The following is a 54462-nucleotide window of genomic DNA, read 5'->3' on the forward strand; positions in this document are numbered from 1 at the left end:
ACCAGCTGTCGCCGATCCTGCACGAGCTGAGCGGCCCCGGCATCGATGCCGCCGACCTGTACTTCCAGAGCCAGGTCTCCGAGTCCTGGATGCTGGAGGACGGCATCGTCAAGGAAGGCAGCTTCCACATGGACCAGGGCGTCGGCGTGCGCGCGCAGTCCGGCGAGAAGACTGGCTTCGCCTACAGCAACGCGATTAACCATGAAGCGCTGATCCAGGCTGCTCGCGCTGCCCGTTCCATTTCCCGTGCTGGGCAGAACGGCAAGGTGCAAGCCTTCCAGGCCGTGGTGCCGACCCGCCTGTATGCCGGCGAGAATCCGCTGGACGTGATGAGCCGCGCCGAGAAAGTGGAGCTGCTGCAGAAGATCGATGCTGCCACTCGCGCCCTCGATCCGCGCATCCAGCAGGTCACCGTCAGCCTCGCCGGCGTCTGGGACCAGGTGCTGATCGCAGCGGCGGATGGTTCGCTGGCGGCGGACATCCGTCCGCTGGTGCGCTTCAACGTCAGTGTCATCGTCGAACAGAATGGCCGCCGCGAGCGTGGCGGTCACGGCGGCGGCGGGCGCACCGACTACAAGTACTTCCTCCAGGAAGACCGTGCCATGAGCTATGCCCGCGAGGCGCTGCGCCAGGCCCTGGTCAACCTCGAAGCCGTTCCCGCGCCGGCCGGCAGCCTGCCGGTGGTGATGGGCGCCGGCTGGTCCGGCGTGCTGCTGCATGAGGCCGTGGGCCACGGTCTGGAAGGCGACTTCAACCGCAAGGGCAGCTCGAACTACAGCGGTCGTATCGGCGAGAAGGTCGCTTCCAGCCTGTGCACCATCGTCGATGACGGCACTATCGCCGGTCGTCGCGGTTCGCTGTCGGTGGACGACGAAGGCACGCCAACCCACTGCAATGTGCTGATCGAGAACGGCATCCTCAAGGGTTACATGCAGGACAAGCTCAACGCCCGCCTGATGGGCGTGGCGCGCACCGGTAACGGTCGCCGCGAGTCCTACGCGCACCTGCCGATGCCGCGCATGACCAACACCTACATGCTGGCCGGGCAGAGCGATCCGCAGGAAATCATTGCCAGCGTCGAGCGCGGCATCTACTGCGCCAACCTTGGCGGCGGCCAGGTGGACATCACCAGCGGCAAGTTCGTCTTCGCCACCAGCGAGGCCTACCTGATCGAGAACGGCAAGATTACTCGCCCGGTGAAGGGCGCGACTTTGATCGGCAACGGTCCGGAAGTGATGAGCCGGGTGTCCATGGTCGGCAACGACCTCGCACTGGACAGCGGCGTGGGCACCTGCGGCAAGGACGGCCAGTCCGTGCCGGTCGGTGTCGGCCAGCCGACCCTGAAGATCGACGCGATCACTGTCGGCGGCACGGGCGCCTGAGGCTGTTGCCGGTGGGGCTGGATGGAAAGGGCGCGGCCGCTCAGCGCAGGCCGCGTTTCATCTCGTCCAGCTCGCGGATGTACTTGAAGATCTTCCGCGCTGCGGCCGGAGGCTTGTTGTGAGCGGCCTCGTGCTGGGCGTGACGGATCAGTTGGAGCAGATGCTGGCGGTCGCTTTCCGGGTATTCGCCGAAGAAGGCCGACAGCGCCGCATCACCGCCGGTGATCAGGTGGTCGCGCCAGCGTTCGAGGGCGTGGAAGCGTTCGTTGTATTGGCGCGTGGAGGTGTCTACCTGCTCCAGCAGGGCGAGGATGGCCTCGACGTCCTGGTCGCGCATCAGCTTGCCGATGAACTGCCGGTGGCGTTTCTTGGCGGCGTTGGCCTTGTGCTTGGGTGCTTCTTCCAGTGCGCGGCGCAGCGGATCGGTGAGCGGCATGCGGTCGAGCATGTCGGCCTTGAGCGTGGTCAGGCGCTCGCCGAGCTCCTGCAGCGCGTGCATTTCGCGTTTTACTTGCGACTTGCTCTTCTCATCGAAGGACGAGTCGTCATCGTGAATTTCAGCCATGGCGGGGGTCTCGTTGAAAACGCCGCCATGATAACGAGTCAGGGGCCGCTTGTCCGGCCCGCGCCGGTTGCCGCCGCCTGATGGCGCGACCGGACCATGAACAGGAGAGGCATGCAATGAGCGAACACAACCCGGCAGTGAGCCCGGAGGTCCTTCCCGAACTGCGCGAGCAGGTCGAGCGGATCATCGCCGAGGCCACCCGGCAGGGTGCCAGCGCCTGCGAGGTGGCGGTGTCGGTGGAGCAGGGGCTGTCGACCTCGGTGCGCCAGGGTGAAGTCGAGACCGTCGAGTTCAACCGCGACCAGGGCTTCGGCATCACCCTCTACGTCGGCCAGCGCAAGGGCTCGGCGAGCACCTCGGCGACTGGGGCGGATGCCATCCGCGAAACCGTGGCGGCGGCGCTGGCGATTGCCAAGCACGCTTCCGAGGACGATTGCGCCGGCCTGGCGGACCCGGCGCTGATGGCCCGCGACCTGCCGGACCTGGACCTTTATCACGGTTGGTCGATCACCCCTGACCAGGCCATCGAACGCGCGCTGGCCTGCGAGGCGGCAGCGTTCGCCACTGACAAACGCGTCACCAAGGCCGACGGCACCACGCTGAACACCCACCAGGGCTGTCGTGTCTACGGCAACAGCCACGGCTTCGTCGGTGGCTACGCCAGCACTCGCCACAGCCTGAGCTGCGTGATGATCGCCGAAGGCGAAGGGCAGATGCAGCGCGACTACTGGTACGACGTGAACCGTCGCGGCGAGTTGCTGGCCACCCCGGAATCCATCGGCCGTCGCGCCGCTGAGCGCGCCGCCAGCCGCCTGGGCGCCCGCCCGGTGCCGACCGCCGAAGTACCGGTACTGTTCGCTCCGGAAGTCGCGGTGGGTCTGTTCGGTCACTTCCTCGGCGCTATTTCCGGCGGCAGCCTGTACCGCAAGTCGTCCTTCCTCGAAGGTGCGTTGGGCCAGCGACTGTTCCCGGAGTGGCTGACTCTGGATGAGCGTCCGCTGCTGCGCGGCGCGCTGGGCAGTGCCTCGTTCGACAACGATGGCCTGGCGACTTACGCCAAGCCCTTCGTCGAAGGCGGCGAGCTGGTCTCCTATGTGCTGGGGACCTACTCCGGGCGCAAGCTGGGCATGCCCAGCACGGCCAACTCCGGTGGCGTGCACAACCTGTTCGTCAGCCATGGCGACGAGGACCAGGCCGCCCTGATCCGCCGCATGGGCCGGGGCCTGCTGGTCACCGAACTGATGGGGCAGGGCGTCAACCTGGTGACCGGCGACTACTCGCGGGGCGCTGGCGGCTACTGGGTGGAGAACGGCGAAATCCAGTTCCCGGTGCAGGAAGTCACCATCGCCGCCAACCTGCGCGACCTGTTCCGCAACATCGTCGCCATCGGTAACGATGTGGAGTATCGCGGCAACCTGCACACCGGTTCCGTGCTTATCGAAAAGATGATGGTCGCCGGCAACTGATTCACCCGCCGCGGCCTTGCCGGCCGCGGCTTCCCCGCCTTTCTCACGAGCAGCCGCCCAGCGCATTGCGTTCGGGCGGCTTGTTTTTTTGTTTTTCGGAAACAATAATCAATCTCATTATCGATTGAGAGATTGCCATGTTCGCCGAAATCGACAGCTCGATCACCGACCGCTGGTATCGCCTGGGCACGCGCATCCGCTGTGCTCTGGAGCCGAATGAACCGCGCCTGGTCGAGCAGTACCTCGGCGAGGCGCGCTACCTGGCGGCCTGGGAGCCGGTGCCGGCTTGGCGCCTGTTCGAGAAGTGCTTCCAGCTGCTGCTCGACAGCAGCCGTGACATCGCGCTGCCCTGGCACTGGCGTGTGCTTTGCCTGGACCACGCCTATCTCCCCCTGCGCGAACTGCAACGCCTGGCGATTTCGACCGCCCAGCGCCAACGCCTGTGCCTGCTGGCCCGGCGCATGGCGCAGCAGGAGATGGCGCCTTCCCTGAGACTGCAAGAAGGAATCGAGAATGACTGACAGCCGTATCGAACGCGACAGCATGGGCGAACTGGAGGTGCCGGCTTCGGCGCTGTACGGCGCCCAGACGCAGCGGGCGGTGAACAACTTCCCCGTCAGCGGTCAGCGTATGCCGCGTCCGTTCATTCGCGCACTGCTGCTGGCCAAGGCCGCCGCGGCGCGTGCCAATGTCAGCCTGGAACAGCTGGACGCGGAGACCGGCGCCGCCATCGTCGCTGCCTGTGAAGAACTGCTGGCGGGCGACCTGCAGCAGCACTTCCCGGTTGACGTGTTCCAGACCGGTTCGGGCACCAGCTCCAACATGAACGCCAACGAGGTGGTCGCCACCCTCGCTACCCGCCGCCTGGGCAAGCCGGTGAATGCCAACGACCAGGTCAACTGTGGGCAGAGCAGCAACGACATCATTCCCTCGACCATTCACATCAGTGCGGCGCTGGAAATCCATCAGCACCTGCTGCCGGCCCTGGACCACCTGCACGCGACCTTGGAGAAGAAAGCCAAGTCCGTGCACCAGCACGTGAAGACGGGCCGCACCCACCTGATGGACGCCATGCCGGTGCGCCTGAGCCAGGTGCTCGGTGGCTGGGCCCAGCAGGTGCGCCAGGCATCGCAAGGTATCGAGGGGCAACTGCCGGCATTGCAGCAGCTCGCCCAGGGCGGCACTGCCGTCGGCACTGGGGTGAACGCCCATCCGCAGTTCTCCGCGCGCTTCTGCGAGGAGCTCAATGGCCTGACTGGCCTGGTGTTCCGCCCCGGTGATGATTTCTTCGCGCTGATCGGCGCCCAGGACATCGCCGTGTCCACTTCCGGTCAGCTCAAGGCCCTGGCCGTGGCACTGATGAAGATCGCCAACGACCTGCGCTGGATGAACTCCGGTCCGCTGGCCGGCCTTGCCGAGATCGAGCTGGAAGCGCTGCAGCCGGGCTCCTCGATCATGCCGGGCAAGGTCAACCCGGTGATCCCGGAAGCCACCGCCATGGTCGCCGCCCAGGTGATGGGCAACGACACCACCATTGCCGTCGCCGGGCAGTCCGGCAACTTCGAGCTGAACGTGATGCTGCCGGTGATCGCCGACAACCTGCTGCACAGCATCCACCTGCTGGCCAATGTCAGTCGCCTGCTGGCGGACAAGGCCATCGCCAGCTTCAAGGTCAACGAGGCGAGCCTGCGCGAGGCGCTGTCGCGCAATCCGATCCTGGTCACGGCGCTGAATCCGATTATCGGCTACCAGAAGGCTGCCGAGATTGCCAAGCAGGCCTACCGTGACGGCCGGCCGATCATCGATGTCGCGCTAGAAAACACGGACCTGGACCGCGCCCGCCTCGAGCAACTGCTCGATCCCGAGAAGCTCACCGCCGGCGGACTCTGAGTCCGCCCCACCTGCTGGAGGAACCTGCCATGCGTCATTGGCAACGCACCATCGAACTGGGCAATCGCTGCTTCATTCGTCAAGAGTTGATCGATGCCCGTGAGCACTACCTCCACGCTCTGGCGCTGGCCCAGGTGCTGCTGGATCGCTGGCATGACGCCGAGGAAGCGGTGATGGCCTTTGTCATCTCGCACCACAACCTCGGTGATCTGCATCTGCAGCTGGGCCAGCCGGAGGAGACCGCCGAGTACCTCTGTGCTTGCCACGAACGCCTGCTGCATCTGGGCGAGGACCTGCGCAAGCGCTCCGAGTTGCGCGCCGCGGCGGTGCAGCACAGCCGCCGCACCTACGTTGAATTGCTCAACTTCATCGGCGAGCACGGCACCTACCCGCGCACCCAGCGCCTGCTGCGCCGCCAGGGCGCGGTAGAGCTGCGTCCGGGGCTGTTCACCGCCGTGCACTCGATGCGTTACCACTAGTCGATGCGCTACCACTGAAAGAAGGTTTGAAGATGCCTCACGTCCTGCCTGCCTTGCCCTATGCCTACGACGCTCTAGAGCCGCACATCGATGCGCAGACCATGGAGATCCACCACAGCAAGCACCACCAGACCTACATCAACAACCTCAACGCGGCGCTGCAAGGCACCGAGTTCGCCGAGGTTCCGGTGGAGGAGTTGCTGCAGAAACTCGACCGCCTGCCCGATGCCCTGCGCGGCCCAGTGATCAATAACGGCGGTGGTCATGCCAACCATTCGTTGTTCTGGACCATCATGGCGCCGGACGGTGGCGGTCAGCCCCAGGAAGAGCTGTGCCAGGCCATCGATGCCGAACTGGGTGGTTACGACGCCTTCTGCCAGGCCTTCACCAAGGCAGCGCTGACCCGCTTCGGTAGCGGATGGGCGTGGCTGAGTGTAGATCTGCAGGGCAAGTTGGTGGTCGAGAGTAGCGGTAACCAGGACAGCCCGCTGATGCAGGGCAATCTGCCGATCCTCGGCCTGGATGTCTGGGAGCACGCCTACTACCTGCGCTACCAGAACCGTCGGCCGGAATACATCGCAGCCTTCTACAACGTGGTCGCCTGGCCCGAGGTGCTGCGCCGTTACCGCCAGGCGTTGCGGGCACGAGGTCAGGGATGAGACCGGTGGACCTGCCATGCGTCTGATTGTGCAGAGTCTGCGGGAAAGCGGAGGGCGCAATCTGCGTTGGTTGCTGGGGCTGACCATTTCCCTTGGCGGTGCCGTGCTGGTGGTTCAGCACCTGATGCTGCTGGCGAGACTGTCTTTGTCTGCGCCGATGTACCTGGCCCTGCACGGCGGCATGCTCTGCGCGCTCGGCACGGCCTTGGGGGCGGTGCCGGTGCTGCTGGTGCGGAGCATGCCGGCGCGCATCGCCGATGCCATGCTGGGCTTCGGTGCCGGGGTGATGCTGGCTGCCACGGCGTTCTCCCTGCTGCTGCCGGCGCTGGAGGCGGCGGAAGCTTCCGGGCGCCCGACCTGGCTGGCCTCGCTGCTGGTCAGTCTCGGCCTTGCGTTGGGCGCCTTTGGCCTCGCCGTGTTCGGGCGGGTGCTGGAGGATGCCCAGGCGAATATCCAGGGTGTTGCTGACGGCAAGGTGCCTGCGCGCATCCTGCTGTTCGTCGCCGCCATTGTTCTGCACAACATTCCCGAAGGCATGGCCGTGGGCGTTGCCGCCGGGGGAGAGGTGCAGGGGGCGAGTGGCCTGGCGCTGGGGATCGCGCTGCAGGATGTGCCCGAAGGGCTGGCGATTGCGCTGGTGCTGGCTGGGGCGGGTGTTTCGCGCGGCAAGGCGGCACTGGCGGGGGCGGCTTCCGGGCTGGTGGAGCCGCTTTTCGCGGTACTCTGCGCCTGGCTGATCGGGATCTCGCGGATGTTCCTGCCCTGGGGGCTGGCCGCGGCGGCGGGCGCGATGCTCTATGTGGTGGTGCGCGAGATCATTCCCGAATCGCAGCGGCGCGGCCACGCGGCGCAGGCCACCCAGGGGCTGATCATCGGTTTCTGCCTGATGATGGTGCTGGATACGTCGCTGGGCTGATGGCCCGGCGCGTCACTCGCCTTCGTCGAAGTAGTTGTTGATCAGGTCGACCAGCGCCTTGAGCGCTTCGTCTTCCTGTTCGCCCTCGGCAGCGAGGTGCAGGTTGGTGCCCTTGCCGGCGGCCAGCATCATCACGGCCATGATGCTCTTGCCGTCCACTGTACTTTCCGGATTTCGGCCCACGCGAACCTGGCAGGGGAATCGACCCGCGACGCCGACGAATTTGGCCGCCGCACGTGCATGCAGGCCAAGCTTGTTGATGATGGTGATTTCGAGGGCGGGCATCGCGAGGGGCTGTCCTTTTGTTGTCTGTCGCTGCTTAGCTCAGGTCGCGGTGGCGAATCTGTACGTTGGTGAGGGTTTCCTTGAGGGCCTGACCAATACGCTCGGCAATGTAGGTCGAGCGGTGCTGGCCACCGGTGCAGCCGATGGCGATGGTTACATAGGCCCGGTTGCTCGCGGCGAAGCGCGGCAGCCATTTGTTCAGGTAGGCGAGGATATCCTGGTACATCTCCTCGACGTCCGGTTGCGCCGCCAGGTACTCCTGGACTTCCGTTTCCAGTCCGGTGTGCTCGCGCAGTTCGGGTTTCCAGTACGGATTGGGCAGGCAGCGCACGTCGAACACCAGGTCCGCGTCCACCGGCATGCCGCGCTTGAAGCCGAAGGATTCGACCAGGAAGGCGGTGCCCAGTTCGGGCTTGTTCAGCAGGCGCAACTTGAGCACGTCGCGCAACTGGTAGAGGTTCAGGTTGGTGGTGTTGAGCTTGAGATCGGCCAGGTCGGCGATCGGCGCCAGCAGGTTCGACTCGTCGCTGATGGCCTCCGCCAGGGAGCGGGTGTCGGTGGTCAGCGGATGCCGCCGGCGGGTCTCGGAGAAGCGTTTGAGTAGCGTCTCATCATCGGCATCGAGGTACAGCACGTCGCACTGGATGTGCTTGTCGCGGGCTTCCTGCAGCAGCTCGGGGAAGCGCTGCAGCTGGCTGGGCAGGTTGCGCGCGTCGATGGAGACGGCAACCTGGGGGTGCAGCAGCTCGGTGTGCAGCAGGGCGCGCTGGGCCAGATCCGGAAGGAGGCTGGCCGGCAGGTTGTCGATGCAGTAGAAGCCGTTGTCCTCGAGCACGTTGAGCGCGGTGCTCTTGCCCGAGCCGGATCTCCCACTGATGATGATCAGGCGCATGATCAGTGCCCGTTGTTCTGGAAGTCCACGACGATCCGGTACAGGTCCTCGCCGTTGGCGGCGTGACGCAGGCGGTCGCGGACGTCGGAGCGGTCGAGCATGGAGGCGATCTGCCGCAGCAGTTCCAGGTGTTCCTCGGTCGCCGCTTCCGGCACCAGCAGCACGAACACCAGGTCGACCGGCGCGCCGTCGAGAGCGTCGAAGTCTACCGGGTGATCAAGGTGCAGGATGGCGCTGATGGGCGACTGGCAGCCGGGGAGGCGGCAGTGCGGAATGGCGATGCCATTGCCGAAGCCGGTGGAGCCCAGGCGTTCCCGGGCCACCAGGCTGTCGAAGATGTCTTGGGAATCGAAACCCGGCAGCTCGCGAGCCACCAGGTTGGCGATTTGTTCGAGGACACGTTTTTTGCTGCCGCCCGGCACGTTCACGAGGGAACGGCCGGGGGTCAGGATTTGCTCAAGTCGGATCATAGAGAGGGGTTAACGGACGCCAACACCTTGCTGGCGTTCGAGGTATTTTTCCTTGTGCTTGATCAGTTGGCGGTCGAGCTTGTCGGTGAGCAGGTCGATGGCCGCGTACATGTCTTCATGTTCGGCGCAGGCCACCACTTCGCCACCGGCGATGTGGAGGGTGGCTTCAATTTTCTGCTTCAGCTTCTCGACCTCCATGATGACCTGAACATTGGTGATCTTGTCGAAGTGGCGCTCCAGTCGGCCAAGTTTCTCGCCGACATAGTCGCGCAGGGCGTCGGTCACATCCAGTTGATGTCCACTGATGTTGACTTGCATACCGCTTTCTCCTTGTTGCCCGTGTGTAAGTGGCAGGTTATGTGGCCTGCCGCCGGAACACCTTGGCGTGGATCAACGTCACACCAGCCGCTTGCGCTCGCTCGAGGGAGAGATTCCTAGGGACTCCCGGTACTTGGCGACGGTACGACGTGCCACTTGAATGCCCTGTGCCTCCAGTAAACCAGCGATCTTGCTGTCACTCAATGGCTTTTTCGGACTTTCCGCCGCGACCAGTTTCTTGATGATGGCGCGAATCGCGGTGGACGAGCACTCGCCGCCTTCGGAGGTGCTGACGTGGCTGGAGAAGAAGTACTTCAGCTCGAAGATGCCCCGCGGCGTGTGCATGAACTTCTGCGTGGTGACGCGGGAGATGGTCGATTCGTGCATGCCCACCGCCTCGGCGATATCGTGCAGGACCAGCGGTTTCATCGCTTCCTCGCCGTACTCGAGGAAGCCGCGCTGGTGCTCGACGATCTGGGTCGCCACCTTCATCAGTGTCTCGTTGCGGCTCTGCAGGCTCTTGATGAACCAGCGCGCTTCCTGCAGCTGGTTGCGCATGAACGTATTGTCGGCGCTGGAGTCGGCGCGGCGCACGAGGCCCGCGTACTGCGAGTTCACGCGCAGGCGCGGCACCGCTTCCTGGTTCAGTTCCACCAGCCAGCGGTCGTTGTTCTTCCGAACGATGACATCCGGGACGACGTATTCGGCTTCGCCGGATTCGATCTGCGAGCCGGGACGTGGGTGTAGCGACTGGATCAGCTCGATGGTCTCGCGCAGTTCATCTTCCTTGAGCTTCATGCGTCGCATCAGCTGGCTGTAGTCGCGGCTGCCGAGCAGGTCCAGGTGGTCGCTGACCAGGCGAATGGCCTCGGCCAGCAGGTAGGTCTTGGTGGGCAACTGGCGCAGCTGCAACAGCAGGCACTCGCGCAGGTTGCGCGCGCCGACGCCTGCGGGCTCGAGCTGCTGCACGCGGCGCAGCACGACTTCCACTTCATCCATCTCCACGCCCAGCTCCGGGTCGATGGAGGCGAGGATGTCGTCGAGGGATTCTTCGAGGTAACCGTCATCCGTGATGCCGTCGATGATGCTCAGGGCGATCAGGCGATCGGTATCGGACATCGGCAGGAGATTGAGCTGCCACAGCAGATGGCTCTGCAGGCTTTCGCCGGCGGAGGTGCGGGAGGTGAAGTCCCACTCGTCGTCATCGTTGCTGGGCAGGCTGCTGGCGCTGGTCTGGTAGATGTCCTCCCAGGCGGTGTCGACCGGCAGCTCGTTGGGGATGCGCTCGGCCCACTGGTCATCGTCGAGGCTGTCGACGTTGGGCGTGGTGCTTTCCTGGAAGTTGTCCTGGGAGCTGCTGGTGCCGTTGGCGCCTGACTCGGCACCGTCAGCCATGGGATCGCTGTTATCGAAATCCTCGCCTTCTTCCTGGCGCTCCAGCATCGGGTTGGACTCCAGGGCTTCCTGGATTTCCTGTTGGAGGTCCAGCGTGGAGAGCTGGAGCAGTCGGATGGCCTGTTGCAGCTGCGGAGTCATCGTCAGCTGCTGGCCCATCTTGAGGACTAGCGATGGTTTCATGGCTGGAACTAGGCACCTTGTTCGCTGGCGCGAAGCGCGCCATATCCACGACTACGGACACCGGGGTGCCGCGAGGAAGCAAATTATATGCCTGAGTTTGGACGCTTTGCCTAGGGGCTGTCGACCTTTCGTTACAACCCGGTTGCGCCACGGTGGGTCGGGCAGCCGCGTACGTCGCGGAGCGGCCGACGAGCCGCGCCACGCTTGCGTGGAGAGGTGGAGCCACCGCGCCCGGACAGGGCGCGGTGCAGGGCCTTAGAGGCGGAACTCGTGGCCCAGATAGACTTCTTTCACCAGGTCGTTGGCGAGGATGCTTTCGGCGCTGCCTTCGGCGATCAACTGACCGTCGTTGACGATGTACGCCGTTTCGCAGATGTCCAGGGTCTCGCGGACGTTGTGGTCGGTGATCAGCACACCGATGCCCTTGGCCTTGAGGTGGTGGATGATCTGCTTGATGTCGCCCACGGAGATCGGGTCGACGCCGGCGAAAGGTTCGTCCAGCAGGATGAACTTCGGCGAACTGGCGAGCGCGCGGGCGATTTCAACGCGGCGCCGTTCACCACCGGACAGGCTCATGCCGAGGTTGTCGCGGATGTGGTGAATGTGGAATTCCTCGAGCAGGCCTTCAAGGGCTTCCTGACGGCCAGCACGATCCAGGTCAGTGCGGGTCTCGAGGATCGCCCCGATGTTGTCCGCCACCGACAGCTTGCGGAAGATCGAGGCTTCCTGCGGTAGGTAGCCGATGCCGGCGCGGGCGCGGCCGTGCATGGGCAGGTGGGTGACATCCTGCTCGTCGATGCGCACGACGCCCTGATCGGCACGGACCAGGCCGACGATCATGTAGAAGCAGGTGGTCTTGCCCGCTCCGTTGGGGCCGAGCAGGCCGACGATCTGCCCGCTCTCGATGCTCATGCTGACGTCGCGGACGACTTGCCGGCTCTTGTAGCTCTTGGCGAGGTGCTGGGCGGTTAGCGTAGCCATTACTGCGCTTGATCCTGCTTTTTCTTGGGCTGGATGACCATGTCGATACGCGGGCGCGGCGTGGTCACCTGGGAGCCGGTGGCGCGGCCTGCGTTGACGATCTGGCGCTGGGTGTCATAGACGATCTTCTCGCCTTCGAAGGTGTTGCCTTCCTGGATCACCTTGGCCTGGTCGATCAGCACGACGCGGTTCTGCGAGACGAAGTACTGGATGGTGAGGCCGTAGGCCTGGGTGATCTGCTTGTCCGGCGCCGGCTTCTGTTCGAAGTAGGCGGGCTTGCCGACCGAGGTGACGACCTCGATCTCGCCGTCCTTGTTCTGCTTGAGCGTAACGGTGTTGCCAGTCAGCTTCATGCTGCCCTGGGTTACCACCACGTCGCCGCGATACACGGCCACGCCCTGCTTGTCATCCAGTTCGGCGCTGTCGGCCTGGACGCGGATCGGCTGTTCCCGGTCGGTGGGAAGCGCCCAGGCGGCAGAGCTGCCGATAGCGGCGGCGAGGCTGAAAAGAAGGGGGAGGGTGTTAACGAGCCTCATGCTGACCTCTTACGTTGGACAGCAGGAGCATCCGGCTGTCTTTCAGATACGCTTTCATGCCAACTGCCGTGGTCACACCGTTGGGTTCGGTGATCTTCACGGGTTGGTCAGTCTGCGCATAGTCCTTGTCTGGGAACACCGTCATGCGCGAGGTGTTGAGCAGGAGCGTGCGCTGTTGCGCGTCGGTGCGCGCGACGCGCACGTCGTCGATCAGCTCGACCTGCTTGCCTTCGGGGGCTACTTCGGCGCGAACGCTCTGGACGTGCCACGGCTGAGGCTCATTCTCCCGGTGGAAGTAGAGGTCGGGCGTGGTAACCAGGGTCACGTCGCTTGCTTTCAGGTGTTCGAGTTTGTCGGCGGTCATCTCGTAGGCGAGGGAGCCGTCGACGCGGTATTGAACGCTCTTGGCGTTCACCACGTAGAAATCGACAGCGTCGCTGGTCTGCGACTTGAGTTGCCGCTCGTTGAAGTCCAGGCGCACGTTCCAGTAATAGCCGAGGGCGATCAGCAGGATGGCGATCAGGGCGAGCAGCAGCTTCTGTTGGAATGTCTTGGGCATGTTCGGCTCTAGAGATACGCGTTCTGGGCAGCTTCGAGGTTGCCCTGGGCGCGCAGGATCAGTTCGCAGAACTCGCGGGCGGCACCTTCACCGCCACGGGCCTGGGTCACCCCGTCGGCGTGCTGACGGACGAAAGCGTCGCCGCTGGCGACTGCCATGCCGAGGCCTGCGCGGCGGATGGCGGGCAGGTCGGGCAGGTCGTCACCCAGGTACGCCACCTCTTCATAGCCTAGACCCAGTTCGGCAAGCAACTCGTCAAGGGCGACCAGCTTGTCCTCGCGGCCCTGGAACAGGTGGTTGATGCCAAGATTCTTCGCCCGGCGCTCGACCACCGGGCTCGAGCGGCCGGTGATGATTGCGGTGCGTACGCCGGAGTTCATCAGCATCTTGATGCCCTGACCGTCCAGCGTATTGAAAGTCTTGAACTCGCCGCCATCGGGCAGAAAGTAGAGTTTGCCGTCGGTGAGCACACCATCGACGTCGAACACCGCCAGGCGGACCGCTTTCGCGCGTTGCAGCAGGTCGGCGGTCATTCAGATGACTCCCGCACGAGTCAGGTCGTGGACGTGCAGGACGCCGACCGGATGATCCTTGTCGTCGACCACCACCAGTACGTTGATCTTGTGGTCGTCCATGATCTTCAGGGCTTCGGCGGCGAGCATGTCCGGGCGGGCGGTCTTGCCATGCACGGTCATCACCTGGTCGATGGTCACCTGACGGAAGTCCAGCCCCTTGTCCAGGGTGCGGCGCAGGTCGCCGTCGGTGAAGACCCCAGCCAGGCGACCGTCTTCACCCAGGATGACGGTCATGCCCAGACCCTTGCGGGTCATTTCAAGCAGGGCGCCACTGAGCGAAGTGCCAGGAGAAACCTGCGGCAATGCTTCACCCACGTGCATGATGTTTTCCACTTTCAGCAACAATCGACGGCCCAATGCGCCGCCCGGATGCGAGAAAGCGAAGTCTTCGGCGGTGAAGCCGCGGGCTTCCAGCAGGGCGATGGCCAGCGCATCGCCGATCACCAGGGAAACCGTGGTGGAGGAGGTGGGTGCCAGGTTCAGCGAGCAGGCTTCGTGCTCGACGCTGGCGTCCAGGTTGACTGCGGCGGCCTTGGCCAGCGGCGACTCGGCATTGCCGGTCATGCTGATCAGGGTGATGCCCAGGCGCTTGATCAGCGGCAGCAGGGTGATGATTTCGGCAGTGGAGCCGGAGTTGGACAGGGCCAGGACGACGTCGTCCTTGGTGATCATGCCCATGTCGCCGTGGCTGGCCTCGGCCGGGTGCACGAAGAAGGAGGGCGTGCCGGTGCTGGCCAGGGTGGCGGCAATCTTGCGGGCGATGTGCCCGGACTTGCCCATGCCGACCACGACCACGCGGCCCTTGCAGGCCAGCAGCAGTTCGCAGGCCTGAGAGAATTCGGCGCCAATGCGCGGCAGCAGAGCGTCCACCGAGTCACGCTCGAGGCGGATAGTGCGTTGTGCCGACTGGATGAAATCGTGTTTCTGGCTCATGTTCGAAAGGCGCGGGGCAAAATGAAGTGCGAGATTATAACGGGAAAGCGGCAAAGGCTTCATCACTGGCATCTCAATGTTGAGCGCATTTTGCTGAACTGTGCCTTAACAGCGGCTTAGCAGCCCTTGGGGCGCGGCTTCGCGGGGTGTTATAGTTCGCGGCCGTTCGGCCTGCCGCGCCGTGTTTCTGCCGTGTGACAGACGGGGCAACGGACAGCGCCGTGATGAAAGGAGTTCTATGAGCACCAATGACCAATACGCGGTCGAGTTGAAGGGCCTGAGCTTCAAGCGTGGCACGCGTAAGATTTTCGATAACGTGGACATCCGCATTCCACGCGGCAAGGTCACCGGGATCATGGGGCCGTCGGGGTGTGGCAAGACCACCCTGTTGCGACTGATCGCCGCCCAGCTGCGGCCGGCGAGCGGGGAAGTGTGGGTCAATGGCCAGAACCTTCCCACGCTGGGCCGCAGTGACCTGTTCGACATGCGCAAGCAGTTCGGCGTGCTGTTCCAGAGCGGCGCACTGTTCACTGACCTTGATGTCTTCGAGAACGTGGCCTTCCCGCTTCGCGTGCACACCGAGTTGCCCGAGGACATGATCCGCGACATCGTGCTGATGAAGTTGCAGGCCGTTGGCCTGCGCGGGGCGGTCGAGCTGATGCCGGATGAACTGTCTGGCGGCATGAAGCGTCGTGTGGCGCTGGCCCGTGCCATCGCGCTGGATCCGCAGATCCTGATGTACGACGAGCCTTTCGTGGGCCAGGACCCGATCGCCATGGGCGTACTGGTACGCCTGATCCGCCTGCTCAACGATGCCCTGGGGATCACCAGTATCGTGGTGTCCCACGACCTTGCGGAAACCGCGAGCATCGCCGACTACATCTATATCGTCGGCGACGGTCGTGTGCTCGGTCACGGAACACCGGCTGACCTGCAGGGTCTCGATGATCCGCGGGTACGTCAGTTCATGAAAGGCATCCCGGATGGTCCGGTGCCGTTCCACTATCCTGCTCGCGATTACCGCGCCGACCTGCTGGGAGAACGTTGATGCGCAAGACTTCACCGCTCGAGCGAGTTCGCCTGCTCGGGCGTGCAGGCCTCGATGTCCTCGAATCGCTGGGTCGGTCGACCCTTTTTCTGGTACACGCCATCTTCGGTCGTCGTGTGCACAGCGGCGCCTTCCAGCTGCTGATCAAGCAGCTGTATTCGGTGGGCGTGCTGTCGCTGGCGATCATCGTCGTTTCCGGTCTGTTCATCGGCATGGTGCTGGCCCTGCAGGGCTACAACATCCTCGCGAGCTACGGCTCCGAGCAGGCGGTCGGCCAGATGGTCGCGTTAACGCTGCTGCGTGAGTTGGGGCCGGTGGTGACCGGTCTGTTGTTCGCCGGGCGTGCGGGCTCCGCGCTGACCGCCGAGATCGGCAACATGAAATCCACCGAGCAGTTGTCCAGCCTGGAGATGATCGGCGTCGACCCGCTCAAGTACATCATCGCTCCGCGCCTGTGGGCGGGCTTCATCTCGATGCCGCTGCTGGCAGCTATCTTCAGTGTTGTCGGCATCTGGGGCGGAGCCCTGGTCGCCGTGGACTGGCTGGGTGTGTATGACGGTTCGTACTGGTCGAACATGCAGAACAGCGTGCAGTTCACCAAGGACATTCTCAATGGCGTGATCAAGAGTGTGGTGTTCGCCTTCGTCGTGACCTGGATCGCCGTGTTCCAGGGTTATGACTGCGAGCCCACTTCCGAGGGAATCAGTCGCGCCACCACCCGTACCGTTGTGTATGCCTCCCTGGCCGTGCTGGGGCTGGACTTCATCCTGACCGCCTTGATGTTTGGAGACTTCTGATGCAAACCCGCACCCTGGAAATCGGTGTAGGCCTGTTCATTCTGGCCGGCCTGCTGGCCCTGCTGCTGCTGGCCCTGCGTGTCAGCGGACTGACCATCGGCAATTCGGGCGATACCTACAAGCTGTATGCCTATTTCGACAATATTGCCGGCGTCACCGTACGTGGCAAGGTCACCATGGCTGGCGTCACCATCGGCAAGGTCACTGCGGTGGACCTGGACCATGACAGCTATCGTGGTCGTGTGACCATGGAGATCAATCGCCAGGTCAACAACCTGCCGGACGACTCCACCGCTTCCATCCTGACCGCCGGCCTGCTGGGCGAGAAGTACATCGGCATCAGCGTCGGTGGCGACGAAGAGCTGCTGAAGGAAGGCGATACCATCAAGGACACCCAGTCGGCACTCGTGCTGGAAGACCTGATCGGCAAGTTCCTGCTGAATTCGGTCAACAAAGACGACTCGAAGAAATGAGGACTCACTCCATGTTGAAAACCTTGCGCCGTGGCTTCCTGGTTCTGCTCGCGATCCTGCCGCTGTTCGCCCAGGCCGAACAGACCGCTCAGCAGGTCGTGCAGCAGACCGTCGACAGCCTGCTGTCGGACCTGAAAACCAACAAGCCCAACTACAAGGCCAATCCCCAGGCGTTCTACGACACCCTGAACCGCATTCTCGGCCCGGTCGTGGACTCCGAGGGCATCGCCAGGGGCGTGATGACCGTCAAGTATTCCCGTCAGGCGACTCCTGAGCAGGTCAAGCGCTTCGAGGAGACCTTCAAGAACAGCCTCTTCCAGTTCTACGGCAACGCGTTGCTGGAGTACGACAACCAGGACATCCGCGTGCTGAACACCGGCAAGCAGGACCAGGATCGTGCGTCGGTGAACATGGAAGTGGTCGGCGGCAACGGTGCCATCTATCCGGTGCAGTACACCATGGTCAACCAGGGCGGCCAGTGGCGCCTGCGTAACGTGATCATCAACGGCATCAACATCGGCAAGCTGTTCCGTGACCAGTTCGCCGACTCCATGCAGAAGAACCGCAACGACCTGGAAGCCACCATCGCTGGTTGGGGCCAGGTGGTCGCCAAGGCCAAGGACGCGGCCAAGGGCCAGCCGGAAGGCGGCGCAGAATGAGTCAGGGCAGTATCACGGAGCGTGGCGAGGGCGAACTGGCCCTCGCCGGCGTGCTGGACTACAGCACCGGCCCCGCGTTGCGTGAGCAGGGCGCCCGGCTGATCGCTTCCAGCAAGGCCGGGGCGCTGCGCCTGGACTGCTCGGCGGTGGAGCACTCCAGCAGCGTCGGATTGTCGCTGCTGTTGTCGTACACCCGTGATGCGCGCAAGGCCGGCAAGACGTTGCAGATATCCGGCCTGCCCAAGGACATGCAGGAAATCGCCAAGGTTGGCGAGCTCCTGGAGATCCTGCCGTTACAGCATTGAAACACTCAAAAGGGCCCTCCGTCCGCGACTTCCCCTGCCGGGGTTCGCAGGCGGGGGGCTTTTTTGTATCATGGCCGACCCGCGCGCGTAGGGCGCCGAACGAGGTTGAGCATGCAGGCCGTAGAAGTCAAAAACTTCCTGGAATCGAAACTCCCAGGTACCCAGATCGAAGTGGAAGGCGAAGGCTGCAATTTCCAGCTGAACCTGATCAGCGACGAGCTCGCCGGCCTGAGCCCGGTCAAGCGCCAGCAACAGATCTATGCCCACCTGAACGAGTGGATCGCCTCCGGTGCCATCCATGCCGTCACCATGAAATTCTTCAGCCGCGCCGCCTGGGCCGAGCGTTCCTGAGCCCACGGGGAAAATAGCAATGGATAAACTGATCATTACCGGCGGCACTCGTCTCGATGGCGAGATCCGCATCTCCGGCGCGAAGAACTCGGCGCTGCCGATCCTCGCCGCGACCCTGCTGGCGGACACCCCGGTGACCGTCTGCAACCTGCCGCACCTGCATGACATCACCACCATGATCGAGCTGTTCGGTCGCATGGGCGTGCAGCCGATCATCGACGAGAAGCTCAACGTCGAAGTCGATGCCAGCACCATCAAGACCCTGGTGGCGCCGTACGAGTTGGTCAAGACCATGCGTGCGTCGATCCTCGTGCTCGGTCCGATGGTTGCCCGCTTCGGTGAAGCCGAAGTCGCGCTGCCCGGCGGCTGCGCCATTGGTTCGCGTCCGGTGGACCTGCACATCCGCGGCCTCGAAGCCATGGGCGCGCAGATCACCGTCGAAGGCGGCTACATCAAGGCCAAGGCTCCGGCCGGCGGCCTGAAGGGTGCGCACTTCTTCTTCGATACCGTGTCCGTGACCGGTACCGAGAACATCATGATGGCCGCAGCCCTTGCCAATGGCCGTTCCGTGCTGGAAAACGCCGCGCGCGAGCCCGAAGTCGTCGACCTGGCGAACTTCATCAACGCCATGGGCGGTGACGTGCAGGGCGCTGGCACCGACACCATCGTGATCAACGGTGTCAAAAACCTGGGTGGCGGCGCCAAGTACAACGTCATGCCCGACCGCATCGAGACCGGCACCTACCTGGTCGCCGCTGCGGCTACCGGTGGCCGTGTCAAGCTCAAGGACACCGATCCGACCATTCTCGAAGCGGTGCTGGCCAAGCTGGTCGAAGCCGGCGCGCACATCACCACCGGCAGCAACTGGATCGAGCTGGACATGAAGGGCAACCGGCCGAAGGCGGTGAACATCCGCACCGCGCCGTACCCGGCATTCCCGACCGACATGCAGGCGCAGTTCATCTCCCTGAACGCCATTGGCGAAGGCACCGGCGCGGTCATCGAAACCGTGTTCGAGAATCGCTTCATGCACGTCTACGAGATGAACCGCATGGGCGCGCAGATTCTGGTGGAGGGTAATACCGCCATCGTCACCGGTGTTCCGCAGCTCAAGGGTGCACCGGTCATGGCGACCGACCTGCGTGCTTCCGCCAGCCTGGTGATTGCCGCCCTGGTGGCCGAAGGCGATACCATGATCGACCGCATCTACCACATCGACCGTGGTTACGAGTGCATCGAAGAGAAACTGCAACTGCTCGGGGCGAAGATTCGCCGCGTGCCGGGCTAGGGCTGAGCCAGACAATGCTGACGATTGCCCTGTCCAAGGGCCGGATTCTCGACGACACCCTGCCGCTGCTCGCAGCGGCTGGCATCGTGCCGACCGAGAATCCGGACAAGAGCCGCAAGCTGATCATCCCCACTACCCTCGATGACGTACGTCTGCTGATCGTGCGTGCTACCGACGTGCCGACCTATGTCGAGCACGGCGCCGCCGACCTCGGCGTGGCGGGCAAGGACGTGCTCATGGAGTACGGTGGCCAGGGCCTCTACGAGCCGCTGGACCTGAAGATTGCCAACTGCAAGCTGATGACCGCCGGTGCGGTCGGCGCGCCGGAGCCCAAGGGCCGCCTGCGCGTGGCCACCAAGTTCGTCAACGTCGCCAAGCGTTACTACGCCGAACAGGGCCGTCAGGTTGATGTGATCAAGCTGTATGGCTCCATGGAGCTGGCACCGCTGGTCGGCCTCGCCGACAAGATCATCGACGTGGTCGACACCGGCAACACCCTGCGTGCGAACGGTCTGGAGCCCCAGGAGCTGATCGCTCACATCAGCTCGCGTCTGGTGGTGAACAAGGCCTCGATGAAGATGCAGCATGCTCGCATCCAGGCCCTGATCGACACCCTGCGCGAAGCGGTGGAGTCTCGACACCGGGCGTAATTCCCCGCGCGGCCTCCCCGCCGCGCCCGCCTATCCGTGTCATAGCCAAATTTTCTCGGGTGCCCGCACGGAAGGCTTGATAGTCTTGCGGCGCCCGAGATCATGCCAATTAAAGAGGCCAGCTATGACCGCACCCTTCGCTATCCGTCGACTCAACGCCGCCGATCCGGACTTCGCGCGTCATCTGGACCATCTGCTCTCCTGGGAAAGCGTGTCCGACGATGCGGTGAACCAGCGTGTGCTCGACATCATCGCCGACGTGCGCAAGCGCGGTGACGCCGCCGTGGTGGAGTTCACCCAGCGCTTCGACGGCGTCGACGCCAAGACCATGGCTGACCTGATCCTGCCGCGCGAGCGCCTGGAACTGGCCCTGACCCGCATCACTCCGGCCCAGCGAGAGGCGCTGGAAACTGCTGCTGAACGCGTGCGCAGCTACCACGAGAAGCAGAAGCAAGACTCCTGGCGCTATACCGAAGCCGACGGCACCGTGCTCGGCCAGCAGGTCACCCCGCTGGATCGCGCCGGCCTGTACGTGCCTGGCGGCAAGGCGTCCTACCCTTCGTCCGTGCTGATGAACGCCATTCCGGCCAAGGTCGCCGGCGTCGCCGAAGTGGTGATGGTGGTGCCGACCCCGCGCGGCGAGATCAACGAGATCGTCCTGGCCGCTGCCTGCATCGCGGGCGTTGACCGCGTCTTCACCATCGGTGGCGCCCAGGCTGTGGCCGCGCTGGCCTATGGCACCGAGAGCGTGCCGCAGGTGGACAAGATCGTCGGCCCGGGCAACATCTACGTCGCCACCGCCAAGCGCCACGTGTTCGGCCAGGTCGGCATCGACATGATTGCCGGCCCCTCCGAGATCCTCGTGGTCTGCGATGGCGGCACCGATCCGGACTGGATCGCCATGGACCTGTTCTCCCAGGCCGAGCACGACGAAGATGCCCAGTCGATCCTGGTCAGCCCGGACGCTGCCTTCCTCGACAAGGTCGCCGCCAGTATCGAGAAGCTGCTGCCGACCATGGAGCGCGCCGAGATCATCCGTACTTCGCTGACCAATCGTGGTGCTCTGATTCTCGTTGCCGACCAGGAGCAGGCCTGTCAGGTCGCCAACCGCATTGCCCCGGAGCACCTGGAGCTGTCGGTGGCCGATCCGGAAAGCTGGCTGCCGAAGATCCGCCACGCCGGTGCCATCTTCATGGGCCGCTATACCGCCGAGGCGCTGGGTGACTACTGCGCCGGCCCGAACCACGTGCTGCCGACCTCCGGTACCGCGCGCTTCTCTTCGCCGCTGGGCGTGTACGACTTCCAGAAGCGTTCCTCGATCATCTTCTGCTCCGCGCCGGGCGCTTCCGAGCTGGGCAAGACCGCTTCGATCCTGGCCCGTGGCGAGTCGCTGACCGCCCACGCGCGCAGTGCCGAATTCCGCATCCTTGACGGCAAGAGTGAGTAATCGATGAGCAAGTTCTGGAGTCCCTTCGTCAAGGAGCTGGTGCCCTACGTTCCGGGCGAGCAGCCGAAGCTGGCCAAGCTGGTCAAGCTGAACACCAACGAGAATCCCTACGGCCCGTCGCCTGAGGTGGTCGCCGCGATCCAGGCCGAGCTGAACGACACGCTGCGCCTGTATCCGGACCCGAACGCCGATCGCCTGAAGCAGACCATCGCCGAGTACCACGGCGTGAAGACCTCCCAGGTCTTTGTTGGCAATGGTTCGGACGAAGTGCTGGCCCATGCCTTCCACGCGCTGTTCCAGCACGGCAAGCCGCTGCTGTTCCCCGACGTGACCTATAGCTTCTATCCGGTCTACTGCGGCCTCTACGGCATCGAGTTCGAAGCGCTGCCGCTGGACGAGCAGTTCCAGATCCGCGTCGAGGATTACGCGCGCCGCAACGGCGGCATCATCTTCCCCAACCCCAACGCCCCCACAGGTTGCCTGCTGCCGCTCGAGGCCATCGAGCGCCTGCTGCAAGCCAGCCCGGACAGTGTGGTGCTGGTGGACGAGGCCTACGTCGACTTCGGCGGCGAGACAGCGATTTCCCTGGTCAACCGCTACCCGAACCTGCTGGTGGCGCAGACCCTGTCAAAGTCGCGCTCCCTGGCGGGCCTGCGGGTCGGCTTCGCCGTTGGCCACGAGGACCTGATCGAAGCGCTGGAGCGGGTGAAGAACAGCTTCAACTCCTATCCGCTGGACCGTCTGGCGCTGGCCGGCGCGGTCGCGTCCTTCGAGGACCAGGCCTACTTCGAGCAGACCTGCAACGCGGTTATCCACAGCCGCGAGAAGCTGGTGGCCGAGCTCAAGACCCTGGGCTTCGATGTGCTGCCTTCCGCGGCGAATTTCATCTTCGCCCGCCACCCGCAGCGCGACGGCGCTGAACTGGCGGCTGCCCTGCGCGAGGAGGGCGTGATCGTGCGCCACTTCAAGCAGCAACGGATCAACCAGTTCCTGCGCATCAGCATCGGCACCGAAGAGCAGAACCAGGCGTTGCTCGATGCCCTGCGTCTGAAGCTGTAAGGTCATCGTGGTAAAGAAAAACAGCGCCTTCAGGCGCCGTTTTTCATTGCGGTGTCAGTTGGCGTTAGGGGCCGGTGGCGGACGCAGGCCGACTTCGGCGTTGAGCGTCACCGGTTTGCCGTTGCGCAGCACCTCGATGGTGATCTTCTCGCCCGGCTTGGTGCGTGCCACCTGGTTCATCGAACGGCGGCCATCGCTGGCGGCCTCGCCATCGATGTTGAGGATGATGTCGCCCGGCAGCAGGCCCGACTTGGCGGCGGGGCCGTCGCGATAGACGCCGGCGACGACGATGCCAGCCTTGTCCTTGAGGTCGAAGGACTCGGCCAGCTCCGGGGTCAGCGGTTGTACTTCGACGCCGAGCCAGCCGCGGATGACCTGGCCGTGCTCGATAATCGACTGCATGACCTCCAGGGCCAGCTTGGTCGGGATGGCGAAGCCGATGCCCTGAGAACCGCCGGACTTGGAGAAGATCGCCGTGTTGATGCCGATCAGGTTGCCGTTGGCATCCACCAGTGCGCCGCCGGAGTTGCCCGGGTTGATCGCTGCGTCGGTCTGGATGAAGTCTTCGTAGGTGTTCAGGCCCAGCTGGTTGCGGCCGGTGGCACTGATGATGCCCATGGTGACGGTCTGACCAACGCCGAAGGGGTTGCCGATGGCCAGGCAGACGTCGCCGGTACGGATGCCGTCGGAGCGCCCGAGCATGATCGAGGGCAGGTCCTTGAGGTCGATCTTCAGCACCGCGAGATCGGTTTCCGGGTCGCTGCCCACCAGGCGGGCGATGGTCTCGCGACCGTCGCGCAGGGCCACGACGATCTGGTCGGCGCCGGAGGTTACGTGGTTGTTGGTCAGCAGGTAGCCTTCGGGGCTCATGATCACCGCCGAACCCAGGCTCGATTCCATGCGCTTCTGCTGCGGCAGGTTGTCGCCGAAGAAGCGCCGGAACAGCGGGTCGTCGAGCATCGAATTGTTCGGCTTGCTGACCATCTTGGTGGTGTACAGGTTGGCCACGGCCGGCGAGGAGCGGGTCACGGCGTCGGCGTAGCTGACCGGGCCCTGCTGCAGGCGGCTGAGCAGGGGAGCCTGTTGCAGGTGCACTTCCTGCTGCGGAAGGCCGACCCATTGCGGGTTATGCTGGATGATCAGAAGCGCCAGCAGGACGCCAACCAGCACGGGCCAGCCGAGGAAACGCAGGGCCTTCAGCATCGAAGAAAATCCTTGGGGTTGCTTGGCCGGGGGATGGCCGATAGGGTGGCGGCCATTATACGGGCGGCGAGCCAAGAAAATAGACGCTCGCAGCCGATGTTGGAGGAATTTCGATGGCAATCGCACTGAGTACGCTGGTCGAGGAAGCGGACCGTTTCCTGGAGGCGGCGAAGATCCAGGATTACTGCCCCAACGGCCTGCAGGTCGAGGGGCGCCCGCAGGTGCGCCGCATCGTTTCCGGTGTTACCGCCAGCCAGGCGCTGCTGGATGCCGCCGTGGAAGCGGACGCCGATGTGGTACTGGTCCACCACGGCTATTTCTGGAAGGGCGAGGACGCCCGCGTGGTGGGCATGAAGCAGCGTCGCCTGAAGACCCTGCTGAACCATGACATCAGCTTGCTGGCCTACCACCTGCCGCTGGACCTGCATCCCGAGGTGGGTAACAACGTGCAACTGGGCCGCCAGCTCGGTTTCGAGATCGAAGGGCCGCTGGAGCCGGGCAACCCTCGCTCCATCGTGCTGGTCGGTTCGCTGGCTGAGCCCATGCTGCCCAGCGATCTCGCAATCCATGTGCGTGACGTGCTTGGCCGCGAACCGCTGCTGGTCGACGGCGGCCAGCCAATCCGCCGCATTGCCTGGTGCACCGGCGGCGCCCAGGGCTACATCGATCAGGCGATTGCCGCAGGCGTCGATGCCTACCTGACTGGCGAGGTCTCCGAGCAGACCGTGCACAGCGCGCGCGAGAACGGCATCAGCTTTATCGCCGCCGGCCACCATGCCACCGAACGCTACGGCGTGCAGGCGCTGGGAGACTACCTGGCCAAGCGCTTCGCCATCGAGCATCTGTTCATCGATTGCCCGAACCCCGCCTGACTCTTTGGTGCCATGAAAAAAGCCGGCTCGATGAGCCGGCTTTTTTGTGCGCGCCTCAGCGGTAGCCGTGGCGCTGGCGGTCCACCGCCTTGCCCAACTCCCACACCGCCATGGCGTAGTGCGTGCTGTGGTTGTAGCGGGTGATCACGTAGAAGTTCGGTAGGCCGTACCAGTACTGGTAGGTGTTGCCCATATCCAGACGCAGCAGGCTGGCGGTCTGGTGATTGCCCAGCGATCCCTGCGGGCGCAGGCCGGCGTTGGCCAGGACGCTGACGGGGTACTGGGTCTTGAAGCCGTCCTCCAGCGAACGGGCCTGGCCGGTCGCGGGGATCGCCACTGCGTCGCCGGTGACCCAGCCATGCTGTTTGAAGTAGTTCGCCACGCTGCCGATGGCGTCGCGCGGGTTCCACAGGTCGCGGTGGCCATCACCGTCGAAGTCCACCGCGTACTTTGTGAAGGAGGAGGGCATGAACTGTCCGTAGCCCATGGCGCCGGCATAGGAGCCGCGCAGCGAGAGAGGGTCCACGCCTTCCTTGCGCGCCTGGAGCAGGAACTGCTCCAGTTCACCGCTGAAGAACTCGGCGCGGCGCGGGTAGGAGAACGACAGGGTGGCCAGCGCGTCGATGATCCGCGTCTTGCCCATGACGCGGCCCCAGCGGGTTTCCACGCCGATGATGCCGACGATGATTTCCGGCGGTACGCCATAGGTGCGCGAGGCGCGCTGCAGGTCGGCTTCATACTGGTCCCAGAACAGTACGCCCTTCTGCACGTTGTCCGGGGTGATGAACTTCTTCCGGTAGCGCAGCCAGGCGCCGTTCGGGCCGCTCGGCGGGGTGTAGGTTGGCGCCTGGCGGTCCATGAGGCGGATCACCCAGTCCAGCTCCTGGGTCTGCGCGAACAGATCGTGCAGGCTCTGCCGGTTGAAGCCGTACTTGCTCACCATCATGTCGATGAAACGATTGGCGTTGGCATTGTTGGCATAGTCGCCGCGCAGCGGAGTGATCGGTTGTACCGAACCGAACGCCGGGTGGGCGCTGGGGGTGATCAGGGTCGGCGTCTTCGGCTTCTGGGCTGGCTGCGGGGCGGGAGTCGGTTTGCTGCTGCACGCGGAGATGAGGACAAGCAGAGGCAGGGCGTAAGCGATGCGGCGCATGGGAAATCTTCTGGGGCAGGAAAACGTGCCCGCTATGCTAGCGCAGTGCCGGCCAGGCACAAGCCAGGAGAACATCGTAGAAGCCGCTGACTCTGTTGCAGGAAAAGTCCCGAGGCCGTTTCCGAGATGGCATTTGGGCCGTTGCTGTGCCTCGTTCGAGCGGCTCGCGGGAGCGCCTTCAGACAGCGGTTGAAAGCGGTTTTCACACTGAGCGCGTATGGCTATATCAGTATATTTTTTCGGTATAACCCGCCCGCCGGTTAGAGCCTTGCGCTGTGATAGAGTGCGCGCTCGTCTACGGCCCGCCGGCCGTCCATAAGCAATTCCGTGAGTAGCCATGGTCGACAAACTGACGCATCTGAAACAGCTGGAGGCCGAGAGCATCCACATCATCCGCGAGGTCGCCGCCGAGTTCGATAACCCGGTGATGCTGTACTCGATCGGCAAGGACTCCGCCGTGATGCTGCATCTGGCGCGCAAGGCCTTCTTCCCCGGCAAGCTGCCGTTCCCGGTGATGCATGTCGACACCCGCTGGAAATTCCAGGAGATGTACCGCTTCCGCGAGAAGATGGTCAACGAATACGGCCTGGACCTGATCACCCACATCAACCCCGATGGCGTGGCGCAGGACATCAACCCGTTCACCCACGGTAGTGCCAAGCACACCGACATCATGAAGACCGAGGGCCTCAAGCAGGCGCTCGACAAGTACGGCTTCGATGCCGCTTTCGGTGGCGCCCGCCGCGACGAGGAGAAGTCCCGCGCCAAGGAGCGCGTCTACTCCTTCCGTGACAGCAAGCACCGCTGGGACCCGAAGAACCAGCGTCCGGAGCTGTGGAACGTCTACAACGGCAAGGTGAAGAAGGGCGAGTCCATCCGCGTCTTCCCGCTGTCGAACTGGACCGAGCTGGACATCTGGCAGTACATCTACCTGGAACAGATCCCGATCGTGCCGCTGTACTTCGCCGAGGAACGCGAAGTCATCGAGATGAACGGCGCGCTGATCATGATCGACGACGAGCGCATCCTCGAGCACCTCACGCCCGAGCAGAAGGCCAGCATCCAGAAGAAGATGGTGCGCTTCCGCACCCTGGGCTGCTACCCGCTGACCGGCGCGGTGGAGTCCACCGCTACCTCGCTGCCGGAAATCATCCAGGAAATGCTGCTGACGCGAACTTCCGAACGCCAGGGCCGGGTCATCGACCACGACGCCGCCGGCTCGATGGAAGAAAAGAAACGTCAGGGCTACTTCTAAGGTTCTCGCACCATGTCGCATCAATCCGATCTGATCAGCGAGGACATCCTCGCCTACCTGGCCCAGCACGAGCGCAAGGAACTCCTGCGCTTCCTCACCTGCGGCAACGTCGACGACGGCAAGAGCACCCTGATCGGGCGCCTGCTGCACGACTCCAAGATGATCTACGAGGACCACCTCGAGGCCATCACCAAGGATTCCAAGAAAGTCGGCACCACGGGCGACGACGTCGACCTGGCACTGCTGGTGGACGGCCTGCAGGCCGAGCGCGAGCAAGGCATCACCATCGACGTGGCCTACCGCTACTTCAGCACTTCCAAGCGCAAGTTCATCATCGCCGACACCCCCGGCCATGAGCAGTACACCCGCAACATGGCCACCGGCGCTTCCACCTGCGACCTGGCCATCATCCTGATCGACGCCCGCTACGGCGTGCAGACCCAGACCCGCCGGCACAGTTTCATTGCCTCGCTGCTGGGCATCAAGCACATCGTCGTCGCCATCAACAAGATGGACCTCAAGGGCTTCGACGAGGGCGTCTTCGAGCAGATCAAGGCCGACTACCTGCAGTTCGCCGAGAAGATCAACCTCAAGACCAACTCCCTGCACTTCGTGCCGATGTCGGCACTGAAGGGCGATAACGTGGTCAACAAGTCCGAGCGCTCGCCGTGGTACACCGGCCAGTCGCTGATGGAAATCCTCGAGACCGTGGAAGTCGCGGGCGACCGCAATCTCGACGACATGCGCTTCCCGGTGCAGTACGTCAACCGTCCGAACCTGAACTTCCGCGGCTTCGCCGGTACCCTGGCCAGCGGCATCGTGCGCAAGGGTGACGAAGTCGTGGCCCTGCCGTCTGGCAAGGGCAGCAAGGTCAAGTCCATCGTCACCTTCGAGGGCGAGCTGGAGCAGGCCGGTCCCGGCCAGGCCATCACCCTGACCCTGGAAGACGAGATCGACGTATCGCGCGGCGACATGCTGGTGCATGCCGACAACCGTCCGCAGGTAACCGACGGCTTCGACGCCATGCTGGTGTGGATGGCCGAAGAGCCGATGCTGCCGGGCAAGAAGTACGACATCAAGCGCGCTACCAGCTACGTGCCGGGCTCGATCCCGAGCATCACCCACAAGGTGGACGTGAACACCCTGGAAGAGACCGCCGCCAGCGAACTCAAGCTCAACGAGATCGCCCGCGTGAAGGTCAGCCTGGATGCGTCCATTGCGCTGGACGGCTACGACCAGAACCGCACCACCGGCGCCTTCATCGTTATCGATCGCCTGACCAATGGCACCGTTGGTGCCGGCATGATCATCGCCGCCCCGCAGTCGAGCCATGGCAGTGCTGTACACCACGGTGCAAACGCCCATGTAGCTCGGGAAGAGCGTGCAGCACGCTTCGGCCAGCAACCGGCCACCGTACTGTTCAGCGGTCTTTCCGGGGCGGGCAAGAGCACACTGGCTTACGCGGTGGAGCGCAAGCTGTTCGACATGGGCCGCGCGGTCTATGTGCTGGACGGCCAGAACCTGCGTCATGACCTGAACAAGGGGCTGCCACAGGATCGCGCCGGTCGCACTGAGAACTGGCTGCGCACCGCTCATGTCGCCAGGCAATTCAACGAGGCCGGCCTGATCAGCCTGTGCGCCTTCGTCGCTCCGAGCGCCGAGGGGCGTGAACGCGCCAAATCGCTGATCGGCGCCGAGCGCCTGGTCACCGTCTACGTCCAGGCTTCTCCGCAGGTTTGCCGTGAACGCGACCCGCAGGGTTTGTACGCCGCCGGCCAGGACAACATTCCGGGCGAGTCTTTCCCGTTCGACGTGCCGCTGGATGCCGATCTGGTGATCGATACCCAGAGCCAGTCGGTGGAAGAGGGCGTCAAGGCCGTTCTTGACCTGCTCCGCCAGCGCGGCGCGATCTGATCGCACGGCGCTGAATTGAAAAAGCCCCGCATCTGCGGGGCTTTTTCTTGCCTGAGATTCTGCTGAAGCCGCCGTGGCGGGCTGCCCGGTCGATTGTTTCGCTCCGCAGACATTCGCTGGCAGATGGCTATTGCCGTCGATCGACACCTGCATATAATGCGACTGATTATTATTTGCTGAATAGCAGGTGCGGTGGTGTCGCTACTGGGTCGTACACAACTCGCGGATCACGACATGCACCGCCTCTACGCGGACCACCATGGCTGGCTGCAAGGCTGGATTCGCCGCAAGACGGGCTGCTCACAGCGGGCTGCCGACCTCGCCCAGGACACTTTCCTGCGCGTGCTCACGGTGCGGGCCAAGGGTATCGCGGTGTATCTCGATCAACCGCGCACCTACCTCGCGACCATTGCCCGCGGCCTGGTGATCGACCAGTGGCGCCGTCTGCAGTTGGAGCAGGCGTGGCTGGAAGCCCTGGCCGCTCAGCCCGAAGCGGTGCAGTCGTCTCCCGAGCAATTGGCGCTGATCCTGGAAACCCTGCAGCAGGTGGACGCGCTGCTTCTATGTCTGCCCGCCAGGGTGCGCCGGGCCTTCCTGCTGGCACAGATCGATGGCCTGCCGTACCGCGAAATCGCCGTGGAGCTGGGGGTGTCCGAGCGCATGGTGAAGAAGTACCTCGCCCAGGCTTTCCTGCATTGCGCGGTGCTGGAAGCCGAGCTGGATGGAGTGCTGGTGGAGTGAACGGTCGCGACGACAAGCTCAGTCACGCCAGCCTGCAGCAGGCGGCGAACTGGTACGTGCTGCTGCAGGATGAAAATCCCAGCGCGCAACTCCATGCGCAATGGCGCCAGTGGCTTGATCTGCACGCCGAGCACCAGGCCGCCTGGCACTACGTCGAGCGTATAGGCCAACGCTTCGCGCCATTACAAGGCGAGAGGCAACTGGCGGGGCGGGTGCTCAGGGCCAGTGGCGAGCGTCAGCTCTCACGTCGCCAGGGGCTCAAGAGCCTGTTGGTACTCAGTGGCGGCCTGCTGCTTGGTTGGGGCACCTGGCGCGGCACTCCGTTGCCACGGCTGGTGCAAGGCTGGAGCGCTGACTACAGCACCCGTACCGCCGAGACTCGCGAGGCGATTCTCGCCGATGGCACCCATCTCTGGCTGGCGGCGATCAGTGCGGTGGATGCCGACTTCGGTCCGGACCAACGCCTGCTGCGGCTGCGCTTCGGCGAAGTGCTGGTGGACACCGCCAGGGACGCCGCGCACCGACCCTTCCTTGTCGACACCGAGCAAGGGCGCCTGCGCGCGCTGGGGACGCGCTTCGCGGTCAGGCAGCTGGGCGACGCTACGCGCCTCAATGTTTACGCCGGCGCGGTGGAAATCCGCACCGCGGACACTGGCGAGAGGCGGGTGCTGGAGGCCGGTCAGCGCGTCGATTTCACGCGCCTTGGCATTGGTGAGGTGTCGCCTGCGCAGACGGCAGGTGAGTCCTGGGTACGCCATGTGCTCACAGCCGAGAACCTGTCGCTGGGGCAGTTGGTCGAGGAGCTGGGCCGTTATCGCCACGGCTACCTGGGTTGCGATCCGGCCGTCGCGCAGCTGCCGGTGATGGGCGCCTTCCCCCTGGACGACAGTGACCAGGCGCTGCGACTGCTGGCAGCGGCATTGCCGGTCAAGGTCCAGCGTCTGACACCGTGGTGGGTGAGCATCGAGTCCGTCTGACGTATCGCGAAAAAACTTTCCGCGGCGGTTCCCTTTTCAGTTTCCCGTTCGGTCATTCCACAGAAACGCACTTTTACCCACTGCACCGAACCAGGGAATTCCATGTACTCGCCCACCTACTCCTCGCGCCGCTTCGCCCGGCGGCCGCTGGCGCTGGCCATCTCGTTGTCGCTCTGCAGCGTCGCTGCGCTGCCCCTGAGCTCGCCCGCCCAGGCAGCTTCTGGTGCGGAACAGGCCGCTCTGCGCGAATACCACATCGCACCGGGCGCTCTGGCGGCCTCACTCAACCAGTTCAGCAGCCTGGCCGGGATCTATCTGGTCGGCCACAACGACCTGACTGCCGGAAAGTCCAGCAAGGGCCTTGATGGTCGCTACAGCGTCGAGCGGGCCCTGGCGCTGCTGCTCGATGGCACGGGTCTGCAGGCGGTGCCGCAGGAGTCCGGCGGCTACGTGTTGCAACCGGACCCGAACGGTACCGTGCTGCAGATGGATTCGACCTCGATCATCGGTAGCGGTGTGGGTGCGGAGCAACTGGACGACAGCGGCTACAACGCCAAGGTCAGCTCCACTGCGGGCAAAACCAGCACTTCCCTGGCGGAGACGCCCCGCTCGATCTCGGTGGTGACTCGCCAGCGCATGGAGGACCAGCAATCGCAGACCCTGACCGATGTGCTGGGCTACGTACCGGGCATTTTCGCCCCGCCGTTTGCCGCTGGCGATGGTCTGGCCGGCGACCTGTTCTTCATTCGCGGCTTCAACGCCACCGACTGGGGCTACGGCCTGCTGCGTGACGGACTGCGCGTGCAGGGCAACCGTTACGACACCACCAGCGAGCCCTATGGCCTGGAGCGCGTCGAAGTGTTCCGCGGCCCCACCTCGATCCTCTACGGCGAGAATGCGCCCGGAGGCATCGTCAACCTGGTGAGCAAGCGGCCGACCGTCGATCCTCGCGGTGAGGTCCAGCTCACTTATGGTTCCCATGATCGCAAGCAGCTGGGCGTCGATGTTTCCGGCCCGCTGACCGACGAAGGCAACATCCTCGGCCGCGTGGTGATGCTGGGCCGCGACTCCGGCACCCAGGTCGATCATCAGCCGGACGATCGCCTCTATATCGCTCCGTCGATGACCTTCAACTTCGACGACGCCACATCGCTGACGCTGCTGTCCACCTACCAGCGCGACCGTACGCTGATGGAGCTGGGCTACCCGGCGGCTGGCACACTGCTGCACAACCCCAACGGCAAGATCGACAAGGACACGCTGTCGGGCAACCCGGACTGGGACAAGTTCGAGCGCGAGGTCTGGACCCTGGGCTACGAGTTCAGCCATCAGCTCAACGATACCTGGCAGTTCCGCCAGAACTCGCGCTACATGCAATCGCGCATCGACCGCCGCGAGATGTGGCCGGGCAGCCTGAACAATGGCGGCTTCGGTACCAATGTCAGCAATACGGCGTACGATCGCTACAACAAGTCGATGACCTACTCGCTGGACAACCAGTTCGAGGGGCACTTCCAGTCCGGCGAGCTGGCCAACACCGTGTTGCTGGGCGCGAGCTTCGACCGCACCTCGTTCAATCAGGACTGGGACGCTGGCGCCGGTGGTTCGGTGAATGTGTTCGACCCGGTGTGGACGATCAAGCCGACCACGCCGATCCGCGTACAGGATGCGCTGCTGGAGCAGAAGATGTACGGCCTCTACGGCCAGCTGCAGACGCGCTACGACAACTGGATCGCCCTGCTCGGCGGGCGCCTCGACGAGGTCAACAGCCAGTACCGCAACCGCGCCGGCACCACCAACGGCCTGGCCGACCTCGATTACTGGGACCATGACTTCACCTGGCAGGCCGGCCTGATGTACCAGTTCGACAATGGCCTGTCGCCGTATGTCAGCTACTCCACTGCCTTCGCCCCGACCCAGCAGACTTCCAGCAAGTCCGGCACGCTCAACCCCACCAAGAGCGAGCAGTACGAAGCCGGCGTGAAGTACGAGCCCAAGGGCTGGAATACCTCGGTCACCGCGTCCGTCTATGATCTGCGCAAGACCGACGACGTGATCTACGACAGCGTGGTGGGTGACTACCGGCAAGTCGGCGAGAGCCGCGCCAAGGGTGTGGAGCTGGAGGTCAACAGCGACTTGACCGAGAACCTCAGTGTCACGGCGTCCTACACCTACACCGACTCGCGGATCACCCAGGATGCTCCGGGCTCGCTGCTCGAAGACCACCAGATGACCGGCGTGCCGCGCAACCAGGCGTCGGCCTGGGGTACCTACCGCTTCCTCGACGGCTACCTCAAGGGGCTGCGCGTGGGCGGCGGTGTACGGCACTTCGACAGCACCTTCGCCTACACCCCGGCATCGCTGTACGGCAAGCTGGATACCGGCGACGTGACCCTGGTGGACGCCCTGCTTGGCTACCAGCTCGACGAGCACTGGTCTGCCGAAGTGAACGCGAAGAACCTGCTGGACAAGGAATATGTCGCCGGCTGCAACAATGCCGGGCGTTGTTACTGGGGCGAGGAGCGCACGCTACTGGGCAGCGTGACGTTCCGCTGGTAATTCTGGCCGCATGAATGAAAAAGCCCCGCATCGGCGGGGCTATTTCGTTGGTGCGGAGATCTCAGTACTTGCTCTTCAGCCCGTACGTCTCGTCCAGAGTGCCCGGGCCGTCGCCGCTCTTGGGCGCGTAGTCGCGCGGCGCTTCGTTGTTCGCCGGCGGGGTCAGGCGCTCGCGGCGCTCGGGGTATTCGTCGGCATGCAGGGCGGCCAGCAGGCGCTGCTTGGTCTGTTCGTCCAGGGCCAGGCGCTCGGCGCCCTCGGACAGATGCTCCTGCACATCCTGATAGCTCTGGGTGAGCTTCTTCATCAGGCTGGCGGAGGTGCTGAAGTGGGTCACCACTTCGCGCTGGTAGCTATCGAAACGATCCTGCATGTCGTCCACCTGACGCTGCAGCTTGTTGGGCGCGGCGTTGGGCAGCAGGCGGGCGATCAGAAAGCCGATGCCGACCCCGACGATCAGGGCGAGTAGCGGCAGCAACCAGGTGGTGAGGGACTGTTCCACGCGAATCCTTCCTCTATAGACGGCTTTGCTTTACGTTAGCGGCTTGCACCTGTGCTTGTATACCGTGGCGAATGCTTCGCCGCCTGCGCAGGTATTGAGCTAGACGAGACGACCCGCCACGGGGTCACGGAGCTGTTGTTTGACCACCCGCGAAATCCCCCTGTTCCTCGACGGCCCCGAGGGCCAGCTGGAAGCCCTGCACCTCGCCACGCCCGACGCCACGGGCGTCGCGCTGATCTGCCATCCGCATCCGCTGTTCGCCGGCACCATGCAGAACAAGGTGGTCGCCACCCTGCAGCGCGCTGCAAGGGATGCAGGATACGCCACTCTGCGTTTCAATTTTCGTGGCGTGGGTCAGAGCGCCGGCAGTTATGCCGAAGGCCGCGGCGAGGTCGATGATGCTCTGGCTGCCGCACGCTGGCTCGCCGAGCAGCATCCGGACCTGCCGCTGACGCTGATGGGTTTTTCCTTCGGCTCCTGCGTGGCCGGCAACGCCGCCGAGCGTCTGGAAGAGGAGGGCGCCGAGCTCGCGCAACTGTTCATGCTGGCGCCCCCGGTGGAGCGCTTCGATGTCGACCTGCCCGAGAGCTGCCCGCTGACGGTGATCCAGCCGGAGGCCGACGAAGTGGTCACGCCCGAGCGCGTGTATGCCTGGAGCGCCGGGCTGAGCAAGCCCCACGAACTGATCCGCATCCCCGAGTGCAGCCATTTCTTCCACGGCAAGCTGATCGAGCTCAAGGACCTGATACAGGCCCGGCTCGCCTAGGTCGGCCAGCCGCGTTACCATCCGGCCCGCCATTTCATTTGTGTTGATTCCTGGATTCCCATGACGACCCGTATCCTGACCGGCATCACCACCACCGGTACTCCGCACCTGGGCAACTACGCCGGCGCCATCCGCCCGGCCATCGTCGCCAGCCGCGATCCGCAGGCAGATTCCTTCTACTTCCTGGCCGACTACCACGCACTGATCAAGTGCGATGACCCGACGCGCATCCAGCGTTCGCGCCTGGAAATCGCCGCCACGTGGCTGGCCTGCGGCCTGGATGCGGACAAGGCGACCTTCTATCGCCAGTCCGATATTCCCGAAATTCCCGAACTGACCTGGCTGCTCACCTGCGTCAGCGCCAAGGGCCTGCTCAACCGCGCCCACGCCTACAAGGCTTCGGTGGACAAGAACGTCGAGGCCGGCGAAGACCCGGACGCCGGCGTCACCATGGGCCTGTACAGCTACCCGGTGCTGATGGCCGCGGACATCCTGATGTTCAACGCCCACAAGGTGCCGGTGGGTCGCGACCAGATCCAGCACGTGGAAATGGCCCGCGACATTGGCCAGCGCTTCAACCACCTGTTCGGCAACGGCAAGGAGCTGTTCACCCTGCCCGAAGTGGTGATCGAGGAAGACGTGGCGACCCTGCCGGGCCTGGACGGTCGCAAGATGTCCAAGAGCTACGACAACACCATCCCGCTGTTCGGCACTGCCAAGCAGCTCAAGGACGCCGTCGCGCGCATCGTCACCGACTCCCGGGCGCCGGGTGAACCGAAAGACCCGGACAACTCGCACCTGTTCACCCTCTATCAGGCCTTCTCCACCCACGAGCAACAGGCTGCGTTCCGCGCCGAACTGCTCGGCGGTCTGGCCTGGGGCGAAGCCAAGCAGCGCCTGTTCGAGCTGCTCGACAACGAACTGGGCGAGGCCCGTGAGCGCTACCACGCGTTGATCACCCGCCCGGCCGACCTGGAGGACATCCTCCTGGCCGGTGCCGCCAAGGCACGCCGCATCGCCACCCCGTTCCTCGGCGAGCTGCGCGAGGCCGTGGGCCTGCGTTCGTTCCGCGAGCAGGTGCAGGTGGCCTCCGAGGGCAAGAAGAAAGCCGCCAAGGCTGCGCGTTTCGTCAGCTTCCGCGAGGACGATGGCTTCCGTTTTCGTCTGCTCGATGCCGCGGGGGAGCAACTGCTGCTCTCCATCGCCTTCGCCGATGGCAAGGCCGCCGGCCAGGTGACCAAGCGCCTGCAGTCCGAAGCACTGGACCTGCACGCCGAGCTGAACGCTTTCAGCGTGCGTCTGGATGGCGAAGCCGTGGCGTACAGCCCGGAGTTCTCCACCGACGCGGAGCGTGACGCCGCCATGCACCGTCTGCGCGAGGCTCTCGCTCCACAGGAGTGAGGCGCAGCAGGCCGGTCCGACTACCGGCCAATTGCCAAGCAACGGGGGCGCCGCTAAAGTGTGCGCCCCCGTTTTCGTTGCCTTGCTACCGATCATGACGCCTCTTCAGCGCTACCAGGAAGACCTCAAACGCCCCGATTTCTTCCACGACGCCGCGCAAGCGAACGCCGTGAAGCACCTGCAACGCCTCTACGACGACCTGGTCGCGGCCGATAAAGGCAAGACCGGCCTGTTCGGCAAGCTGCTGGGCAAGAAGTCCCAGGAGCCGGTGAAGGGCCTGTACTTCTGGGGCGGTGTCGGCCGTGGCAAGACCTACCTGGTGGATACCTTCTTCGAGGCGCTGCCCTTCAAGCAGAAGATGCGTACGCACTTCCACCGCTTCATGAAGCGCGTCCACGAGGAAATGAAGACCCTCAAGGGCGAGAAGAACCCGCTGACCATCATCGGCAAGCGTTTCGCCGACGAGGCCAGGGTGATCTGCTTCGACGAGTTCTTCGTCTCCGACATCACCGATGCGATGATCCTGGCGACCCTGCTGGAAGAGCTGTTCAAGAACGGCGTCAGCCTGGTGGCAACCTCCAACATCGTGCCGGACGGCCTGTACAAGGACGGCCTGCAGCGCGCCCGCTTCCTGCCGGCCATCGCCCTGGTCAAGCAGCACACCGAAGTGGTCAACGTCGACAGCGGTGTAGACTATCGTCTGCGCGCCCTGGAGCAGGCCGAGCTGTACCACTGGCCGCTGTCCGAGCAGGCCGAGCAGGCCATGAGCCGCGACTTCAAGGCGCTGACCCCGGACTGTGCCGCGGCCACCCGCGATGACGCGCTGATGATCGAGAACCGTGAGATCCGCGCGCGTATCACCTGCGATGACGTGGCCTGGTTCGAATTCCGCGAGCTGTGCGACGGTCCGCGCAGCCAGAACGACTACATCGAACTGGCGAAGATCTTCCATGCCATCCTGATCTCCAACGTCGAGCAGATGGGCGTGGCCAAGGACGACATGGCCCGCCGCTTCATCAACCTGGTGGACGAGTTCTACGACCGCAACGTCAAGCTGATCCTCTCCGCCGAGGTCGAGCTCAAGGACCTGTACACCGGTGGCCGCCTGGAGTTCGAATTCCAGCGCACCCTGAGTCGCCTGCTGGAAATGCAGTCCCACGAATACCTGAGCCGCCCGCACCGTCCCTGATGGTCCGGTGAATGAAAAAGGCTGCCCGAGGGCAGCCTTTTTCGTTTGCGAGGATTGGCGGGGATCTGTAGTTGTAGGATGGGTGGAGCGGAGCGATACCCATGCTGCGGGTGCCGAGATTGATGGGTATCGCTTCGCTCCACGCCATCCTGCGGACTGGGCATTGCGCTCAGCGCAGCGCCATCTCCTGCTGCGCTTTCTTCAGCAGTTGCTGGGCGTGGGCAACTTCCAGCGCTTCCATGGCGTTGATCGGCTTGATCGCCACTGCCTTCTTCAGTTGCTCCAGCGCTTTCTGCTCCTCATCTTCGCCGTAGACGTACGCCAGGGCGTTCGCATATTCGTAATGGCCGATGGGCAGATCGTCGGCGGCACGGAAGGAGCGGGCGAAGTACTGCTCCATCTTGTCCGCGCTCACTCCGTAGGTCATCTTGCCCACCAGCTTGCCGACCTTGCGGATCACACCGGCCTCATAGCCGCCGTAGAGCGCCAGGGCGAATGGTTGGTTCGGCTGCTTGGCCAGCAGGGCGTCCAGCTCCTTGGGAATCTCGCTGGTATAGCCACGCTTGAGTACCACCGGCACTGGCAGGTCCTCGGCCAGGCGTGCTTTGGCGTAGGCGCGGCCGAACTGGGCGATGGGGTCGGCGTTGAGCAGCGGGCCGGCCTCGTCGGTGTAGCTGATGACTTCCTCCAGCAGGCGCTGCTTCTCGTCCTGGTTCGGCGCGAGGAACATCGCGTACAGAACTTGCGCGAACATACCCGGCACCTGGCCGCCGACGCCCAGCGCCAGGCCATCCTTCTTGGCTTGGGCGAAGTCGCCGCGGAATACCTTGCGCCACACATCCTGCAGCTTCTCGGCATAGACCTGCGCTTCTTCCGGCTTACCGCTGAAGCCCGTGCCGGCGGCCACGGTCTTCTCTAGGGCTTCGGGATGTTTCGTGGCCATGGTCACTACCCAGTCCGCATCCGGGAAGGGGTAGTTGGCGCCGAAACCGCGCGTCAGGCGAGGCCAGGCCTCACGCAGCTTGTCGCCGCTGTAGTCGAAGGCGCTCTGGTCGTAGGGGAAGGGTTTCCAGGTGTCGTCCGCCACAGCGTTCAGGCTGAAGACGGCCAGCAGGGCAAGCAGAAAGCGGCGCATGGCGATATCCCGTTGGGTTCTTGTTGTCGAAAGCTGCCCGAATCATAGGGCGGCACCCGAGTCCGTGAACCCATCCTAGGGATGGCCTGTTTCAGGCTTCCTTCTGTTCGTACTGGCGTCGGTAGTGATTTGGCGACAGTCCTGTGTGCTGCCTGAACAGGCGGGCGAAGAAGCTGGCGTCGTCGTAGCCGACTTCGTAGCTGATTGTCTTGATGCTCTTGCGGCTGGTAGACAGCAGGTTGCGCGCGGTCTCGATGCGCAGGCGTTGCAGGTAGTGCAGCGGCTTGTCACCGGTAGCCGCCTGGAAGCGCCGCATGAAGTTGCGAATGCTCATGCCGTGCTCGCGGGCGACGTCCTCGAAGCGGAACTTGTCGCAGAAGTGCTCTTCGAGCCAGTGCTGGATCTGCAGGATTGCCGGGTCGTGGTGCAGTTTCTGTCCACCGAATCCGAGTCGGCCGGGCACGTAGCTGCGCTGCACCTCGTAGAGAATGTCGCGGGCCACGCCTTGGGCCACTGTAGCGCCGCAGAAATGTTCGATCAGGTAGATATACAGGTCGCAGGCCGAGGTAAGGCCGCCAGCGGTGTAGATGTTGTCGGCATCCGCGATGTGTTTCTCCTGATTAAGCAGTACCTTGGGGTAGCGCTCGGCGAATTCGCGGAAGAATCGCCAGTAGGTGGTCGCCTCCTTGCCGTCGAGTAATCCCGCCTCGGCTAGCCAGAACACCCCGGAGACCTCGCCACACAGTACGCAGCCGGCCGCATGGCGCTCACGCAGCCAGGGCATTACCTGTGGATAGAGGGTCAGCAGTTCGTCGAAGTCGCCCCAGAAAGCGGGGAGGATGACCAGTTCCGGTTCGTCCAGGGCGCCGTGTACGGGCAGGAGGTCGCCGCTGAAACTCATCACCGGCTGGCCGTCGGGGCTGACGATGCGGGTTTCGAAACTGGGCTTCAGACCGAGGCCCTGTTGGCGGCCATGGCGCAGGGCGGCCATGTGGAAGAAATCCTTGGCCTGCATCAGGGTGGAGCCGAACACGCCGTGGGTAGCAAGGATGCTGACGCGGCGCAGCACGCGGGAAGCTGGGTTGGGCATCGGTTCTTGTACTTCTTATGGATGTCTTTGCATGACGCTAAAGCGGTCATGATGCGGCTGGATCGTCTTATTTTTTGGCGAAAGTGTCCAGTGCAGAGCGGTTCGTGCTTGGCCTACAGTCGGCCTTCAAATAATTCCTACAACCGATCCGCAGGTGCACCACATGATTCCAAGAACCCTGTTCAGTTCCGACCACGAGCTGTTCCGCGACAGCGTCCGCAAGTTTCTCGAACAGGAGGCAGTTCCCTTCCACGCCCAGTGGGAAAAGGACGGTCACGTCGACCGCCAGCTGTGGAACAAGGCGGGGGAGGCCGGAATGCTCTGCTCGCATCTGCCCGAGGCCTACGGCGGCATGGCGGCGGACTTCCTCTACAGCTCCGTGGTGATCGAGGAGATCGGTCGCCTGGGCCTGACCGGCATCGGTTTCTCGCTGCATTCGGACATCGTCGCACCCTATATCCTTCACTACGGCAGCGAAGAGCTGAAGCAGCGCTACCTGCCCAAGCTGATTTCCGGCGAGATGGTGTCAGCCATTGCCATGACCGAGCCGGGTGCGGGCTCCGACCTGCAAGGTGTGAAAACCACCGCCGTGCTGGACGGCGACGAATACGTGATCAATGGCTCGAAGACCTTCATCACCAACGGCTGGCTGGCTGACCTGGTGATCGTGGTCGCCAAGACCGACCCCAAGGCTGGCGCCAAGGGCACCAGCCTGTTCCTGGTGGAGGCCGGTACGCCGGGCTTCAGCAAGGGCAAGCGCCTGGAAAAGGTTGGCATGAAGGCCCAGGACACCTCCGAGCTGTTCTTCCAGGACGTGCGCATCCCCAAGGAAAACCTGCTGGGCAAGGACGGGCAGGGGTTCATCTACCTGATGCAGGAACTACCCCAGGAACGGCTGACCGTCGCCCTCGGCGCACTGGCCTCGGCCGAAGCGGCGTTGAAGTGGACGCTGGACTACACCCGCGACCGCAAGGCCTTCGGAAAATCCGTCGCGGACTTCCAGAACACGCGCTTCAAGCTCGCGGAAATGGCCACTGAGATCCAGGTTGGCCGCGTTTTCGTCGATCGCTGTCTCGAGCAGCACCTGGAGGGCAAGCTGGACGTACCCACGGCAGCGATGGCCAAGTACTGGACCACGGACCTGCAATGCAAGGTGCTCGACGAGTGCGTGCAACTGCATGGTGGCTACGGCTTCATGTGGGAGTACCCGATTGCCCGCGCCTGGGCCGATGCGCGCGTGCAGCGCATCTACGCCGGCACCAACGAGATCATGAAGGAAATCATCGCCCGCGCGCTGTGACCGACACGGATAAAAAAGCCCGGCATTGCCGGGCTTTTTCGTTTGCGGGGCGATCAGGGAGCCGGGTTCGGCTGGTCCTTGTGGATCGCCTCGATGCCGGCCAGCACTTCGTCGGAGAGCTTCAGTTCGAAGCTGCCTAGGTTGGCTTCCAGTTGCTCGAGGTTGGTCGCGCCGATGATGTTGCTGGTCACGAACGGCCGGCTGGTGACGAAGGCCAGGGCCATCTGCGCCGGGTCCAGTCCGTGCTCGCGGGCCAGGGTCACGTAGCGGTCGCAGGCGCGGGCGGTCTGCGGGTTGGTGTAGCGGGTGAAGCGGCTGAACAGAGTGATCCGTGCATTGGCCGGGCGGGCGCCGCCGAAGTACTTGCCCGAGAGCATGCCAAAGGCCAGGGGCGAGTAGGCCAGCAGGCCGATCTGCTCGCGGATGGCGATTTCCGCCAGGCCCACCTCGAAGCTGCGGTTCAACAGGTTGTAGGGGTTCTGGATCGACACGGCGCGCGGCCAGCCGCGCTCCTGGGCGATCTGCAGGAAGCGCATGGTGCCCCAGGGGGTCTCGTTGGACAGGCCGACGTGGCGGATCTTGCCGGCGCGGACCTGCTCGTCGAGCGCCTCCAGGGTGTCTTCCAGTGCCGTGAAGCTTTCTTCCTTGTGCTGGTAGCCCAGTTGGCCGAAGAAGTTGGTGCTGCGCTCGGGCCAGTGCAATTGGTAGAGGTCGATCCAGTCGGTCTGCAGGCGCTTGAGGCTGCCGTCCAGCGCCGCGACGATGTTCTTGCGGTCGAGCTTCGGCTGGCCGTCACGGATGTGGCTGATGGAGTTGCCGGGGCCGGCGATCTTGCTGGCGAGTACCCAGTCGGCGCGATCGCCGCGCTGGGCGAACCAGTTGCCGATGATCTGCTCGGTGCGGGTGTAGGTTTCCGCGCGTGGCGGCACCGGGTACATCTCGGCGGTATCGATGAAATTCAGACCGGCGGCCTTGGCCCGTTCAATCTGGGCGAAGGCCTCACCTTGTGTGTTCTGCTCGCCCCAGGTCATGGTCCCCAGGCAGAGGGCGCTGACTTTCAGTTCGGTGCGGCCAAGCGGGCGGTACTCCATGCGGGTCTCCTCATGAAAACAAGTGCGTCATACAGTTGAAAATTCTGCCGGAATCTGCATAATTCCGCAGCCTTTCATCGGTGGGGGATGCCAAAGCCTGCCGATTGATACATCTAGTCGTTACGGACGCACACCGACCCGAGCCCCAATTCGTGTCTGTCTTCGGCTGTCCTTGACTTGTCAAGGCAACCACTGTCCAGTAAGATTCGCCGTCTTATTTTCAGGCGGCCCCTGAGGCTATAACGAATGAAAACTTATACCGCGAAACCAGAAACTGTTAAGCGCGACTGGTTCGTCGTCGACGCTGCTGGCCTGACCCTGGGTCGTCTGGCTACCGAGATTGCTACCCGCCTGCGCGGCAAGCACAAGCCGGAATACACCCCGCACGTTGACACCGGCGACTACATCGTCGTCATCAACGCCGAGCAGGTTCGTGTCACTGGCGCCAAAGCTACCGACAAGATGTACTACCATCACTCGGGCTTCCCGGGCGGTATCAAGTCGATCAACTTCGAGAAGCTGATCGCCAAGGCTCCTGAGCGTGTTATCGAGACTGCCGTCAAAGGTATGCTGCCGAAGAACCCGCTGGGCCGCGACATGTACCGCAAGCTGAAAGTGTACAAGGGTGCCAACCACCCGCACACCGCTCAGCAGCCTCAAGAACTGAAGATTTAACGGGATAGCTCATTATGTCGGCGACTCAAAATTACGGCACTGGCCGTCGTAAGACCGCTACCGCTCGCGTCTTCCTGCGTCCGGGTACTGGCAAGATCTCCATCAACAACCGCTCCATCGAGCAGTTCTTCGGTCGTGAGACCGCTCGCATGGTTGTCCGTCAGCCGCTCGAGCTGACCGAGAACACCGAGAAGTTCGATATCTACGTAACCGTCGTTGGCGGTGGCGTAAGCGGTCAAGCTGGTGCGATCCGTCACGGTATCACCCGCGCTCTGATCGAGTACGACGAAACCCTGCGCAGCTCCCTGCGTAAAGCCGGCTACGTCACTCGCGATGCCCGCGAAGTTGAACGTAAGAAAGTCGGTCTGCGTAAAGCGCGTAAGCGTCCGCAGTACTCCAAGCGTTAATACGACGCTTCGAAAAAAACGCCCAGATCCTTTGGACTGGGCGTTTTTTTATGTCTTCAATAAACTCGTGCGGCAAGGTGTCGCATCCATGCAGGCCGCGTCCTATAAGGGTTCCAGGCTTTCCGTAACAGGCTATTACCTTGTCATCACAAGGGCTTTTCTTTACCATTTGGCGAATTTTTTGCGCGGCTCGAATTTTTACTTAAAAGCCTGATTTGAACAGGCTTGAAGCTGATGGGAGACGACTGAATGAGTAATGACGGCGTGAATGCAGGCCGGCGTCGCTTCCTTGTCGCGGCCACCTCGGTGGTAGGTGCGGCAGGAGCGGTCGGAGCTGCGGTCCCGTTCGTGGGGTCATGGTTCCCCAGTGCCAAGGCGAAGGCCGCTGGCGCGCCGGTGAAGGTCAACGTAGGGAAGATCGAGCCGGGCCAGCAAGTCGTGGCCGAGTGGCGCGGCAAGCCGGTATTCCTGGTGCATCGCACCAAGGAAATGCTGGATGCGCTGCCGACTCTCGATGGGCAACTGGCCGACCCCGAGTCGAAGGCTTCGGAGCAGCCGGCGTACGTCGATCCCAAGCTGCGTTCGATCAAGCCCGAGCTGGCTGTGATCGTCGGTATCTGCACCCACCTGGGCTGCTCGCCGACCTTCCGCCCGGAAGTCGCTCCCGCGGATCTCGGTCCGGACTGGAAGGGTGGTTACTTCTGCCCGTGCCACGGCTCCCATTACGATCTTGCCGGCCGCGTTTACAAGGGACAACCCGCGCCCCTGAACCTGCCGATTCCGCCCTATACGCTGGATGGTGATGAGTTGACCATCGGTGTGGACCAGGAGAAAGCCTGATGAACAAGTTCATGGCTTGGGTCGATGCCCGCTTCCCCGCGACCAAGATGTGGGAAGACCATCTGAGCAAGTACTACGCCCCGAAGAACTTCAACTTCTGGTACTTCTTCGGTTCGCTCGCACTGCTGGTCCTGGTTAACCAGATCCTCACCGGTATCTGGCTGACCATGAGCTTCACCCCGTCGGCGGAAGAGGCCTTCGCTTCCGTCGAGTACATCATGCGAGATGTAGATTACGGCTGGATTATCCGCTACATGCACTCCACCGGTGCGTCGGCATTCTTCGTGGTCGTCTACCTGCACATGTTCCGTGGCCTGCTGTACGGTTCGTACCAGAAGCCGCGCGAGCTGGTGTGGATCTTCGGCATGCTGATCTACCTCGCCCTGATGGCCGAGGCCTTCATGGGCTACCTGCTGCCCTGGGGTCAGATGTCCTACTGGGGTGCCCAGGTGATCATCTCGCTGTTCGGCGCCATCCCGGTGATCGGTGAAGACCTGTCCCAGTGGATTCGTGGTGACTTCCTGATCTCCGGCATCACCCTGAACCGCTTCTTCGCCCTGCACGTGATCGCCCTGCCGATCGTCCTGCTCGGCCTGGTCGTGCTGCACATCCTGGCGCTGCACGAAGTCGGTTCGAACAACCCCGACGGCGTGGACATCAAGAAGAAGAAGGACGAGAACGGCATCCCGCTGGACGGCATCCCGTTCCACCCGTACTACACCGTGAAAGACATCGTCGGTGTCGTGGTCTTCCTGTTCGTCTTCTGCACTGTGATCTTCTTCTTCCCGGAAATGGGCGGATTCTTCCTCGAGAAGCCCAACTTCGAGATGGCGAACCAGTTCAAGACCCCGGATCACATCGCCCCGGTCTGGTACTTCACGCCGTTCTACGCCATCCTGCGCGCCGTTCCGGACAAGCTGATGGGCGTTATTGCCATGGGCGCCGCCATCGCCGTGCTGTTCGTGCTGCCGTGGCTGGACCGTAGCCCGGTCCGCTCGATCCGCTACAAGGGCTGGCTGAGCAAGATCTGGCTGGTGATCTTCGCGGTGTCCTTCGTTGTCCTCGGCTACTACGGTTCGCAAGCTCCGTCTCCGCTGGGTACCACGCTGTCCCGCCTGTGCACCATTCTGTATTTCGCCTTCTTCATCCTGATGCCGTTCTACACCCGGATGGAGAAAACCAAACCGGTTCCGGAAAGGGTGACTGGCTGATGAAAAAGCAATTCGCTGCATTTGTTCTGGCTCTGCTGCCTGTCTTCGGTTTCGCTGCTGAAGGCCATGGCCCTGCTCTGGACAAGGTCGATATCGACCTGACCGACAAGGCCGCCATGCAGGATGGCGCACGTACCTTTGCCAACTACTGCATGGGCTGTCACAGCGCCAAGTTCCAGCGTTATGAGCGTGTCGGTCGTGATCTGGGTATTCCGGAAGAGCTGATGATGAGCCACCTGGTGTTCACCGGTGCGAAGATCGGCGACCACATGGACATCGGCATGAAGCCGGCTGACGCCAAGGTATGGTTCGGTGCTGCGCCGCCGGACCTGACCCTGGTGGCCCGTGTTCGTGGTGCTGACTGGCTGTACACCTACCTGCGTTCGTTCTACGAAGATCCCAAGCGCCCGTGGGGCGTGAACAACAAGGTCTTCCCGAACGTTGGCATGCCGAACGTGCTGGTGAGCCTGCAGGGTCGCCAGGTCGTCGGTTGCAAGCAGGTTCAGGTCGTCGAGGATGGCAAGAAGCAGTACGATCCTTTGACCGGTACCCCGCTGACCCACGAAGCCTGCGACCAGCTGACCATCGTTCCGAAATCCGGCCAGCTGACCGAAGCTCAGTTTGACGAGAAGGTGAAGAACCTGGTGACCTTCCTGGCTTATTCGGCTGACCCGAACAAGCTGGATTCCCAGCGCATCGGCACCTACGTCCTGCTGTTCCTGGCCTTCTTCTTCGTATTCGCCTACCTGCTCAAGCGCGAATACTGGAAGGACGTGCACTAAGCACCACCCGTCGTAGTAACAAGCGCGCGCCCTACGGGGCGCGCGTGCGTTTTTCTACCTCCCACAAGAAGATCCTGCGAGGAGGCGCGCGGCATGGCCGCAATCAATAAGCTCACCTGCTTCTCCGATCCTTCCTGCCACTACAGTCACCGCGTGCGCCTGGTGCTGGCCGAGAAGAGCGTCGTTGCCGACATCATCGACGTACCCGCCGGAAACATCCCGGCCAAACTCGCCGAAGTGAACCCCTATGGCAGCCTGCCGACCCTGGTGGATCGCGATCTCGCGCTCTACGAGTCGACGGTGGTCATGGAGTACCTCGATGAGCGTTATCCACACCCGCCGCTGCTCCCGGTCTACCCGGTGGCCCGCGCCAACAGCCGCCTGCTGATGCACCGCATCCAGCGCGACTGGTGCAGCCTGGTGGACCGCATCCTCGATACCCGCCGCAAGGATGCCGAACGAGCCTTGGCGCGCAAGGAGTTGCGTGAGAGCCTGACCGGAGTGTCGCCGCTGTTCGCAGACAAGGCGTTCTTCCTCAGTGACGAGCTGAGCCTGGTGGATTGCTGCCTGTTGCCGATCCTCTGGCGTCTGTCGATCCTGGGGATTGAGCTTCCGCGGCCGGCGAAGCCTCTGCTGGACTACATGGAGCGGCAGTTTGCGCGGGAAGCTTTCCGTGCGAGCCTGTCCTCTGTCGAACGTGATATGCGCTAAGGAGCCTGATGATGAACTCCAGTCGTCCCTACCTCGTGCGAGCCCTCTATGAGTGGATCGTCGACAACGGCTGCACGCCGCATATCCTGGTGAATTCCGAGTATCCGGGCGTGCGGGTACCGCCGGGGTATGCCAGCGACGGCCAGATCGTACTCAACGTCTCGCCGACCGCGGTGCGCCATCTGCAGATGGATAACGAGGCGGTCAGCTTCGAAGGTCGCTTCGGTGGTGTCGCCCAGAGTCTCTATGTCCCGTCCCAGGCGGTGATGGCGATCTACGCACGGGAGAACGGCCAGGGCATGGTCTTCGACCTGGAGCCACCGGTGCCCACCGATGATGAGGATCTACCGGATGACGGTCCCTCCGACGAGCCGCCGCGCCCCAGTGGCCGGCCGAGTCTCAAGGTGGTGAAGTAATAAAAAAGGCGACCCGAGGGTCGCCTTTTTCATGCCTGCAATCGAGTGATCAGTCGATGTACTCGAACAGGCGGACGATCTTCTGCACGCCGTCCACGCCCTGGACCACCTGGGTAGCCAGGTCGCCTTCCTTGCGGGTGACCAGGCCCAGCATGTAGACGATGCCGTTCTCGGTCAGGACCTTGATGCGGGTGGAGGGCACGTTCGCGTCAGCGAGCATCTGGCTCTTGATCTTGGTGGTCAGCCAGGTGTCGTTGCTGCGGGCAGCCAGGGAGGAGGGCTGCAGGATCTGCAGCTCGTTGTGCACGGTCTTGACCTTCTGCACTTCCTTGGCGGCCTGTTCGGCCTTGTTCTTCAGGTCGGCGCGAGGAGTCTGGCCGGCCAGCAGCACCACGCCGTTGTAGCTGATCACCACGACGTGGGAGTCGCGGTCGAGGGCGGGGTCGGCCTTGGCGACGTTCACTGCCACCTTGGTTTCGATCAGCGAATCGTCGATCTTGCTGCCAAGGGTGCGGGTGCCCTTGTCATCGTCGATCGGTTTGTCGCGGGTGGCGCTCACGAAGCTCGTGCAGCCACCCAGTGCCATGGTCACGGCCAGTGCGGCTGCGATCAGTGGGGTACGGGTCATTCTTCACTCCCGAACAGTTGACGGTCGATGAGGTCGCACAGGCAGTGTATGACCAGCAGGTGGACTTCCTGGATGCGTGCGGTGACCTTGGCCGGAACGCGGATCTCCACGTCTTCGGGCAGCAGCAACGATGCCATGTTGCCGCCGTCGCGGCCGGTCAGAGCTACGACAACCATTTCGCGATCATGTGCGGCCTGGATCGCCTGAATGACGTTCGCCGAGTTGCCGCTGGTGGAAATCGCCAGCAGTACGTCACCTGGTTGACCCAGTGCGCGGATCTGCTTGGAGAAGACTTCGTTGTAGCTGTAGTCGTTGGCGATCGAGGTGATGGTGGAGCTGTCGGTGGTAAGGGCGACCGCCGGCAGGCTCGGGCGCTCGCGCTCGAAGCGGTTCAGCAGTTCGGAGGAGAAGTGCTGAGCGTCGCCGGCGGAGCCGCCATTGCCGCAGGAGAGAATCTTGCCCTCGTTCAGCAGGGCATTGACCATGACCATGCTGGCCTGCTCGATATGCGGGATGAGCACCTCGGTGGCCTGTTGCTTGGTCTCGATGCTGGCATGGAAGAGCTGGCGGATACGGGATTGCATGTCCATCAGGTGTGACCTTTCGTCGGGCGTCTGATCAGGTGTCAAAAGCGTTGGGAATCCAGTTCAAGTGCCCTGCGGAGCCTGGGGTGCGCGCGTCGATGGCGACGATGTCGAACCGGCAGGGGTGGCTGCTCCAGCGGGCGTTCTGTTGCAGGAAGAGTTCGGCGGAAATGGCCAGGCGTTGACGCTTGCGCATGTCCACGCTCTCCAGCGCTCCGCCCCAGGCAGAATGCCGGCGGGAGCGAACTTCGACGAATACTACTGTATCGCCGTCCAGCATGACCAGATCGAGCTCGCCTCGGCGGCACATCCAGTTCTGCGCCAGGAGGCGCAATCCATGCTGTTCCAGGTGGGCCAGGGCGGCGGCTTCAGCCTGCCGCCCGGCTTTCTGGGTGGGGCTGTTACCGATCAAATACCGCTATTCTCCAGCGGCTGGACCTGGCCGTTCTTGAACTCGGCCCAGGGCAGGCGGCGCTCTACACGCTGGCTGGCGCTGACGCTCAGGGTGCCGGTCAGGCCGTCGACCTGCATGCTCGGCACGGCCTTGAGTTCCGGCAGGCGCGGGGCCAGCTGGTAGGCGTCGGCGCCCATGGCGTACAGGCGACCGAGGCTGCCGTTGGCGGCCGGCCATTGCGCAGCGACTTGCTGGCGCAGGGCGTTGTTCGGGTTCAGCAGCCACGGAGTCTCGCAGAAGCGGATGCCGTTCAGGTCCTGGTCCTGTGCTGGGTTGTTCACGCCGGTGTACAAGTTGGAGGTGGCGTAGACCGGCAGGTCGCCAGCGTACTGGAAGGCCAGGGTCGGTTTGATCTGGCGGGCTTGCTGCGGGGTGGCGGCGAGGAAGATGAAGTCGATGTCCTGGCGGCGCGACGGCTGGGTGTCGACGCTGCTGTCGAGCACGCCCTGCAGGCGCTTGGCGCGGCCTTCGCTCTGGCGCAGTTGCAGCAGGTCGGCGATCTGGCGGGCCAGTTCCACTGGCTGGTCGACGTGCTCGGCGGCGATCAGGGTGCCGCCGGCGGCTTGCCAGTTGCGGCTGAAGGAGGCGAGTACGCGATCACCCCACTCGCCACGTGGCACCAGGGCCACGGCGCGGCGCATGCCGTCGTTCCATGCGCGATTGGCGACTTCGCGGGCTTCGTCTTCGGCGGACAGGCCGAACTGGAACAGCTGCGCCGGACCTTCCTGGTTGCCGTCGGCGTAGTTCAGCGCGAGGGTGGTGATCGGCAGTTGCGGCTGGCTGCTCATCTGCTTGACCAGGTTTTTCTCCAGCGGGCCGACGACCAGTTGTACGCCATCGGCCTGGGCCTGGCGGTAGAACTCGTCCAGCGAACGCACCTGGGTACTGTCGTAGAGCTTGATGGCCGGCTGCGCCTGGCCGCCCTGCTGGGCCTGGTAGTGGGCAGCGAGGAAGCCGTCCTGCAGCGCGCGGGCGACGGAGGCCAGTTGGCCTTGCTGCGGCAGCAGCAGGCCGATCTTGTTCAGCGGCTGGGCAGCCAGGGACTTCAGCTTGGTGAGCGCGTCGGGCAATTGCTTGGCGGCCGGATGGTCGGGGTTCTGCGCGACCCAGTTGTCGATGTTCGACTGCTGTTCTTTCAGGGTCGACGAGGATTTGGTGATGCGCGCCAGTTCCAGCCAGCCGTTCAGGTCACCTTCGTTGCTGCTGGCCTGCATCTGATCCAGGGGCAGGCTGGACACCAGTTTCCAGATTTCCTCATGGTTGGCCTTGCTGGCCTCAGCGTTGAGCAGCGGATCGATGAACACACGCTCACGGGCGGCGCTCAGGGTCTGGCCGTCGGCGGCCAGGGCCAGGGATTTGACCATGCCGGCGCGGGCCTGAAGGTCCACTGGCATTTCGCCCAGGCGCTGGAAGCTGGGGTTGTCGAAGGCCTTCAGTGCAGCCTTGGTCTTGTTGCGGGCCAGTTCGAGTTGGGCACGCAGCGTGCTGGCGAAGACCTGCTGGGCGGGCTTCAGGCTGTCCATGGGGATCTGGTCGAGGATCTGCGTAGAGCGGCCGAGATCCTTCTGCTTGTAGGCCAGATCGGCGGCGGACAGGCGCAGGACGGTAGCTTCGTCCGGCTTGGCAGTGGAGGCCTGCTGCAGCAGCTGTTCGATGCTGGCGTCCGGGGTGCGCGGCAGTTCGCCGAGATTGGACGACGGGGAGGATGCACAGGCGGCGAGCATGCCGGCCAGGAACAGAGCAGATAGCGGACGCAGGCGAGCGATCATATCGGGCTTCTCGTGACGCATTCAAAGAGCTGCCGATTGTACCCAAGCGGCGAGGGGGACGCGATGGCGGCTGCCGGAATCGGGATACAATGCGTCTTTTCCGACACTTCCGGTGAGGTTCTCCCGCGTGACCCTAGGCACTCTCTATGTGGTGGCCACTCCTATTGGCAACCTGGACGACATCAGCGCCCGGGCGCTGAAGGTGCTGGCCGACGTGGCCCTGATCGCGGCCGAAGACACCCGACACTCCGTGCGCCTGCTGCAGCACTTCGGCATCCAGACGCCACTGGCGGCCTGCCACGAACACAACGAGCGGGAGCAGGGCGGCCGCTTCCTCACCAAGCTGCAGGCTGGCGAGGACGTCGCGCTGATCTCCGATGCGGGGACGCCGCTGATTTCCGATCCGGGCTACCACCTGGTGCGCCAGGCGCGCGCGGCGGGCATCGCTGTCGTGCCGGTGCCGGGGGCTTGTGCGCTGATCGCCGCGCTTTCCGCTGCTGGCCTGCCGTCGGATCGTTTTGTCTTCGAAGGCTTCCTGCCGGCGAAGGTCGCCGGCCGCCGTGGGCGCCTGGAGGCGCTGGTGGATGAGCCGCGCACCCTGATCTTCTACGAAGCGCCGCATCGCGTGCTGGAGTGTATCGAGGACATGGCGGCGATCTTTGGCGACGAACGGCCAGCGCTGCTGGCGCGCGAGCTGACCAAGACCTTCGAGACCCTGAAAGGGCTGCCGCTGGGCGAGTTGCGCGAATTCGTGGCGTCCGACAGTAACCAGCAGCGCGGCGAGTGTGTGCTGCTGGTGGCCGGCAAGCCCGCACCGGAAGGCGATGAGGCGGTGGACGCACAGACGCTGCGGGTGCTCGATCTGCTGCTGGCGGAACTGCCTGTCAAGCGTGCCGCAGCGCTTGCCGCGGAGATCACCGGGGCGCGCAAGAACCAGCTTTATCAGATCGCGCTGGAGAGACAGGGCAAGGCTTGAGCTTGTCCTGAGCGACGTCAGCCGCTAACCTTGCGGACTGAGAGTCGATTGGACAGTCGCTGTTCCGTGGTGTTCCACCACGGGGTGGAGGAAAGTCCGGGCTCCATAGGGCAGAGTGCCAGGTAACGCCTGGGAGGCGCGAGCCTACGGAAAGTGCCACAGAAAATAACCGCCTAAGCGCGCAAGCGCCGGTAAGGGTGAAAAGGTGCGGTAAGAGCGCACCGCACGGCTGGCAACAGTTCGTGGCTAGGTAAACCCCACTCGGAGCAAGATCAAATAGGAACCCATTGGCGCGGCCCGCGTTGGGTTCGGGTAGATCGCTTGAGGCATGCAGTGATGTATGTCCCAGAGGAATGGCTGTCCTCGACAGAACCCGGCTTACAGATCGACTCTCAGCACTTTTTCTCCACTTCTTCCCACATGACCATTTGTCGCTGACCGGAAGAAGTTACAAACTTAAGAAATCACTTTAAGTATGAAAGCCCAGTGTTTTGAAAACACTGGGCTTTTCTCTTTTCTAGCGCGTCAAATTCCCTCTCCGAACCTCGCAAAAGCACGCTAAATCTCGGTCCTGTAAGGATTTTTCCCCTCTGGCTCGCCTTGACGGTGGGGAGCGTGGATTTCTATAGTGTGCGGAAGTGGTACGAAGTGGGTAAAAGTGGGATCAACAGGCATGGATAGCCAACCACAGGGGAAGCGCTGACGTGTTTCGCGGAGCTAACGCCATCAGTCTCGACGCCAAAGGGCGCCTCGCGATGCCGAGTCGGTATCGTGACGAGCTCGTTTCGCGTTGCAATGGCCAGCTCATCGTCACCATCGATGCCGTCGACACCTGCCTCACCGTCTACCCCCTCCCGGAATGGGAACTCATCGAAGCCAAGCTGCGCGAACTGCCCTCGCTGCGCGAAGAAACGCGGCGCCTGCAACGTTTGCTGATTGGTAATGCCGTTGACCTGGAGCTGGATGGCGCCGGGCGTTTTCTCATTCCGCCGCGCCTGCGTGAGTACGCCGGCCTGGACAAGAAAGCGATGCTGGTCGGCCAGCTGAACAAGTTCCAGTTGTGGGACGAAGACAAATGGAATGCGGTTGCCGAGGCCGATCTCGCAGCCATCAAAGAACCCGGCGGTCTGCCGGATGAATTGCGCGACCTTATTCTGTGAGCCTGTCTGTGACCAGTACCTTCCAACACATCACCGTTCTGCTCGAGGAGGCCGTCGAAGCGCTGGCCCCCCTGGAGGGCGGCCGCTATGTGGACGGCACCTTCGGAAGGGGAGGGCACAGCCGGGCCTTGCTCGGCAAGCTCGGCCCGGGCGGTCAACTGCTCGGGTTCGACAAGGACCCCCAGGCGATTGCGACGGGAAAAACACTGGCGGCCGAAGACGGCCGCTTCGTCATTGTGCAAAGGTCCTTCGCCGAGATGGCGGAAGAGTTCTCCGCGCGTGGTCTGCAGGGCAGCGTGAACGGCATTCTGCTGGACCTGGGCGTGTCCTCGCCGCAGCTGGATGACCCGGAGCGTGGCTTCAGCTTCCTCAATGACGGTCCGCTGGACATGCGCATGAACCCGGAGCAGGGCGTCAGTGCCGCGCAGTGGATCGCCACCGCTGCGGAAGACGAGATCGCCCGCGTGTTCAAGGATTACGGCGAAGAGCGTTTCGCCAAACGCATGGCTCGCGCCATCGTGCAGCGTCGCGCGGAAGCGCCTTTCGAGCGCACTGCCGATCTGGCCGCCGTAATCACCGAGGCCAATCCGGCCTGGGAGAAGGGCAAGAACCCGGCTACTCGCGCTTTCCAGGGATTGCGCATCTTCATCAACAACGAGTTGGGCGATCTGGAGCGCGGCCTTGAAGCTGCGCTGGAAGGTCTGGCCGTGGGTGGTCGCCTGGTGGTGATCAGCTTCCATTCGCTGGAAGACCGTATCGTCAAACAGTTCATGCGCAAGCAGGTGAAGGGTGAGGCAGACAATCTGCCACGCAATCTGCCGATCCAGGTCAAGCCTTTCGATCCACGCATGAAGCTGATCGGCAAGCCGGTCTACGCCTCCGAGGCGGAGCTCAAGGCCAACCCGCGTTCGCGCAGCGCAGTGATGCGTATCGCGGAGAAGCTCAGATGAGCCGCCTGTTCTCCAAGCGTCTGCCTACCGGCAGCTTCTTCATGTTGCTGCTGTTCATCGGCGTGCTGCTGTCCGCGATTTCCGTTTCCTACAGCGCTTACTGGAACCGCCAACTGCTCAACTCGCTTTACACCGAGCTCAACATTCGCGACAAGGCGCAGGCCGAGTACGGCCGCCTGATTCTCGAGCAGAGCACCTGGACGGCCCACAGCCGTATCGAAGGCCTGGCGACCGACCAGTTGAAGATGCGCGTGCCCGATCCGACCGAAATCATCATGGTGGCGCCATGAGAGACCTGGCCGGCGCTCGTTATCCCTGGCGCTTCCGCGTCGTCATCGCCCTGCTGCTGGCGATGGTGGCGGCGATCGCCTGGCGGATCGTCGACCTGCACGTCATTGACCACGACTTCCTCAAGGGCCAGGGCGATGCGCGCAGCGTGCGCCACATCACCATTCCCGCGCACCGTGGCCTGATTACCGATCGTAATGGCGAGCCGCTGGCCGTCAGTACTCCGGTCGCGACCCTCTGGGCCAACCCCAAGGAGTTGGTCCTCGAACGTGAAAAGTGGGGATTCCTCGCCGACGCCCTTGGTCAGCCCAAGGCGGCTCTGTCCGAGCGTCTGGATGCGAACGCGGACAAGGAGTTCATCTATCTGGTTCGGGGCCTGACCCCGGAGCAGGGCGACGCGGTGATGGCCCAGGTGAAGACCCATCGAATTCCCGGCGTCTATTCGGTCGAGGAATTCCGCCGCTTCTACCCGTCCGGCGAGGTTGCCGCTCAGGTAGTGGGCTTCACCGACGTCGACGACCGCGGCCGTGAAGGCGTGGAACTGGCCTTCGACAGCTGGCTGGCTGGTGTGCCGGGCAAGCGTCAGGTGCTCAAGGACCGCCGTGGCCACCTGATCCGCGATGTGCAGGTCACCCGTAACGCCAAGGCCGGCAAGACCCTGGCCCTGTCCATCGACCTGCGCCTGCAGTACCTCGCCAACCGCGAGCTGCGCAATGCGCTGGTGGAGAACGGCGCCAAGGCCGGCAGCCTGGTGATTCTCGACGTGAAGTCCGGCGAAGTGCTGGCCATGGCCAACCAGCCGACCTACAACCCGAACAACCGTCGCAACCTGCAGCCGGCGATGATGCGCAACCGCGCCATGATCGACGTGTTCGAGCCGGGTTCGACCATGAAGCCGTTCT

The 54462-nt window shown here is 63.6% G+C and carries 60 protein-coding genes and 1 other RNA gene (2 of these 61 running past the window's edge); 40 read left to right on the top strand and 21 right to left on the bottom strand.

Annotation, left to right across the window (positions count from 1 at the left end):
• On the top strand, positions 1-1382 hold the 3' portion of the coding sequence (gene tldD, locus FAS41_RS08555; RefSeq protein WP_138521232.1) for a metalloprotease TldD. The gene continues 61 nt to the left of window position 1, outside the view; the window shows 1382 of its 1443 coding nt (coding positions 62-1443); its start codon lies beyond the left edge, outside the window; it ends in the stop codon at positions 1380-1382.
• 40 nt (positions 1383-1422) lie between these two features.
• Here the strand turns inward: tldD and yjgA are convergent, their stop codons facing one another.
• A complete protein-coding gene (yjgA, locus tag FAS41_RS08560) occupies positions 1423-1947 on the bottom strand; it encodes a ribosome biogenesis factor YjgA (protein ID WP_239746551.1) in 525 nt (174 codons plus the stop codon).
• Between the two features lie 116 nt (positions 1948-2063).
• Here yjgA and pmbA point away from each other — a divergent pair, with 116 nt between their 5' ends.
• The 6 genes from pmbA (at position 2064) to FAS41_RS08590 (ending at position 7357) form a co-directional block, all read left to right on the top strand.
• Positions 2064-3413 (top strand): metalloprotease PmbA, encoded by a 1350-nt coding sequence (pmbA, locus tag FAS41_RS08565; RefSeq protein WP_088421215.1) that lies wholly within the window; start codon positions 2064-2066, stop codon positions 3411-3413.
• A 137-nt stretch (positions 3414-3550) separates the two neighbouring features.
• The gene (locus FAS41_RS08570) at positions 3551-3934 is read left to right on the top strand and encodes a FagA protein (RefSeq protein WP_138521236.1); all 384 of its coding nucleotides are present in this window, start codon (positions 3551-3553) and stop codon (positions 3932-3934) included.
• The gene (gene fumC / locus FAS41_RS08575; protein ID WP_138521238.1) at positions 3927-5303 is read left to right on the top strand and encodes a class II fumarate hydratase FumC; all 1377 of its coding nucleotides are present in this window, start codon (positions 3927-3929) and stop codon (positions 5301-5303) included. The genes FAS41_RS08570 and fumC overlap by 8 nt, the downstream gene beginning before the upstream one ends.
• A 29-nt stretch (positions 5304-5332) precedes the next feature.
• On the top strand, positions 5333-5782 hold the full coding sequence (locus FAS41_RS08580) for a hypothetical protein (protein WP_138521240.1): 450 nt from the start codon (positions 5333-5335) through the stop codon (positions 5780-5782).
• Between the two features lie 32 nt (positions 5783-5814).
• On the top strand, positions 5815-6441 hold the full coding sequence (locus FAS41_RS08585) for a superoxide dismutase (RefSeq protein WP_138521242.1): 627 nt from the start codon (positions 5815-5817) through the stop codon (positions 6439-6441).
• Positions 6442-6463: 22 nt separating this feature from the next.
• Positions 6464-7357: a ZIP family metal transporter gene (locus tag FAS41_RS08590; protein ID WP_425048989.1), complete on the top strand. Its 894-nt coding sequence runs from the start codon at positions 6464-6466 to the stop codon at positions 7355-7357.
• A gap of 12 nt (positions 7358-7369) precedes the next feature.
• Here FAS41_RS08590 and FAS41_RS08595 read toward each other — a convergent pair whose 3' ends face one another.
• From FAS41_RS08595 to FAS41_RS08640, 10 genes are all read right to left on the bottom strand, one after another.
• A complete protein-coding gene (locus FAS41_RS08595; RefSeq protein ID WP_138521246.1) occupies positions 7370-7642 on the bottom strand; it encodes an HPr family phosphocarrier protein in 273 nt (90 codons plus the stop codon).
• A 34-nt stretch (positions 7643-7676) separates the two neighbouring features.
• Positions 7677-8534: an RNase adapter RapZ gene (rapZ, locus tag FAS41_RS08600; RefSeq protein ID WP_045209584.1), complete on the bottom strand. Its 858-nt coding sequence runs from the start codon at positions 8532-8534 to the stop codon at positions 7677-7679.
• Positions 8535-8536: 2 nt separating this feature from the next.
• On the bottom strand, positions 8537-9004 hold the full coding sequence (ptsN, locus tag FAS41_RS08605; protein WP_037009823.1) for a PTS IIA-like nitrogen regulatory protein PtsN: 468 nt from the start codon (positions 9002-9004) through the stop codon (positions 8537-8539).
• Between the two features lie 9 nt (positions 9005-9013).
• A complete protein-coding gene (gene hpf, locus FAS41_RS08610; RefSeq protein ID WP_017518151.1) occupies positions 9014-9322 on the bottom strand; it encodes a ribosome hibernation-promoting factor, HPF/YfiA family in 309 nt (102 codons plus the stop codon).
• A 78-nt stretch (positions 9323-9400) separates the two neighbouring features.
• Positions 9401-10900 (bottom strand): RNA polymerase factor sigma-54, encoded by a 1500-nt coding sequence (locus FAS41_RS08615; protein ID WP_138521248.1) that lies wholly within the window; start codon positions 10898-10900, stop codon positions 9401-9403.
• A 255-nt stretch (positions 10901-11155) separates the two neighbouring features.
• Positions 11156-11881, bottom strand: coding sequence for an LPS export ABC transporter ATP-binding protein (gene lptB, locus FAS41_RS08620; protein WP_081517456.1), 726 nt, complete (start codon positions 11879-11881; stop codon positions 11156-11158).
• Complete coding sequence (gene lptA, locus FAS41_RS08625; RefSeq protein ID WP_017518148.1) at positions 11881-12417, bottom strand: lipopolysaccharide transport periplasmic protein LptA; 537 nt, start codon at positions 12415-12417, stop codon at positions 11881-11883. Before lptA ends, lptB begins: the two co-directional genes overlap by 1 nt.
• Positions 12404-12976, bottom strand: coding sequence for an LPS export ABC transporter periplasmic protein LptC (gene lptC, locus FAS41_RS08630; protein WP_138521250.1), 573 nt, complete (start codon positions 12974-12976; stop codon positions 12404-12406). The genes lptA and lptC overlap by 14 nt, the downstream gene beginning before the upstream one ends.
• Before the next feature lie 8 nt (positions 12977-12984).
• The gene (locus tag FAS41_RS08635; RefSeq protein WP_054906618.1) at positions 12985-13509 is read right to left on the bottom strand and encodes a KdsC family phosphatase; all 525 of its coding nucleotides are present in this window, start codon (positions 13507-13509) and stop codon (positions 12985-12987) included.
• Positions 13510-14484 (bottom strand): KpsF/GutQ family sugar-phosphate isomerase, encoded by a 975-nt coding sequence (locus tag FAS41_RS08640; RefSeq protein ID WP_138521252.1) that lies wholly within the window; start codon positions 14482-14484, stop codon positions 13510-13512.
• A 238-nt stretch (positions 14485-14722) separates the two neighbouring features.
• Here FAS41_RS08640 and FAS41_RS08645 point away from each other — a divergent pair, with 238 nt between their 5' ends.
• The 10 genes from FAS41_RS08645 to hisC all read left to right on the top strand — a co-directional run bounded on the left by FAS41_RS08645 (position 14723) and on the right by hisC (position 22561).
• Positions 14723-15532, top strand: a complete 810-nt coding sequence (locus FAS41_RS08645) for an ATP-binding cassette domain-containing protein (protein WP_024766540.1) — start codon at positions 14723-14725, stop codon at positions 15530-15532.
• Positions 15532-16329, top strand: a complete 798-nt coding sequence (mlaE, locus tag FAS41_RS08650; RefSeq protein ID WP_045209589.1) for a lipid asymmetry maintenance ABC transporter permease subunit MlaE — start codon at positions 15532-15534, stop codon at positions 16327-16329. Before FAS41_RS08645 ends, mlaE begins: the two co-directional genes overlap by 1 nt.
• A complete protein-coding gene (gene mlaD, locus FAS41_RS08655) occupies positions 16329-16802 on the top strand; it encodes an outer membrane lipid asymmetry maintenance protein MlaD (protein WP_045209590.1) in 474 nt (157 codons plus the stop codon). The genes mlaE and mlaD overlap by 1 nt, the downstream gene beginning before the upstream one ends.
• Positions 16803-16813: 11 nt before the next feature.
• The gene (locus FAS41_RS08660) at positions 16814-17461 is read left to right on the top strand and encodes a Tgt2/MlaC family protein (protein WP_138521254.1); all 648 of its coding nucleotides are present in this window, start codon (positions 16814-16816) and stop codon (positions 17459-17461) included.
• On the top strand, positions 17458-17766 hold the full coding sequence (locus tag FAS41_RS08665) for an STAS domain-containing protein (RefSeq protein ID WP_138521256.1): 309 nt from the start codon (positions 17458-17460) through the stop codon (positions 17764-17766). Before FAS41_RS08660 ends, FAS41_RS08665 begins: the two co-directional genes overlap by 4 nt.
• 111 nt (positions 17767-17877) lie before the next feature.
• The gene (locus tag FAS41_RS08670; RefSeq protein WP_017518139.1) at positions 17878-18117 is read left to right on the top strand and encodes a BolA family protein; all 240 of its coding nucleotides are present in this window, start codon (positions 17878-17880) and stop codon (positions 18115-18117) included.
• A gap of 19 nt (positions 18118-18136) precedes the next feature.
• Entirely contained in the window at positions 18137-19405 is a 1269-nt protein-coding gene (gene murA / locus FAS41_RS08675; protein WP_138521258.1) for a UDP-N-acetylglucosamine 1-carboxyvinyltransferase, read from the top strand.
• Positions 19406-19419: 14 nt separating this feature from the next.
• Positions 19420-20055, top strand: coding sequence for an ATP phosphoribosyltransferase (hisG, locus tag FAS41_RS08680; RefSeq protein WP_017518137.1), 636 nt, complete (start codon positions 19420-19422; stop codon positions 20053-20055).
• A 124-nt stretch (positions 20056-20179) separates the two neighbouring features.
• Positions 20180-21502: a histidinol dehydrogenase gene (gene hisD, locus FAS41_RS08685; protein WP_054906612.1), complete on the top strand. Its 1323-nt coding sequence runs from the start codon at positions 20180-20182 to the stop codon at positions 21500-21502.
• A gap of 3 nt (positions 21503-21505) precedes the next feature.
• On the top strand, positions 21506-22561 hold the full coding sequence (gene hisC / locus FAS41_RS08690; protein ID WP_138521260.1) for a histidinol-phosphate transaminase: 1056 nt from the start codon (positions 21506-21508) through the stop codon (positions 22559-22561).
• A 54-nt stretch (positions 22562-22615) separates the two neighbouring features.
• On the opposite strand, the gene algW is transcribed toward hisC, so the two are convergent.
• Positions 22616-23764 (bottom strand): Do family serine endopeptidase AlgW, encoded by a 1149-nt coding sequence (algW, locus tag FAS41_RS08695; RefSeq protein ID WP_138521262.1) that lies wholly within the window; start codon positions 23762-23764, stop codon positions 22616-22618.
• A gap of 113 nt (positions 23765-23877) precedes the next feature.
• Here algW and FAS41_RS08700 point away from each other — a divergent pair, with 113 nt between their 5' ends.
• Complete coding sequence (locus tag FAS41_RS08700; RefSeq protein ID WP_138521264.1) at positions 23878-24636, top strand: Nif3-like dinuclear metal center hexameric protein; 759 nt, start codon at positions 23878-23880, stop codon at positions 24634-24636.
• 55 nt (positions 24637-24691) lie between these two features.
• Here the strand turns inward: FAS41_RS08700 and mltB are convergent, their stop codons facing one another.
• Positions 24692-25789, bottom strand: coding sequence for a lytic murein transglycosylase B (mltB, locus tag FAS41_RS08705; RefSeq protein WP_138521266.1), 1098 nt, complete (start codon positions 25787-25789; stop codon positions 24692-24694).
• Between the two features lie 337 nt (positions 25790-26126).
• On the opposite strand from mltB, the gene cysD reads away from it, so the two are divergent.
• The 5 genes from cysD (at position 26127) to FAS41_RS08730 (ending at position 33235) form a co-directional block, all read left to right on the top strand.
• Entirely contained in the window at positions 26127-27044 is a 918-nt protein-coding gene (cysD, locus tag FAS41_RS08710; protein WP_138521268.1) for a sulfate adenylyltransferase subunit CysD, read from the top strand.
• A 12-nt stretch (positions 27045-27056) separates the two neighbouring features.
• On the top strand, positions 27057-28958 hold the full coding sequence (gene cysN, locus FAS41_RS08715; protein ID WP_138521270.1) for a sulfate adenylyltransferase subunit CysN: 1902 nt from the start codon (positions 27057-27059) through the stop codon (positions 28956-28958).
• 234 nt (positions 28959-29192) lie between these two features.
• Positions 29193-29699 carry a sigma-70 family RNA polymerase sigma factor gene (locus FAS41_RS08720; RefSeq protein ID WP_138521272.1) on the top strand — a complete coding sequence of 169 codons (507 nt, stop codon included), beginning with the start codon at positions 29193-29195 and terminating at the stop codon, positions 29697-29699.
• On the top strand, positions 29696-30676 hold the full coding sequence (locus FAS41_RS08725; RefSeq protein ID WP_138521274.1) for a FecR domain-containing protein: 981 nt from the start codon (positions 29696-29698) through the stop codon (positions 30674-30676). Before FAS41_RS08720 ends, FAS41_RS08725 begins: the two co-directional genes overlap by 4 nt.
• Before the next feature lie 102 nt (positions 30677-30778).
• Positions 30779-33235, top strand: a complete 2457-nt coding sequence (locus FAS41_RS08730) for a TonB-dependent siderophore receptor (protein ID WP_138521276.1) — start codon at positions 30779-30781, stop codon at positions 33233-33235.
• Between the two features lie 61 nt (positions 33236-33296).
• Here FAS41_RS08730 and FAS41_RS08735 read toward each other — a convergent pair whose 3' ends face one another.
• A complete protein-coding gene (locus tag FAS41_RS08735; RefSeq protein WP_138521278.1) occupies positions 33297-33737 on the bottom strand; it encodes a Z-ring associated ZapG family protein in 441 nt (146 codons plus the stop codon).
• A 139-nt stretch (positions 33738-33876) separates the two neighbouring features.
• Between FAS41_RS08735 and FAS41_RS08740 the strand changes: the two genes are divergently transcribed.
• The 3 genes from FAS41_RS08740 (at position 33877) to zapE (ending at position 37093) form a co-directional block, all read left to right on the top strand.
• Complete coding sequence (locus FAS41_RS08740; protein ID WP_138521280.1) at positions 33877-34503, top strand: alpha/beta hydrolase; 627 nt, start codon at positions 33877-33879, stop codon at positions 34501-34503.
• Between the two features lie 60 nt (positions 34504-34563).
• Positions 34564-35904 (top strand): tryptophan--tRNA ligase, encoded by a 1341-nt coding sequence (locus tag FAS41_RS08745; RefSeq protein WP_138521282.1) that lies wholly within the window; start codon positions 34564-34566, stop codon positions 35902-35904.
• Positions 35905-35998: 94 nt separating this feature from the next.
• Positions 35999-37093, top strand: coding sequence for a cell division protein ZapE (gene zapE / locus FAS41_RS08750; RefSeq protein ID WP_138521284.1), 1095 nt, complete (start codon positions 35999-36001; stop codon positions 37091-37093).
• Positions 37094-37262: 169 nt separating this feature from the next.
• Here the strand turns inward: zapE and FAS41_RS08755 are convergent, their stop codons facing one another.
• Together FAS41_RS08755 and FAS41_RS08760 are read right to left on the bottom strand one after the other, a co-directional pair.
• Complete coding sequence (locus tag FAS41_RS08755) at positions 37263-38228, bottom strand: hypothetical protein (RefSeq protein WP_138521285.1); 966 nt, start codon at positions 38226-38228, stop codon at positions 37263-37265.
• Positions 38229-38319: 91 nt separating this feature from the next.
• On the bottom strand, positions 38320-39219 hold the full coding sequence (locus FAS41_RS08760) for a GlxA family transcriptional regulator (RefSeq protein WP_171049469.1): 900 nt from the start codon (positions 39217-39219) through the stop codon (positions 38320-38322).
• 253 nt (positions 39220-39472) lie between these two features.
• Here FAS41_RS08760 and FAS41_RS08765 point away from each other — a divergent pair, with 253 nt between their 5' ends.
• The gene (locus FAS41_RS08765; RefSeq protein WP_171049466.1) at positions 39473-40618 is read left to right on the top strand and encodes an acyl-CoA dehydrogenase family protein; all 1146 of its coding nucleotides are present in this window, start codon (positions 39473-39475) and stop codon (positions 40616-40618) included.
• Between the two features lie 53 nt (positions 40619-40671).
• Here the strand turns inward: FAS41_RS08765 and FAS41_RS08770 are convergent, their stop codons facing one another.
• The gene (locus FAS41_RS08770) at positions 40672-41709 is read right to left on the bottom strand and encodes an NADP(H)-dependent aldo-keto reductase (RefSeq protein ID WP_138521291.1); all 1038 of its coding nucleotides are present in this window, start codon (positions 41707-41709) and stop codon (positions 40672-40674) included.
• A 246-nt stretch (positions 41710-41955) separates the two neighbouring features.
• On the opposite strand from FAS41_RS08770, the gene rplM reads away from it, so the two are divergent.
• From rplM to FAS41_RS08805, 7 genes are all read left to right on the top strand, one after another.
• Positions 41956-42384 (top strand): 50S ribosomal protein L13, encoded by a 429-nt coding sequence (rplM, locus tag FAS41_RS08775; protein ID WP_015475857.1) that lies wholly within the window; start codon positions 41956-41958, stop codon positions 42382-42384.
• 14 nt (positions 42385-42398) lie between these two features.
• Positions 42399-42791, top strand: coding sequence for a 30S ribosomal protein S9 (rpsI, locus tag FAS41_RS08780; protein WP_015475858.1), 393 nt, complete (start codon positions 42399-42401; stop codon positions 42789-42791).
• A 249-nt stretch (positions 42792-43040) separates the two neighbouring features.
• Entirely contained in the window at positions 43041-43631 is a 591-nt protein-coding gene (gene petA, locus FAS41_RS08785) for a ubiquinol-cytochrome c reductase iron-sulfur subunit (protein WP_138521293.1), read from the top strand.
• A complete protein-coding gene (locus FAS41_RS08790; protein ID WP_138521295.1) occupies positions 43631-44842 on the top strand; it encodes a cytochrome b in 1212 nt (403 codons plus the stop codon). The genes petA and FAS41_RS08790 overlap by 1 nt, the downstream gene beginning before the upstream one ends.
• Positions 44842-45624 (top strand): cytochrome c1, encoded by a 783-nt coding sequence (locus FAS41_RS08795; RefSeq protein WP_138521297.1) that lies wholly within the window; start codon positions 44842-44844, stop codon positions 45622-45624. The genes FAS41_RS08790 and FAS41_RS08795 overlap by 1 nt, the downstream gene beginning before the upstream one ends.
• A 93-nt stretch (positions 45625-45717) precedes the next feature.
• Complete coding sequence (locus FAS41_RS08800; RefSeq protein ID WP_138521299.1) at positions 45718-46335, top strand: glutathione S-transferase N-terminal domain-containing protein; 618 nt, start codon at positions 45718-45720, stop codon at positions 46333-46335.
• An 11-nt stretch (positions 46336-46346) separates the two neighbouring features.
• Entirely contained in the window at positions 46347-46751 is a 405-nt protein-coding gene (locus FAS41_RS08805) for a ClpXP protease specificity-enhancing factor (RefSeq protein WP_081517483.1), read from the top strand.
• A gap of 49 nt (positions 46752-46800) precedes the next feature.
• Here the strand turns inward: FAS41_RS08805 and FAS41_RS08810 are convergent, their stop codons facing one another.
• The 4 genes from FAS41_RS08810 to FAS41_RS08825 are packed head-to-tail and all read right to left on the bottom strand — an operon-like array spanning position 46801 to position 50186.
• Entirely contained in the window at positions 46801-47379 is a 579-nt protein-coding gene (locus FAS41_RS08810; RefSeq protein ID WP_138521301.1) for a BON domain-containing protein, read from the bottom strand.
• Positions 47376-47969, bottom strand: coding sequence for a phosphoheptose isomerase (locus FAS41_RS08815; RefSeq protein WP_017518113.1), 594 nt, complete (start codon positions 47967-47969; stop codon positions 47376-47378). The genes FAS41_RS08810 and FAS41_RS08815 overlap by 4 nt, the downstream gene beginning before the upstream one ends.
• A 28-nt stretch (positions 47970-47997) precedes the next feature.
• Complete coding sequence (locus tag FAS41_RS08820; protein ID WP_138521303.1) at positions 47998-48375, bottom strand: YraN family protein; 378 nt, start codon at positions 48373-48375, stop codon at positions 47998-48000.
• Positions 48372-50186 (bottom strand): penicillin-binding protein activator, encoded by a 1815-nt coding sequence (locus tag FAS41_RS08825; protein ID WP_138521305.1) that lies wholly within the window; start codon positions 50184-50186, stop codon positions 48372-48374. The genes FAS41_RS08820 and FAS41_RS08825 overlap by 4 nt, the downstream gene beginning before the upstream one ends.
• A gap of 127 nt (positions 50187-50313) precedes the next feature.
• Between FAS41_RS08825 and rsmI the strand changes: the two genes are divergently transcribed.
• From rsmI to FAS41_RS08855, 6 genes are all read left to right on the top strand, one after another.
• On the top strand, positions 50314-51162 hold the full coding sequence (gene rsmI / locus FAS41_RS08830) for a 16S rRNA (cytidine(1402)-2'-O)-methyltransferase (protein WP_171049467.1): 849 nt from the start codon (positions 50314-50316) through the stop codon (positions 51160-51162).
• A gap of 40 nt (positions 51163-51202) precedes the next feature.
• Positions 51203-51559, top strand: an RNA gene (gene rnpB / locus FAS41_RS08835) — RNase P RNA component class A.
• 307 nt (positions 51560-51866) lie between these two features.
• On the top strand, positions 51867-52322 hold the full coding sequence (gene mraZ / locus FAS41_RS08840; RefSeq protein WP_081517487.1) for a division/cell wall cluster transcriptional repressor MraZ: 456 nt from the start codon (positions 51867-51869) through the stop codon (positions 52320-52322).
• An 8-nt stretch (positions 52323-52330) separates the two neighbouring features.
• Complete coding sequence (gene rsmH, locus FAS41_RS08845; RefSeq protein ID WP_138521309.1) at positions 52331-53272, top strand: 16S rRNA (cytosine(1402)-N(4))-methyltransferase RsmH; 942 nt, start codon at positions 52331-52333, stop codon at positions 53270-53272.
• The gene (gene ftsL, locus FAS41_RS08850; RefSeq protein WP_045209619.1) at positions 53269-53562 is read left to right on the top strand and encodes a cell division protein FtsL; all 294 of its coding nucleotides are present in this window, start codon (positions 53269-53271) and stop codon (positions 53560-53562) included. Before rsmH ends, ftsL begins: the two co-directional genes overlap by 4 nt.
• On the top strand, positions 53559-54462 hold the 5' portion of the coding sequence (locus tag FAS41_RS08855; protein WP_138521311.1) for a peptidoglycan D,D-transpeptidase FtsI family protein. 845 nt of this gene lie beyond the right edge of the window; the window shows 904 of its 1749 coding nt (coding positions 1-904); the start codon lies at positions 53559-53561; its stop codon lies beyond the right edge, outside the window. The genes ftsL and FAS41_RS08855 overlap by 4 nt, the downstream gene beginning before the upstream one ends.

It is taken from the genome of Pseudomonas nicosulfuronedens (assembly GCF_005877905.1).
Classification (GTDB): Bacteria; Pseudomonadota; Gammaproteobacteria; order Pseudomonadales; family Pseudomonadaceae; genus Pseudomonas; species Pseudomonas nicosulfuronedens.

Excerpts from the sequence above, each read along its gene's own strand:
- FAS41_RS08570 (WP_138521236.1), top strand. The coding sequence starts at position 3,551 with ATGTTCGCCGAAATCGACAGCTCGATCACCGACCGCTGGTATCGCCTG.
- FAS41_RS08760 (WP_171049469.1), bottom strand. The coding sequence starts at position 39,219 with ATGGCCGCCCTGCGCCATGGCCGCCAACAGGGCCTCGGTCTGAAGCCC.
- FAS41_RS08770 (WP_138521291.1), bottom strand. The coding sequence starts at position 41,709 with ATGGAGTACCGCCCGCTTGGCCGCACCGAACTGAAAGTCAGCGCCCTC.
- FAS41_RS08755 (WP_138521285.1), bottom strand. The coding sequence starts at position 38,228 with ATGCGCCGCTTTCTGCTTGCCCTGCTGGCCGTCTTCAGCCTGAACGCT.
- FAS41_RS08825 (WP_138521305.1), bottom strand. The coding sequence starts at position 50,186 with ATGATCGCTCGCCTGCGTCCGCTATCTGCTCTGTTCCTGGCCGGCATG.
- FAS41_RS08815 (WP_017518113.1), bottom strand. The coding sequence starts at position 47,969 with ATGGACATGCAATCCCGTATCCGCCAGCTCTTCCATGCCAGCATCGAG.
- FAS41_RS08645 (WP_024766540.1), top strand. The coding sequence starts at position 14,723 with ATGAGCACCAATGACCAATACGCGGTCGAGTTGAAGGGCCTGAGCTTC.
- FAS41_RS08585 (WP_138521242.1), top strand. The coding sequence starts at position 5,815 with ATGCCTCACGTCCTGCCTGCCTTGCCCTATGCCTACGACGCTCTAGAG.
- lptB (WP_081517456.1), bottom strand. The coding sequence starts at position 11,881 with ATGGCTACGCTAACCGCCCAGCACCTCGCCAAGAGCTACAAGAGCCGG.
- pmbA (WP_088421215.1), top strand. The coding sequence starts at position 2,064 with ATGAGCGAACACAACCCGGCAGTGAGCCCGGAGGTCCTTCCCGAACTG.
- mlaE (WP_045209589.1), top strand. The coding sequence starts at position 15,532 with ATGCGCAAGACTTCACCGCTCGAGCGAGTTCGCCTGCTCGGGCGTGCA.
- FAS41_RS08790 (WP_138521295.1), top strand. The coding sequence starts at position 43,631 with ATGAACAAGTTCATGGCTTGGGTCGATGCCCGCTTCCCCGCGACCAAG.
- FAS41_RS08795 (WP_138521297.1), top strand. The coding sequence starts at position 44,842 with ATGAAAAAGCAATTCGCTGCATTTGTTCTGGCTCTGCTGCCTGTCTTC.
- FAS41_RS08730 (WP_138521276.1), top strand. The coding sequence starts at position 30,779 with ATGTACTCGCCCACCTACTCCTCGCGCCGCTTCGCCCGGCGGCCGCTG.
- FAS41_RS08700 (WP_138521264.1), top strand. The coding sequence starts at position 23,878 with ATGGCAATCGCACTGAGTACGCTGGTCGAGGAAGCGGACCGTTTCCTG.
- rplM (WP_015475857.1), top strand. The coding sequence starts at position 41,956 with ATGAAAACTTATACCGCGAAACCAGAAACTGTTAAGCGCGACTGGTTC.
- FAS41_RS08670 (WP_017518139.1), top strand. The coding sequence starts at position 17,878 with ATGCAGGCCGTAGAAGTCAAAAACTTCCTGGAATCGAAACTCCCAGGT.
- lptC (WP_138521250.1), bottom strand. The coding sequence starts at position 12,976 with ATGCCCAAGACATTCCAACAGAAGCTGCTGCTCGCCCTGATCGCCATC.
- algW (WP_138521262.1), bottom strand. The coding sequence starts at position 23,764 with ATGCTGAAGGCCCTGCGTTTCCTCGGCTGGCCCGTGCTGGTTGGCGTC.
- mlaD (WP_045209590.1), top strand. The coding sequence starts at position 16,329 with ATGCAAACCCGCACCCTGGAAATCGGTGTAGGCCTGTTCATTCTGGCC.
- hpf (WP_017518151.1), bottom strand. The coding sequence starts at position 9,322 with ATGCAAGTCAACATCAGTGGACATCAACTGGATGTGACCGACGCCCTG.
- hisG (WP_017518137.1), top strand. The coding sequence starts at position 19,420 with ATGCTGACGATTGCCCTGTCCAAGGGCCGGATTCTCGACGACACCCTG.
- FAS41_RS08640 (WP_138521252.1), bottom strand. The coding sequence starts at position 14,484 with ATGAGCCAGAAACACGATTTCATCCAGTCGGCACAACGCACTATCCGC.
- petA (WP_138521293.1), top strand. The coding sequence starts at position 43,041 with ATGAGTAATGACGGCGTGAATGCAGGCCGGCGTCGCTTCCTTGTCGCG.
- cysD (WP_138521268.1), top strand. The coding sequence starts at position 26,127 with ATGGTCGACAAACTGACGCATCTGAAACAGCTGGAGGCCGAGAGCATC.
- FAS41_RS08580 (WP_138521240.1), top strand. The coding sequence starts at position 5,333 with ATGCGTCATTGGCAACGCACCATCGAACTGGGCAATCGCTGCTTCATT.
- cysN (WP_138521270.1), top strand. The coding sequence starts at position 27,057 with ATGTCGCATCAATCCGATCTGATCAGCGAGGACATCCTCGCCTACCTG.
- ptsN (WP_037009823.1), bottom strand. The coding sequence starts at position 9,004 with ATGATCCGACTTGAGCAAATCCTGACCCCCGGCCGTTCCCTCGTGAAC.
- lptA (WP_017518148.1), bottom strand. The coding sequence starts at position 12,417 with ATGAGGCTCGTTAACACCCTCCCCCTTCTTTTCAGCCTCGCCGCCGCT.
- hisD (WP_054906612.1), top strand. The coding sequence starts at position 20,180 with ATGACCGCACCCTTCGCTATCCGTCGACTCAACGCCGCCGATCCGGAC.
- rpsI (WP_015475858.1), top strand. The coding sequence starts at position 42,399 with ATGTCGGCGACTCAAAATTACGGCACTGGCCGTCGTAAGACCGCTACC.
- yjgA (WP_239746551.1), bottom strand. The coding sequence starts at position 1,947 with ATGGCTGAAATTCACGATGACGACTCGTCCTTCGATGAGAAGAGCAAG.
- FAS41_RS08665 (WP_138521256.1), top strand. The coding sequence starts at position 17,458 with ATGAGTCAGGGCAGTATCACGGAGCGTGGCGAGGGCGAACTGGCCCTC.
- FAS41_RS08745 (WP_138521282.1), top strand. The coding sequence starts at position 34,564 with ATGACGACCCGTATCCTGACCGGCATCACCACCACCGGTACTCCGCAC.
- FAS41_RS08720 (WP_138521272.1), top strand. The coding sequence starts at position 29,193 with ATGCACCGCCTCTACGCGGACCACCATGGCTGGCTGCAAGGCTGGATT.
- FAS41_RS08805 (WP_081517483.1), top strand. The coding sequence starts at position 46,347 with ATGAACTCCAGTCGTCCCTACCTCGTGCGAGCCCTCTATGAGTGGATC.
- ftsL (WP_045209619.1), top strand. The coding sequence starts at position 53,269 with ATGAGCCGCCTGTTCTCCAAGCGTCTGCCTACCGGCAGCTTCTTCATG.
- zapE (WP_138521284.1), top strand. The coding sequence starts at position 35,999 with ATGACGCCTCTTCAGCGCTACCAGGAAGACCTCAAACGCCCCGATTTC.
- murA (WP_138521258.1), top strand. The coding sequence starts at position 18,137 with ATGGATAAACTGATCATTACCGGCGGCACTCGTCTCGATGGCGAGATC.
- FAS41_RS08615 (WP_138521248.1), bottom strand. The coding sequence starts at position 10,900 with ATGAAACCATCGCTAGTCCTCAAGATGGGCCAGCAGCTGACGATGACT.
- rapZ (WP_045209584.1), bottom strand. The coding sequence starts at position 8,534 with ATGCGCCTGATCATCATCAGTGGGAGATCCGGCTCGGGCAAGAGCACC.
- FAS41_RS08635 (WP_054906618.1), bottom strand. The coding sequence starts at position 13,509 with ATGACCGCCGACCTGCTGCAACGCGCGAAAGCGGTCCGCCTGGCGGTG.
- mltB (WP_138521266.1), bottom strand. The coding sequence starts at position 25,789 with ATGCGCCGCATCGCTTACGCCCTGCCTCTGCTTGTCCTCATCTCCGCG.
- FAS41_RS08660 (WP_138521254.1), top strand. The coding sequence starts at position 16,814 with ATGTTGAAAACCTTGCGCCGTGGCTTCCTGGTTCTGCTCGCGATCCTG.
- fumC (WP_138521238.1), top strand. The coding sequence starts at position 3,927 with ATGACTGACAGCCGTATCGAACGCGACAGCATGGGCGAACTGGAGGTG.
- FAS41_RS08810 (WP_138521301.1), bottom strand. The coding sequence starts at position 47,379 with ATGACCCGTACCCCACTGATCGCAGCCGCACTGGCCGTGACCATGGCA.
- FAS41_RS08595 (WP_138521246.1), bottom strand. The coding sequence starts at position 7,642 with ATGCCCGCCCTCGAAATCACCATCATCAACAAGCTTGGCCTGCATGCA.
- FAS41_RS08800 (WP_138521299.1), top strand. The coding sequence starts at position 45,718 with ATGGCCGCAATCAATAAGCTCACCTGCTTCTCCGATCCTTCCTGCCAC.
- hisC (WP_138521260.1), top strand. The coding sequence starts at position 21,506 with ATGAGCAAGTTCTGGAGTCCCTTCGTCAAGGAGCTGGTGCCCTACGTT.